Genomic DNA, 57,671 nt, shown 5'->3' on the forward strand with positions numbered 1-57,671 from the left:
AGCGCTCGGCCGGCTACCAGGTCGACCAGCAGGCGCGCTTTAGCTTGGGGGCCGTGGCGCAATACGGTGGCACCGTGGGCGGAGTGCGCCTGTCGGCACTCGCACAAGTCGGGGGCTGGCACGAGAACATGCTGGCCGAAGATACAGACCTCACGTACCGCTTGCTGCTGCGCGGCTGGCGCATGGCGTATTTGGCACATGCCGAGTGCCACGAGGAGGTTCCGCAGAACTGGTCCGTGCGCTTTCGCCAGATCGGACGCTGGGCCAAGGGACACAACCAGGCGATGACGAAACATGCGCTGGGTCTGACCGTGCGCGGGCCGGTCGGGTGGGTGGCGCGCCTCGATGGACTGGCGCTGCTCGGTGTGTACGCCATGGCTCCGATGCTGTTGATCAGCTGGGTGGCAGCGGTGGTGGCCTTGTTGATGGGCGGTGATGCGATACCAGCATCGCTGACAGCGCTGCTGGCGCTGACGATGGTCGCCGCCTGCGGTTGTCTGGGCAATTTTGCCGCCTTTTTTGAGGTGGCCGCCGCGGTGCACCTCGACGGCCACCACGCTCGGCTGCGCCTCATGCCATGGTTGCTGGTTGGCTTCGTGGTCAGCCTGGTGGCTGTGTCCAAGGCAGCCTGGGACGGCTGGGTGGTCGACAAACTGATGCACCGTCCACTCATCTGGGACAAAACCGTTCGCTATCGCCGCTCGGGCAGGGAATTGTGAGCACACCATGGAACTCAATCTGTATCCTGCCTGGGAAGTGACTGCCTGGATGAGCGCCACGCTGTTGACCTTTCTGATCCCCCTCTGGCCGGCTTGGCATGAATGGCGCCATCCGACGGACGCACAGCCCTTGGAGCTGGAGGGCCAGGGCGAGGGAGATCTGCTGCCAAGAGTGGGCGAGTCCGCTTTTTTCGGACAACGCGTGCTGCGCTGCCAGGGAAAGTCGCTGCCGCCTTTGCTGCGTGCCTCTGAACGCATTGAATTGGCGGAAGGCTCCCGGTTTCGCCAGTTGCAGGCGCCCACCATCGCCGCCATCGCGAAGTCGGGCGCCAACGGGTGTGAGAGGGTGCCAGCGCCGCCGGTGCCGACAACGCCGCCAGCGCTGCCTACGCAGCACCATCGCCACTTCGGATCCCTGCACCTCAAGGCCCACTCCACCACAAGGGCTGACTTGGTGGTGACAGGTGACTTCAGCATGGGAGAGGGCGCACTGCTGATCGGGCATGTCAAGGTGCATGGTGATGCGCGGCTGGGCGTGGGGGCGGCATTGCATGGAGCCTTGTTCAGCGAGGGAAGTGTTCTCTGCCAGGGCGGCAACTGCCTCTCGGGCCCCATCGCTGCAGGCCACCGCGTCTTCCTGGGCGAGGGCAGCACTGCTGGCAGCATGCTGCAGCCCAGCAGTGTCACGGGATGGGAAGTGCTGTTGCAGCCGGGCGTGTCAGTGCACGGGGACATCGCAGCGGTTGAGCGCGGCGAGGTGGTGCCGGTTCGGTCGCCGCGGTTCATGTTCAGGTTGCCGCCCTGGGTGCGCAAACTCATCGGCGCGCTGCTGCTGGTGCTGACCGGCACCCCGGTATCTGCAGCCGAGGAGCCGCCAGCATTCCAGGCTTTCCATACCGGCGACGGGGCGTACATGACGACCTTTGACAGCGGCATCGTGGACCCGTACTTCGTCAACAAGTCCTTTGTGATCCTGCTGGAAGCCAATGCCAACGTGCGTGCGCCATTGAACGAATGGCTTGACTGGCTGCTGCCACGCATGCGTGCCGATGGAGGCTTTGACCGCTTCTGCCGCGACCAGGCGCAGCGCTGGTACGCCTGCAAGCCTGCCGATGCCGATGACGCCACTGCCGCTTCGGTCATCGAGATGATCAGCTTGGCAAAAAAGAAGCGCTGGATTCCCCAGCGCATGCGGGCCAGCACGCAAATCGCCGTGCGCGCCAGCCAGGGCATGCTGACGCGGCTACGCAATCCTGCCAGCGGCCTCTATCGCGTCTTCGAGGACAAAGAGATCTATTACCTGATGGACAACGCGGAGATTTACTCGGCGCTGCGTGCCAATGGCGACCAGGTGGAGGCCGACAAGCTCTTGAAGGCCATGCACCAAGGGTTCCGCCAAGAAGGGGTGTGGCAGCCGGCACTTCCCAAATACGACCGGGAGAGCTTTTATCCACACGGTCTGGCGCGCAGCTACCTGTGGAACAACGGCGTGCTGTCGACCGCCGAAGCGGGAGCCGATATGGCCGGCTGGATGTCGCTGTATGGAGACCGCTGGCGCAGACGCGCCGATGACAACTTCGCGTGGGGGCTGGTGGCTTGGGGTCTGCATCGCCTGGCGCCGATCGAGGCGGCCTGCTGGAGGCGGTCGGTGCGGCCCTTTTCTCCCGACATCGGCTGGACGGTGCTGGATGCCGCCGCCGACGCTGCGCTGGAAAAGCGCGGCATCGGCACCCAATGCCCGCGCTGAACGCGTGACCACACCCTGGATAAAACACATGCACCGCCCATCTCGCACCTCATCGCCCTTGTGGGTTGCGCACGCGCCGCCGCTGCAACTGGTGGTCCTGACCGGACTGCTGGGCATCGGGGGGACTTGCGCCGCACAGGTCGCACCGGGCGTCGCCGATCTAGCTGCTGCGCAGCCACTCCCGCTGGAAGCTGCCGCATCGGCGCCACTGCCTGAGACGGCGGGCTCTCGCGGTCAGATCGAAGCAGGCGTTGGAATCGCCCATTTGAAGGGTGCCAGTGGTGACTGGCGTGATGGCTATGTGCGCGCCATGTACCGCGTGGCCCCCGAGACCACCGTCAATGCCGAACTGGCGAGCCAAGGCCACTTCCACCAAAGGGGGACGCTTGGCGCACTGTCGGTGCTGCACGATCTATCGCCGCGTTGGTTCGTGATGGGCGGTATCAGTGGCGGCACCGCTGATTTCCAGTACCGCATGCGCGTCGATCTGGGCGGGTACCGCAAGTGGGGGGATGAGCGGCGCTGGGTCACGGGGGTAAGTTTGATGAAGGGTCTGAGCGGCGACCATGTGCACCGGGACGTGATGCTGCGCCTGACGGCCGCCTACTACGCGCCAGCTGGCTGGATTGCCGAGGGGGGACTGGCGCTCAACCATTCCCAGCCCGGTGCCGTCAATGCCGCGCGTGGCTTTGGTGTCTTCACGTGGGGCACGCGGGGCCAAGATCTGTGGTCTTTGCGGGTGGACCGCGGGCGGGAGGCCTATCTTCCGGCCGGTGCAGGCATACCAGCGGGCGGTAGCGTCAGCTTCAGCTCCACCGAGGTGATCCCCCTGTGGCGCCATTGGCTCGCCAAGGACCATGGCTTCGTCGCCGCGCTGCAGTACTACCGAAATCCGTACTACCGGCGCACAGGGGCATCTGTAGGCCTGTTCTTTGACTTCTGACGTGGGATGGAACTATGCCACGCACCCCTTCTTCCACGCGCTTTCCACTCACCGTGCAGCCACGCGGATTGCGCAGCTATGTCTGGCGCCTGCGCGATACGCTGGCGCTGCTGGCCATGCTCGTGGTGGCGCAGGGCCTGGTGGTGGCTGCACATGACAGCATCATGCGAGGTTGGCACCACATGCTTGCCTGGGCCTGGCCGCGCCTAGGCCTGGGCTCCGCAGAGCTTGTTGCATGGGGCGCCACCGATGTCGCAGGAATCTCGCTGCCCCTGGTGGTGGTGCAATTACCCATGCCCGCGCCTGGCCCGCTGGCGGCCATCTTCACGGGCTATCTGGCGGGCGTGCTGTGGCTGTTTTCATACCTGCTGCCCCAGGACGGATTGCCTCTGCGCTATTTCTTGCGTCTGGCCGGACTGCTGTGTGCCGCCAGTGTGCTGGGCTGGCTGTGGTTGCCACCGGGTAGCGGCATGAGCCCGCAGGCGGTGGTCAATCAACTGTTGATGCTGGGCGCGGGGTTGCTGTGGTGCATACCGCTGCTGCATGCGCTGGTGCTCTACATCTTTCCGCTGCCACTGGGCCGCCAATTCATGGCCACTGTTCATGCGTTGGCGCTGGTGGCGCTCAGCGTGCCGCTGCAGGCCGGTGCCATTGCCTGGTTGCTGGTCCACACCAACAGCCTGATGGTGCTCCCTCTTTATCTGCTGGCCACCTTTCTGCCTCAGGTGGTGATCCAACTGGGTCTGTACGGATATTTCGTCAGTCACACGCCCCATCCGGCGCAATGACGCGGATTGCAATGCCTGCCCGGGCTTCGGGTTTGATGTTCAGCGATAGGCTGACTAAGGAGATGCCATGTGCGCCGATATCCAAATGATCAGATCCAGGAGGCCCAAGGCGGACGCGCTCATGCTGCCCGCTCGGCACGCAGACTGGTGGCGCAGGGCGTGTTGGCTGACCGTGGGTATGGTTCTGGTGCTGGGGGGGAGCGGCATCAGCCAACGGGCAGAGAGCAAGGACATCGTGTCCGCACGCTCCCAGCCGGTCGCCGTGGCGCCAGATTCGGGGGTACTGCTGCTGCTCGTCCCCGACGGTACCTTGGAGGCAGAGCCTGGGGTGAAAGCCTGGAAGGACGCGGCCTCCGAGATTGGCGTGCGTATGACGGTGATAACGGATTCGCAGTTCCTGACCATGGGAACAGAGACCGCGCTGGAATATGCCGGCTTGGTCCTGCCCGACCAGTTGCACACCATTGCCACCGATGCGGTGGTGGCTGCGATACACGACTTCACCTACCAAGGCGGAAAGACCTTTCTCACTTTCGACTTCGGCGCTCTGACCCTGCGCTCCGACGGCATGGCGGTCTACCCCATTCCCAAATCGCGCTTGAGTGATCTTGCCGGTGTGGACTATGTGCTGTACGACAAGTACCTGGACCGTACGGTGGGCTTGGGGCCGGTGACGGCCATGCGCAGCACATTGCGTGAGCTGCAAGTTCCGCCGGGCAAGTCAGAGCCGTTTACCACGTCGCCTTCGCCGACCAGCAGCGCCCGCGGCGGCAGCCCCTCCATCAGCAGCAGCGCAGGACCTCTGGCCACGGCCCAGATCGTCACAAGGCTGGGGCAGGCGGCTGCCCGCGTGGCGCAGCCGCTGGGCAAGATCAGCGGCAAGGTGCCGTTGTTGCAGGCAGCGGGGCTCAAGGACGGGGAGGCCATGTATGCGCCGGTCAGTCCTGCCGACCCCGGCGGCGTGCGAGCCTTCGATACCCAACAGTTCCAGATGCTGCCCATGCCTGATGCTGGAGCGAGCGACCGCAGCCGTTCACGGGCAGTGCGGGTGAACTTCGGGCGTGTGCGACGCGGGGCTGAGCCAACACAGGCGAGCGTGGTGTCGCCCGCCACAGGTATTTCCCGCGCTGCTGAGCGCGCCAAAACCGACAGCCTGCAAGGGGCCGAGGCTGGCGCGGTGGATGTGTTGCAGGCCTACAGCGGTTACCTGCTCGGTTATCTGATTTACCCGAGCTACGTCACAGAGGGCGCCTATACCGGAACAGCGCTGGCGGCTTCGCCCCAATTTGGCCTGGTTGCAGGCCTCAAGGCCTACGGAGCCGGGCACGTGATGTTTGTGAACCTGCCGCTCACCTACCTCAAAGGGCGTACCGATGCCCTGCCCATGCACGGCATGTTGCAGTATTTCGCCAAGTATGTGCTGGGCAGCGCACAACTGGCCAATGTGCCCAATGGTGTGCCAGGCATGGTCTTCAACTGGCATCTGGACTCGATGGAGGCCCAGCAGCCGATGCGCGCGCTGGAACAGGCTGGAATCTTCAATACAGGCTCCTCCAGCATCCACATCACTGCAGGTCCCGACACTATCAATTTCGGGGATAAGCTGGGCTTCGATCTCAATAACAACACCACCGCCAAAGCTTTTCTGCGGCGCATGCGCGCCAAGGGACATGCCGTGGGTTCGCATGGCGGATGGATTCACGACTACTACGGTCTGAACGCCAGTGAAACCAATGGCAGCAGCTTTCTCCAGTACCTGGTGCTCAATCGCCAATCGGTCGCCGGAGCGCTGGGCCATCCTTCGCGGGACTACTCAGCCCCTCAGGGTAACAATCCGCGTTGGGCGATGGACTGGTTGGAGCAGCAGGGCGTGGTGGGCGTCTATTTTGGCGGTCATACCGGTCTGGGCGTGACGCGTCAGTACCGCGATGGCGCGTTGCGCAACGGCAATTTGTGGGTGGTCCCGGTAACGCCCATGGGCAACTACGCCACTTTCGAGGAGTTCCAAGAGTACAACGTGCCTAAAGTGGAGGTCATCGACTGGTACCACTCCCTGGTTGATTTCGGCATCACGCAGAACACGGTTCGCATGGTCTACGCGCACCCGCCTGGCGCTTATGACTGGATTGACGTGATGAAGGACTTGCAGACGTATGCCGCCTCCCAGGGCACTACCAGGTTCCAGTGGTACAACATGGCTCGCTTGGCCGACTTCATGACCAAGCGCGAGCAGGTGCAGTGGAGCGAGCAAATGGATGGCAGCGGGATCGTCCATTTCCAGGCCAGCCACCCGTCGGATCTGACCGAGATGGTGTGGCGTCTGCCCAAACTGCGCTACCAAATGCCCTCTGCCGTCAACGGCGGTAGTGTGGAGGATGGCGGAAGCGTGTGGCTCGTGCGGGCCGCAGCGGGTGTGCGTACGCTGACCTTCAAGTCCTTGCTCAATTAAACCCCGCCTCCAAGCGGCTCGATCGGTGAACAGGGAGATGGCGTCCTTGTTCACCGATTTGCTGCGTCTGCCCAAGCGATTGCACGGGGGAGATTCACATATGGGGAAAGCTATGGACCCCTGGGGATTCCATAGAGTTTGTTGGCTAGCGCACAGACCGAGATCATTGCTACCTGTAGCCTTGGCAACATATTGTATTGGCAGCTGGTGAATCGCTGACGGGTCCTCACAAGTTGCTGCCGTACCTGCTTTTTTGAGGATGCCCATGAGTGAATGGGTGGGTGGTGTCTGCGCTGCAACCCATGCTTCGCTGCTGCGCGGGGTGGGTGAAAGCCTTTCACCGAGGTTAAGAGCCGGTAACACGACCCAGCAAACCGAAGGTTTGCGGTTGAGACTAGGCGTTCTGCCGCAGGCAGTACAGTAGTACGACAAGGCAGGGCAACGACGTATCAAGGGTTGAGTTAGCGGCTCTAAAGATATTTTCAAGGAGCATTGATGAGACGGCCACTATCCATTAAGCCAACGGCGGAGGCCGCGCATGATTTCTCCATGGTCATGCAGAATTCCTCTATAAATTTTCACCAATCCAAAGGCGCCATGGGTGGAGATACCTTGGTGGCGCACCAAAGCACGCTCTCTCCAGAAAATGTGTCAGTCCGGGATCTTGTCATTTCATTGCAGGCGGAGCGGCTTAAATTTTTGGCATCCCCAGCAGAGTAGGAAAGCTGACGCCTTGGGGGTGTAAGCCGTAGTGCCCAGAGCCGACATGGATGGGGTGCCTGTTTTTATGGGAGATCAGATGGGAGGATGTTTTATTTGAAAGGATCGTTTTGAGGGGTGTTCAGGTGTATTGCATGGGTGGTTGGGGTGGTGCATTCCAAAAATACCTGATGAGGTCTGGGTAATCCCGTAGATGAATCAGATGCAAGCGCTTTTCTTTTGGCATCAATACATGTTCGTGTATGGGTCGATATTTTTTAATAATTAATAATGACGATCATGCAAAAAAACTCTAATTCCTTTAAATTTACAATTGCCATTGTTGAGGAAGATGAGGGTATTCGGCTGAATATTGGCAACTTCCTGGAACAAGCAGGCGTCCATGCCTGGGGTGCAGAGTCCGTCGAAAAATTCTATATAACGCTGTTGAGGGAAAAGGCCGATCTGGTCGTTGTAGATCTGAGCTTGCCGCGTGAAGACAAGTTGTGCCTCATCGAGCGTTTGGCGGAGCAGTGCATACCGGTGATTGTCCTGACGGCACGCAGTAGTCAGTGCCACTGCATCACCGGATTGACCACCGGTGCATTGCGCTATTTTGTGGAGCCTGAGGACCTGCATGCCCTGGCCGCCAGCTTGCGCGCGCAGCCGCCCCTGGCCGCAGCGGTGGCTGCGCCCGTGCAACATGCCCTTCACGGGAGCCCTGCTGCCTGGCAGCTCGACAAGGCGGCAGCTCGGCTGGTGGCCCCTAATCGACACTCGATACCGCTGACCAGTCGTGAGCTCCAGCTGATGGTGCATCTGTATGCGGCCGATGAAAACATCGTCGGCAAGAAGGAACTGCTCGATGCGATGGGCTATGCCTATGTGGAAGATGGCTTCCATCGCATTGAGTCGCAGCTCAACCGCCTCAGGCGTAAGACTTTGCAGAGCACTGGCATGCCGCTGCCCATTCGCGCCGTGTTTGGCAAAGGGCTGGTATTCGTCAGCCACCACGCAATGCGCGAATAAGGGCCGCAAACACCCGACTTGCTACATCGCTCTTTATCGTTACCGTATGCCGGTACTGGCTGCGACTGGGTGAGATTGGGTGCCTCGTCGGGGGCGCCCGGCCTTGACCGCCAATTTGCGTCGGGATGGGGCTTGTGGGCGCCTCAGGTTCCGCTGCGTTGGCGCTGCGCGTTCAGTCCGATGCCGGGATGGGCAGCAGGCGGTCGTATTCCCGTTTGACCACGGCGTAGCACTCGCAGGTGCGCTGCTCAATGGCGACACGATCGTGCACGGTGATATGGCCACGACGGTACTGGATCAAGCCCGCTTTTTGTAAACGCCCGGCAGCCTCGGTCACACCCTCCCGGCGCACCCCAAGCATATTGGCGATGAGCTCCTGCGTCATCATCAGGTCATTGCCGTCCAAGCGGTCCAGACTCATCAGCAGCCAGCGGCACAGCTGCTGTTCCAGGGAGTGGTGGCGGTTGCACACCGCCGTTTGCGACATCTGTGTCAGCAGCGCTTGGGTGTAGCGCAGCAGCAGATGCATCACGTCACCGGCGCGATTGAACTCCGTCATCATGAGGTGGGCCTTGAGCCGCAGCGCCTGGCCGGCGCTTTGCACGACGGCACGGCTTGGCGTGGTCTGCCCGCCCATGAACAACGAGACGCCAATGAGGCCCTCCTTGCCGACAACTGCAATCTCTGCGGAGCCTCCATCGGCCAGTACATAGAGCAACGAGACAATGGAGGAGATGGGGAAGTAGACGTGGCTGAGGTGCCCGCCCGATTCGTAGAGCACAGCGCCCAGGGGCATCTCAATGCACTCCAGATCCGGCAACCAATGGGCCAGCTCATGCTCAGGCAGGGCGGCCAACAGCAGATTACCTCGAGCATGGTAGGCAGTGACCACGGATGCCTCTCTACGGAAGAAAGCGATAGTCCAGCGTACTGGCGAACACCCCAGTGGGGAGCGCAGTCGAGACAGTATAGTCCGCTTTGTTCCTGGGGCCGTAGGCTGCGGCGCTCGGCATGCCATGCTGGCCAGACCAAGGCTGAGACTGGTGCGCACATGCATGCATCCAGCCGCCTGCTGAAAGACACGCCTATCCAAATATGTGCCCGGCTGGCAGCGTGAGCACGTATGATGCGTGACCACCTGCATTCGCGGGTGCGTGCATAAATACCAAATCCATGTCCACCCAGGTGCGTTCGTCCCAGGCCATGCCCGATTCGTCTGCAGTGCAGGGCAGTGGCACGGCTGCGTGCGCAGTCGCCGATGCTGCGCAGAAGGCTTGGGAGCGCGCGTTCACCGTCTTGTCTCCGGTGATCGGCCATCAAGGTGTGGCCGGTCTTTTCAGGCGGGCGCTCTCGCTCAGCCGCAGGGAACACCCGAGCCTCGTGCCTCTATATGAAGCCACCAGCCTGGGTGGGATCGACCTGACCCAACTGCAAGCCATGCTCCTCGCGCTCGATGCCGTAGAGGCCGCTGCAGTGCAAGCAAGCCTTGGACGGCATTTTATAGAGCTGCTGTCGCAGCTGATCGGTGCAAGATTGGCGGAACACCTGCTTCACCCCACAGGCGAGTTAATCCACCCGCTCAAATTTAATGGCTCAGCCGCCAAGGACCCATCGTCATGAAAACAGGCAAAGCAACCATAAAGCGTCTGGCGACGGGCGTGCCCGGTTTGGACGAGGTATTGGGTGGCGGGCTGCCCGAGCTCTCCTTCAATCTGATCGCAGGCCCGCCCGGCTGTGGCAAGACCACGCTGGCACACCAGATGATGTTCGCGCTGGCTACGCCCGAGCGGCCGGCCTTGTACTTCACGGTATTGGGCGAGCCGCCCATCAAGATGCTGCGCTACCAGCAGCAATTCGACTTCTTCGATCTCGACCAGCTCAACCGCGCGATTCGCTTCATCAACCTGGCCGAGGAGATGAGCAGTGGGAATCTCGACAAGGTGCTCTCACGCATTGCCGTTGAGGTGGAGAAACACGAGCCCGGTCTGGTGTTCGTCGACTCCTTTCGCTCGGTGGTGCTGGCCGGTGAGGGGGAAGGCCACAGCTTCATCAGCCTGCAGAAATTCATCCAGAGCCTGGGCGTGATGATGACCAGTTGGCAGGCCACCACCTTCCTGATCGGCGAGTACTTCACCGACAGCGATCCCAATCCCGTTTTCACCGTCTCTGATGGCTTGATCTGGTTGCGCCAAAGCGTGCAGGGCAACTCCATGGTGCGCAAGATGGAGATCATGAAGATGCGTGGCCAGCCGACCCTGCCGGGTCTGCACACCTTCCGCATCGGTCCGGCCGGTCTGCAGGTTTTTGCGCCGCCACCGCTACAGGTAGCGGCCGTGGAGCAGCCTGCTGCAAAGCGTCTGGCGATGGGCGTGCCAGGTCTGGATGACATGCTGGGCGGCGGATTGCCGCGTGGCTACTCCTTGCTGGTGACCGGGCCGTCGGGCTCGGGCAAGAGCATCCTTGCCGCAGCTTTCCTGGCCGAGGGTGCGCGCTGCGGCGAAACCGGCGTGATCGCCGCCTTTGAGCAGCGGCCAATCCTGTCACGCGGTGTGCAGCTGGCCAATTTGATCAAGAGCGGACAGGTCGCCGTGGTGGACACGCGTGCGGCGTCGTTGTCGGTGGATGAGATCGCGATGCAACTGATTGCCGAGATACGCCGGCTCAAGGCCAGCCGGGTGGTCATCGATTCCTTGTCGGGCTTTGAGTTGGCGCTGGCACCGACCTTCAAGCAGGAATTCCGCGAGTCGCTGTCACGCTTGGTCTCGGCTCTCGCCAGTACGGGTGCCACGGTACTGATGACCTCCGAGTTGGAAGACCGCTATGGTGATCTGCGCTTCTCGCCCTATGGCTCGGCTTTTTTGACCGACGCCATTATTGTGCAGCGCTACATCGAAGTCGACAGCCGTCTGCAACGTGTCATGGCAGTCGTCAAGTTGCGCAACAGCGCGCACTCCAACGAGTTGCGGCAGTTCCATATCGACGACCAGGGGCTGCATATCGGAGAGCGCCTGCAAGGCATGCAGGGCCTGCTGCGGGGCCAGCCGGTGCGCTGCGCGGACGTGCAGGAGTCCTGACACCGGTAGGCGGTTCAACCGGTACAGCGCTTGCCCATCGTTAACGCGCCCGTGACTCCCGTTTGAGGGTCAAGGTGGCTCGATGGAGTTTGGCCGTGAGCGGCGCGGCTCCATCGCCGGCACCGAGTCGCGGGGGAGGGGGCGATGGCAGCGTGTCAGGCGCGGGTGCGCCTTCGGCCGTGAAGTCTCTTTTTTGTTCCGCAAGTGCTTGGGGGTCGGGATCGTTGCGATTGGGCGTCATGGCAGCAGTCTCCTTGGGCAATGGCCGTGCAGGTGCTTGCAGCGTAGGCCCGCTGCTGCCGGGTGTCTGTGCGATCGCAAACATTGCTAGCGTCTTTTTTCTGGATCACCTTGCGCGCCGCGCCGCGTTTGGGCTGAGTTTGCGGGTGGGGCTTTCGCATGGCGCCAAGCGCTGGGGGAGCCATAAAAACAAAAGCACCGACTCAGCGATGCTTTGATTTGCCCCGTTTTCGCCAGGGCCGGCGCCGGTGGCCCGGACACCCAAAACCGCCGCAATGGCGGTCTCTGGCAACGACAAGCAGGCCTACTTGCGTTTCTTGCCTTGTGCCTGCCCGTCTTTGGGCGGCTGCTTTTGTGGGCTCTTTACTTCAGGACGAAAAGCAGAAATTTGGTTGATCGGCATCAACCAGATGTTGCGCAGATCTCGCCAGAACTCCATGTTTCGTTGGTACAAAAGAATTGAAAACATAGTGACCTCCTGTCTAGGAAGCGTCAGGGGAATGCCGCCCAAGCACGGGTGGCTTCAATGGCTGGGTTGTCTTTTCTTGAGCAGTTGCATAGGCGTCTCCTGCTCGGCCCGATCTACCGAAAGGGTCGAAGGATCAATACCAGGTCGTCATCGGACACCAGGTGACTCTCCCCATCTTTCAATGGGGCCATCATCCTCCAGCGGAGGTTGAAGACGGTTTTTTGCGAGAGTCATGGCTGCGTCAGCGCACTTTAGAAGTCGCCTGAGCCAGGGAACACCGTCGCGTTGCGATCTGGTTTTTCAGGCGCTTGGGGAAGTTTCTTGCCAGGATCAACGACTGCCACTTGCGCTGGCTTTCTGACGGAGAAGAATGACTTCACATGCTCCCAGAGCGTGGGCTTTCTATCTGGACGAGGGTGCATAAGCATATAGACCTCCGGTCTATGGTGGCGAATCACGATAGATCGCCTCCACCCACAGTACTCTCTTTAATCCCCTACAACGCGATTGCACAAAGACTTACCTGGGCAGCCCCGCACCCTGTCATGCGGGTGTGCTGTGGCCCCGCAGATCCGGCCCCATGTCGTTGTGCCCGATTGCATTTCTCCCGCGGGGATCTTGCGCCTCAGCTTCCTCCATCCAGCCGCGGATGCAAGTCAATGTACTTCTGTTTGCGCAGCTCCAGCGCCGCGATCTGCTCTTGCAGCTTGGCGATCTCGGCGTCGATGTCGTCCACGCTTTGCTCGATATGGTCCAGTGTCTGGATCAGCAGCTCCTTGGCCTCTTGCTTGCTGGATGCCGCTGGCGTGGCGCCGCGCAAGGGGCGGTTGGCGGTTTCCTTCATGAAGATGCCGGTGATGATGCCGACGACTGCGACAAACATCAGGTAGTAGGCAGGCAGGTAGAGGCTGCCGGTGGAGTCGACCAGCGCAGCGGTGATGGTGGGCGTGAGGCCGGCGACGATGATGGCGATGTTGAACGAGGCGGCCAGAGCGCTGTAGCGGATGCGGGTCGGGAACATCGCAGGCAAGGTGGAGGCCATCACGCCGGTAAAGCAGTTCAGCACAATGGCCAGCATGAACAGGCCGACAAAGATCAGCGCGATCTGGCCGTTGATGATCAGCCGGAATGCGGGAATCGCCAGCACCAAGAGGCCGATCGAGCCAACGATCACAAAGGGTTTGCGGCCAAAGCGGTCACTGGCCAGGCCAATCACCGGCTGCACAAAGAGCATGCCGATCATCACCGCGATGATGATCAGCACGCCATGGTCTTCGGAGTAGTGCAGGTTGTGCGACAGGTAGCTGGGCATGTAGGTCAGCAGCATGTAGTAGGTGATATTGGTGGTCAGCACCAGGCCCACCGACACCAGCAAGGGGCGCCAGTAGCGCGTCGCGATTTCCTTGAAGGAGATGCGCGGGCGGTTCTCCACATCCTCCTGGTCGTCCTTTTCCATCTGGTCGAGCTGCTGCTGGAAGGCAGGCGTTTCTTCCGCCGCATGGCGCAGGTACAGGCCTACCAGGCCCAGGGGCGCTGCCAGGAAGAAGGGCACGCGCCAGCCCCAGTCGAGAAAGCGCGCCTCGCTCAGCAGGCTTTGCAGCAAGACGACGACACCCGCGCCCGTGACAAAACCTACGATGGAGCCAAAGTCCAGAAAGCTGCCCAGAAAGCCACGCTTGCGGTCGGGCGCAAACTCGGCCACAAAGATGGCGGCGCCGGTGTATTCACCGCCGACCGAGAAGCCCTGCGCCAGCTTGCACAGCAGCAGCAGGATCGGCGCCCAGATGCCAATGCTCGCGTAGGACGGTATCAGGCCAATACAGAAGGTGCTGGCCGCCATGATGATGATGGTGATCGACAGCACCTTCTGGCGCCCGAACTTGTCACCCATCACGCCAAAGAACAGGCCACCCAGCGGCCGAACCAGGAAGGGAATCGAGAAGGTGCCCAGCGCGGCAATCATCTGCACACTGGGCGATGCATCGGGGAAGAACACCTTGCCCAGCGCAAAGGCGACAAAGCCATAGACGCCAAAGTCGAACCACTCCATCGCATTGCCCAGCGCGGCGGCAGAAATCGCCTTTCTGAGCTTGACCTTGTCGACGATGGTGATGTCATGCAGCTCCAAGGTGCCGCTTTGGGTCGGGATCAGCGGCGGCGAAGGAGGCGTCGGATCGGCCGCTGTGTTGTTGTTGATGCTATCCATGCGGTTCCCCGGTAATTATGGGTCGCCATCTTCGCCAATCGCCGCCGGGCCGTCTGTAGGACGAGGGGGCTGCACGCTGCCGCCAAACTTCGCCGGCCACCCGTTATGGGTGGTTGGGTGATCTGGCTGCGCGCCTAAACTCTTCCCGAGCATCTTCTAGACAATGACGAGACAAAGGAGTCCCATGTCCGAAGCTTTTATCGTGGCGGCACAACGCACAGCCGGTGGCCGCCGGGGTGGCCAACTGGCCGGCTGGCATCCGGTGGATCTGGCCGCACAGGTCATCAATGCGGTGGTCGAGGGCGTCGATGCCGACCCGGCCGCTGTGGACGATGTGTTTCTGGGCTGCGTCAGCCAGGTGGGCGAGCAGTCCAGCAATGTGGCGCGCAATGTGGTGCTGGCCTCCAGGCTGCCCGAATCGGTGCCCGGCACCAGCATCGACCGCCAATGCGGCTCCTCGCAGCAGGCCATCCACTTTGCCGCGCAGGCGGAGATGTCGGGCGCGATGGACATGGTGATTGCCGCCAGCGTCGAATCGATGACCCGCGTGCCCATGGGCAGCCCGGGTGGCCTGGCGCACAAGGCCGGGCTGGGCCACTTCCACAGTCCCGGCATCGCCAGCCGCTATGGCGATACCGTCTTTAGCCAGTTTGTCGGTGCCGAGATGGTGGGGCGTTCAATATAGGCGGTGCTGGCCAAGTCCACGCAGCATGTGATGGTGTGCTGGGGGGCTAAATGTGCTCTGGCCTTTGCCATGGGCATCAGGCTGCGCCCCAGCCTGTGACAGGCGCCCAGCGCAGCGTATTCAGAGCACGGGCTGATGGCACACTGCCTCGATGTTATGGCCGTCGGGGTCAAGCACAAAGGCCGCGTAGTAGTTGGCGTGGTAGTGCGGCCGCAAGCCGGGAGCGCCGTGGTCACGCCCACCGGCCGCCAGCGCTGCTGCATAAAAGGCATCCACCTCCGCTCGGGTCTGGGCGGTGATGGCGATGTGCACAGGGATCGGCTTCTGCGAAGACTCCGTCAGCCAAAGCGAAGGCTTGCCGTTGCGGCCCAGACCGATGCTGCCGGGCCCCTCCATCGCAAGCCCAACGCCCAAAGGGAGCAGCGATGGGAGAAAAAAGGATTGGCTCACATTCAGGTTGCTGACACCGATGCCGATATGGTCAAACATCTCTTTTCCTCCGTTGTGATCATCAGAACGTGCGTTGCGGCAGGACCGCCTCGCAAGCCGGCAGCCTAGCGTTGTTGACGCGCTCTTGACTATAGGCGGGACTGCCAGCGGTCGGCACCAGGTCAAGATTGGCGGGGAATCGGGGCGCGAAGGGGTGCTGCGCCAGATGTGGCTGGCGACTGCGTGCAGACCATCGCCCCCGCTATGCTGAACCCGCAGCGATGGCAAGGGGCAGCGGTGTGACCCGCAGCGCATTGAGCACCAAAGAAAAGGCGAGTGAAGGCTGTCGTCGGCTGGGGTAGTACAAGTAGTATCCGGGGAAGGGTGGGCACCAGTCGTCCAGCACCCGTATCAAGCGGCCTTGCTCCAGGTGGGGGGCAAACTCGTCTTCGGGCAAATGCGCTATGCCCATGCCGGCCAGTGCTGCATCGACGATGCTGGGAGAGGTATTGAAGATGACCTGCCCGTCCACCCGAACGCTCAGCGGCTTGCCCCGGCGCTCAAAATCTCAGGTCCACAAGCCTCCTGCTGTCTGCATACGCATGTTGATGCAGTTGTGTGTGATCAGATCGCCTGGCGTCTTGGGCTGCGGATGGCGTTGGAAGTAGGCCGGCGATGCGGCGGCCGCCATGCGCAATGTCGGTCCGATGGGCACAGCGATCATGTCCTTGTCGATGGTGTTGCCAAAGCGCACCCCTGCATCGAAGCGGTCCGCAACGATGTCGCGCAATCCGTAGTTGACGTCGAATTCGACCTTGATGTCAGGGTACTGCAGCAGCAAGGGCGCCAGCTTTGGCACCAGTGTGGCGCGCGCGACATGCTCGCCACAGGTGATGCGCACCAAGCCGCTGGGCTTGTCGCGCATTTCGGTGAGCTGGTGCAGCTCGGCGTCGATTTCGTCAAAGCGATGGCCAATCGCGCTCAGCAGCCGATCGCCGGCGGCCGTGACCGACACGCTGCGCGTGGTGCGTGTGAGCAGGCGAATATGAAGCCTCGCCTCCAGACTGCTGACGGCCTGGCTGAGTGCCGATTGGGTCACTCCCAGCACCGAGGCCGCGCGCGTGAAGCTCCCCTCACGGGCGACCGTGACAAAGTACAGCAGATCGTTGAGGTTGCGTTTGACCATCGCGAAAGTGTCGCACGGGCAATTGATTAGCAAGGCTAATAAGGTCTAGAAGGTTTCATTAGCTAGTCAAAGAGGCCAGAGGATCTCAAGATAGGCCCATGGCCAGGTCTGGAAGCACCGGCGCCCGTGTACGACCACCCGCCGCACAAGCTGCGCTGCTGTCTGACTGGCGCGCCCAGCATCCAGCACTAGGATCTAACGGCTTGCGCTGCAGGTTGTCTGATGCTGGGCAGTGGCGTCGCGCAAGCCCAGGTCGGACTCCAGCTCCATGTGCCGCTTGGGGCACTGGAGACCGGAGGTACCGCTTCTGACATCCGTTGCCCCGCAGCACGCCAAGCCCGCATGCGTCGCCAAGAACGCAGCCGCTTGGGGCCCGCCATGCCGAATCGCAAGCGCCTCCCGGCGCGCAATCAAGGAAACCACGATGACACATTCCGATGATGCTGATTTCCCCGTCGAGCTGAGCGCCGACGAATCAGCCTTGCTCCAAGAAATGCCGCAACTCCAGGGGGTGGGCCAGGCAAGGCGCAGCTTCATGATCCATTCGGCTGCAGGCAGTGTGGGGCTGTTTGCCGCAGATCTGCTGGCGCAGGAGGCCGCCCTGGCGCAGATGCCGCTGGCCGAAGGCGCGGCGGTGGCGCCCATCAAAGCGCAGAACGTCGTCAAGGTGGCTTTCCAGGTCAATGGCGTGCCGCAAACGCTGGAGCTCGATTCGCGGGTAGTGCTGCTGGATGCGTTGCGTGAGCGGCTCGCGTTGACGGGCTCCAAGAAAGGCTGTGACCAAGGGCAATGCGGCGCCTGCACGGTGCTGGTAGACGGCCAGAGGGTGCTGTCCTGCCTGACCTTGGCGGCGACGCTGGAAGGGCGCGAGGTGACCACGATCGAGGGCCTGGCCCAAGGCGACCAACTGCACCCAGTGCAAGCGGCCTTCATCAAGCATGACGGCTTTCAGTGTGGCTACTGCACGCCAGGGCAGATCTGCTCGGCCGTTGGCGTGCTCGCGGAGGCCCAACGCGGCCATGTCAGCCATGTCACAGGTGATGTGCGCAAAACCACGACCCGCCTGACGAACGACGAGATCAAGGAGCGCATGAGTGGCAACATCTGCCGCTGCGGTGCCTACCCGGGCATCGTCGCTGCCGTGCAAGAGGTCCATTCAGGCAGGCAAGCTGCCAAGACCTGGGGCTATGCCACGGAGACGCAAACCGCCTCGGCAGGCAAGGAGGATGGCCATGCGACCGTTTGAATATCTGCGGGTGGCCGATGCTGCCGCTGTTGCCTCCGCGATGGTGGGCGTGCCGGGAGCCAGGTTTCTCGCTGGCGGTTCCAATCTGGTCGATCTGATGAAGGAAGATGTGGAGCGGCCCACGCGCCTGGTCGACATCCGCCAGCTACCGCTTCGGCAGATTCAGCGCAGCCGCGCGGGTCTGTCTCTGGGTGCGTTGGCGACCAATACCGAGACGGCCAACCATCCGCTGGTCCGCGAGAACTACCCGCTGCTGACCCAGGCCATCGTGGCTGGCGCCTCGGGGCAGTTGCGCAATATGGCGACCAATGGCGGCAATCTGCTGCAGCGCACGCGCTGCAACTATTTCTACGACACCGCCACGCCTTGCAACAAGCGCGAGCCTGGCACAGGCTGCGGCGCGCGCGAAGGGCTCAACAAGATCCATGCCGTGCTCGGATGGAGCGATGCCTGCGTTGCCACCTATCCCGGCGATATGGCCAATGCGCTGGTTGCGCTGGATGCCAGTGTTCGGGTGCGGGCGACCGACGGGCGCGAGCGCTTGATCCCGATCACGGAGTTCCACCGTCTGCCAGGCGATACACCCCAGCGGGACAACAACCTGGAGCATGGCGAGCTGATTTTGGCCATTGAGTTGCCGGTCGCGGCTGCGCAATTTGCCCAGCATTCGCACTACCTCAAGGTGCGTGATCGCAGCTCCTACGCCTTCGCAATGGTGTCGGTGGCTGCAGCGCTGCAACTGGAGGGCGGCACCATCGGCCAGGCGCGCGTGGTGCTGGGCAGTGTTGCCCACAAGCCCTGGCGCAGCGCGGAGGCCGAGGCGGCCTTGGTGGGCCAGCGTGCCAACGAGGCGACCTTCGCCAAGGCGGCCCAGGCGGCGCTGAGCGGTGCCAAACCGCTGGCCCACAACGGCTACAAGGTGGAGCTGGCTCAACGTTCCGTGGTGCGCGCGCTGATGCGTGCTGCCAAACTCGGTTAAGGGCGAAGGAGAATCACCATGGCACGTTATCTAGGTAAAGAGACGACCCGCGTGGACGGGGTCGCCAAAGTCACCGGCAAGGCCAAGTACGCAGCTGAGTTCCAGGTGCCGCATGTCGCCTATGGCTTTGTTGTGCTCAGCACGGTGGCCAAGGGGCGCATCACCGCGATTGACACCCGCGCCGCCGAGCAGGCCGCAGGCGTGGTGCGCGTTTTTACCCACCTCAATGCCGGGCGGCTGGGCAAGGCGCCCGCTGCCGATGCCGCTCCGCAATGGGCCTGGCCGCTGCAGTCGGACCGGGTGTTCTTCAACGGCCAGCCGATCGCGCTGGTGGTGGCCGAGAGCTACGAGCAGGCGCGCTATGCGGCGCGGCTGGTCCAGGCCAGCTACCAGAGCGAGCCCCCTACCACCGCGTTGGAGACGGTGCTGGACCAGGCCAAGCCCTCGTCGGACAACACACCCCCACGCGGAGATCCGTCAAAGGCACTGCAGGCAGCGGCGGTTCAGGTCAACGCCGAGTACCACATCCCCATCAACCACCACAATCCGATCGAGCCGCATGCCGCGATCGCATTTTGGGAGGGTGACAAGCTCACCGTCTTTGACAAGACCCAGAACGTGTATGGCGTGCAAAAGCACCTGGCCGAAGGGCTGGGCGTGCCCGCAGAGAACATCCGCGTGGTGTCACCCTTTGTGGGCGGCGCCTTTGGTTCATCGCTCAAGCCCAATTACTACCCCTCACTGACAGCGATGGCGGCCCGCGAACTCAAGCGGCCAGTGAAGCTGGTGCTGACGCGCACGCAGATGTTCACCGGCCACGGCTACCGGCCACAGACGATCCAGAAAGTCAGGCTGGGTGCGGACGCTAACGGCAAGCTGCAAGCCATCATTCAGGAGGCCTTCCATAACACCTCCTCGTTCGAGGTGTTCTCGGACAACACCACCGGCTTTCTCAAGCAGGTGTATGCCTGCGAGAACCTGGACATGCCGCTGAAGGTGGCCGCCACCGATCTGGCCACCCCCACCTGGATGCGTGCGCCCGGCGCTGTCAGCGGAATGTTTGCGCTGGAGAGCGCCATGGACGAGCTGGCGTATGCGCTGAAGATGGACCCGATGGAGCTGCGCCTGGTCAACTATGCCGAGGTGGATCCGGTCAGCGGCAAGCCGTTTTCCAGCAAGGCGCTGCGCGAGTGCTACCGCCTGGGCGCCGAGAAGTTCGGCTGGAAGAACCGCAAGCCCGAGCCCCGCTCGATGCGCGACGGCAAGCTGCTGGTCGGCTGGGGCATGGCATCGAGCGTGTGGGGGGCCATGCAGATGCCCGCGAGCGCCAAGATCACCTTCCGCCAGGATGGGACGGCCACCGTGTCCAGCGCGACCAGCGATATCGGCCCGGGCACCTACACCGTGATGAGCATGATCGCTGCAGAGTTTCTGGGCCTGAAGCTGGACCAGGTGACCTTTGAGCTGGGTGACACGCGCCAGCCCCAGGCACCGGCGCAGGGCGGCTCCTGGACCACCTCCAGCGTCGGATCGGCCGTGCGCGGGGCGGCGCTGACGATCACCGCCAAGCTGCTGGATTTGGCCAACCGCGATGGCAGCTCGCCATTGCGGGGTGCCAGCGCTGAAGATGTGGAGATGCTCGACGGCCGCTTGCGGCTCAAAAGCGATGCTGCGCGCGGGGTGGAGATCGCCGATGTCATGCGCAGCACCGGTACGAACGAAATCACCGAGGTCTACAAGTCAACACCGTCGCCCGAGCGTGACAAGTACGCATCGCTCGCCCATGGCGCACAGTTTGTCGAGGTGAAGGTGGATCCCGATCTAGGGACCGTCAAGGTCACCCGGGTCATCGAGATCACCGCCTGCGGCAAGATCCTCAATCCGCTCGCCTCGCACAGCCAGGAAATCGGAGGCGTGGTCTGGGGCATCGGCATGGCGCTGGAAGAGGCCACCGAGGTGGACCACCGCACGGGGCGCTTGATGACCGCCAATTTGCAGCACTACCATGTGCCGGTCAATGCGGACATCCATGCGATCGAGACCGTTTTTGTGGAGGAAGACGACACCATCGTCAACCCGCTGGGGGTCAAAGGCATGGGCGAGCTTGGCATGGTCGGCATCCCGGCGGCCATCGCCAATGCCGTCTACCACGCCACCGGCAAGCGCATCCGCAGTCTTCCGATCACCCCGGAAAAACTGCTGTAAGCGCAGAGGGTCGGGCCGTGCACCGGCTCGCTGCGGCCAACCTGGGCGCAATCAGGCGCTGTGTCGCAAGATGCCGTTCTTGACTGCCAACACCTCTGCCATGGCGCTCACCGCGATCTCGGCGGGGGTTTTGCTGCCAATATGCAGGCCTACGGGAGAGTGCAGTCGCTGCAGCGCATCCTCTGTCGCGTCAAAATGCTCCCTGAAGCGCTGCTTGCGGCTGTGTGCGTTGCGCCGCGATCCGATGGCACCCACATAAAAGGCAGGGCTGTACAGCGCTTCGAGCAGCGCAAGGTCATCGAGCTTGGGGTCGTGGCTCAGCGCCAGAATGCAGCTGCGCGTGTCCGGCTGCATGCTGCGCACGGCGTCGTCCGGCATCTCGGTGCTGAGCTTGGCGCCTGCCACCGACCAATTGCCGCGGTGCTCGATGCGCGGATCGCACACTGTCACCTCAAAATGGTTGAACAGCGCCATCACGGCAACATACTCTGCCAGCGCGCCCGCGCCGATGAGCAGCATGCGGTACTGGGGCCCGAGCGTGACCGACAGGCTCGCACCATCAAAATGCACAGCCGCCGGCGATGAGGTCTCTGCCAGGCGGACCAGACCAGAGTGGCAGTCCACCGTGCGCTGCACCAGTTGCCCGGCATCGAGGCGCTGCACGAGGTCGTCCATCACCGAGAGCGCAGGCGCAAACTCGAGCAGCAATTCCAGGGTGCCGCCGCAAGGCAGGCCAAAGCGGTGGGCCTCGTCTGCCGTTACGCCGTAACGCACGAGCTCGGGCCTGGACTGCCGCATGCAGGCGTCACCATAGGCACTGGTGTAGCGATGGACCAGGTCGTCCTCAATGCAGCCGCCTGACACCGAGCCGACACACGGTCCGTCTTCGCGCAGGGCCATCATCGAGCCCACCGGACGGGGTGATGACCCCCAGGTTTTGACCACCGTGACCAGCATCACGCGGTGCCCGCTGGCCAGCCAGTCGCGCGCAATGCGCAATACCCGTGCATCAACGTTTTCCAAGGCTGGCCTCCTGCCCAAAGTTTCCGCTGGTCAGCAGCGCTTGTGCCCGCGCCAGGTCATCGCAGGTGTCGATATCGATGGCGATGCCGGGATCATCGAGCTGCAAGGTGTGCGCCGTTCCCGCTTGCCGATGGCTGCGCACAACGGCGCTGGCCCCCGTGTCGCCCTTCAGCTGCAGCAATGCCTCACGGCATGTTCTGTCAAAGCCGACCGGGTGACCTTGCTGCTGTCCGCATTGCGGCACCACCACTGGATGGGTGGCCAGGCTCAGCGCTACCGCCATCAGGCTCTGCGTGCGAACCAGGGGCAGGTCGCCGGGCAGGATAAGCCAGCCATCGGCGTCGGCAGTCGCTGCCACGCCGCGCGCGATGGAGTGGCCCATGCCATCGATGTGGGCAGCCGGCGGGGCCGCAGCGGGGCGCACGACATAGTAGGCAAGCCCCGATGCAACGACGCTGTGCAGCACCTGTTCCAGCACCGTCACGTCGCCGAGCATCGCGTCGAGCTTGTGCGTGGTGCCGCCCGAACGCGCAAAGCGCCGTCCTTGGCCGGCGGCCAAAACAAGGACCGTGGGGCGGAGGGGTTGCAGCATTTGGCTAGACCGCTGCATATCTGCGTGGCCTGGGCGGGGGGCTGACGGCCAGCCTCCCGGCCCAGCGCGGAGCGTTGAAATCATGCGGAGGCACAGGCAGCTCTTTCATCAGGTGGGCGCGATGCATGGCGCACCACAGGGGGTTTCTTCTGCTCAATTCTCAACGAAGCCATCGCTGCAACTCATTAGTGAAGCTAATAAGTGTATTAAGTGCACATGCGCCAGCAATCTCCTGTACACAGGCAATCTCTGTAAGACCCCATCGATAGGGGCGGGGTCGCGCTGTCTCATGGTTTGGCCCACAGGCAGAGGCGTCCGTCACGCCTCTGCCGCGCCGCCGCACAGCGCCTCCACCAACAGCCCCAGCGCGGCACTTTGGGGGGCGCCTTTGCGCAGCACCAGCTCATAGGGCTCGCTGCGCGATTGCAGGGTCAGATCGATGGTGCCGACCAGGCCATTGCGCGAAAAGTAGGTCGCGATGTCGTCGGAGACCAGGGCCACGAGGTCGTTGTTGCGGCCGAGCATGGTGACGGTGGCCAGGGCCGACGTGGTCTCGATCAGGTGCGAGGGGAAGTGCAGCCCCGCTTCGTGGAACTCGCGCTCGAGCAAGCGTCGCATGGGCATGCGGGCGCGGTAGACCAGCCAGCGGCTGTCCTGCAGGTCCTGCAACTGCACGGCCTTGGCGCCCATCGCAGGGTGGCGCACGCTGGCGATCACCGACAGCGACTCCTGCTTGATGAACAGCGACTCATAGACCTCGGGCGTGCGGCTGACCGAGGAGCGGCAGATGGCCGCATGGATCTGGCCGCGCTCGATCATGCCCAGCAAGGTTTCGCTGGTGTCCTCGATGATCTCCACCGACATATGCGGCTGGCGGGCCAGCACGTTCGACAGCGCATCGGACAGCAGCGGCACCGCACCCATGATGGTGCCAATCGCCAGGTGGCCGCCCACGCCGCTGGCAATGGCATCGAGCTCAAAGCGCAGCTGGTTGATGTCCGACTGGATCAGGCGGGCAAAACGCAGTGCGCAGTGCCCGGCCTCCGTCGGGATTAACCCTCGGTTGGTGCGCTCGAACAGGTCCACCTGCAAGGTCGACTCCAGCTCGCGCAGCGCCTTGCTGGCGCCCGGCTGCGTGAGACCTACTTTGTCCGCAGCGCCAAGCAGGGAGCCGCTTTCCTCGATGGCGATGAGCAGGCGCAGCTGCTTGGCATGCAGGCGCGACATGACGGAATTGAGGCTAGGGATGCCGCTGGCCATGAATAAAAGTTATATCGGTATGGGAAGCCGTCAGTGTACCGAATGGGCTGCGCTGCCTAGACTTCGGGCCTTCTGATAGCAATGGATAGAACTGGTAAAACGTTATGGCTCTGATCAACTATGTGACCGAAGTGCGCTTTGGCGCCGGTGTGCTGGCGGAACTAAAAGAGGTGTGCAAGACGCTGGGTATTACCAATCCTTTGATCGTGACCGACAAAGGGGTGGAGGCGGCCGGCATCATCGACCAGGTCAAAGAGGCGCTGGGCGCAGCCCGTTTTGGCGTGTTCAACGGCACGCCGTCCAACCCGTCGGAGACGGCCGTGCGCGCTGGCGTCGAGGCGCTCCATAGCAGCGCCTGCGATGGCATCATTGCCGTGGGTGGCGGCTCGTCGATTGATCTAGCCAAGGCGGTGGCGGTATCGGCCCGCCATGAAGGCCCGCTGCGCCAGTTTGCGCTGATCGAGGGCGGCGCGCTCAAGATCACCGCCGCCACCTTGCCCATCATCGCCGTGCCCACCACGGCGGGCACCGGTAGCGAAGTAGGGCGCGGCGCGATCATCATCGTGGACGATGGCCGCAAGGTCGGCATTCTCTCGCCCCATGTGATCCCGAAGGTCGCCATCTGCGACCCCAACCTGACCCTGGGCCTGCCCGCAGGCCTGACGGCCGCCACCGGCATGGATGCGATTGCGCACTGCATCGAGACCTTTCTGGCGCCCGCCTTCAACCCCCCGGCCGATGGCATTGCGCTCGATGGCCTGTGGCGCGCCTGGCGCCATATCGAGGTGGCCTTCCGCGATCCCGCCGATGTGGAGGCACGCAGCAACATGATGAGTGCCTCGCTGCAAGGCGCGCTGGCCTTCCAGAAGGGCCTGGGCTGCGTGCACAGCCTCAGCCATTCGCTGGGCGGCATCAACCCCAAGCTGCACCATGGCACCCTCAACGCCATCCTGCTGCCGGCGGTGATCCGCTTCAACCGGGGCGCAGAGTCGGTGGTGCGTGAGGACAAGATCGCACGCCTGGCGCAGGCCATGGGCCTGGCCGATGGCGTATCGGTGGAAGAGGCCCTGGTCACCAAGTCCCGCGCACTGCAGCTGCCCACGGGCCTGGCCGAGCTGGGTGTGAGCGAGGACCTGTTCGAGCGCATCGTCAAGGGCGCGCTGGCCGACCACAGCCACCGCACCAATCCGCGTGAGGCCAGCGCAGATGACTATGTCGAGATGCTGCGCCAGTCGATGTAAACCGGCATTTTCTACAAAACAGACGCAAGCCCGGCCCGCCGCCGCAACGGCCGGCAGGCCGCAGGCTTGCGCACAGGCAGACATTCATAAATCAACAACCCGAGGTGGAGACATGGGCAGCAGCTCTCTGAATCACACGGCCACGATGGCCGACAAGGAAACCATGGTTCCGGATGCGGAACGCAAGCGCGCGCTGATTGGCAGCGCCGTGGGCAGCACCATCGAGTGGTACGACTACTTCCTCTACGGAACCATGTCGTCCATCATTTTTGCCAAGCAGTTCTTCCCCAGCGACAACGCGCTGGTCAGCCAGATGCTGTCGCTGGCCACGTTTGCGCTGGCCTTCCTGATCCGCCCGATTGGCGGCGTGATCTTCTCCCACATCGGCGACCGCATTGGCCGCAAGAAGACCTTGGCGATGACCTTGTCGATGATGGGCCTGTCAACCGTGCTGATGGGCCTGCTGCCCAACTATGCGCAGATTGGGATCTTGGCGCCCATCCTGCTGACGGTGTTGCGCCTGCTGCAAGGCCTGGCGCTGGGCGGCGAGTGGGGCGGTGGCGTGTTGCTGGCGGTCGAGTACTCGCCCCGCAAGAAGCGCGGCTTCTACGGCGCGGTGCCACAGACCGGTGCGGTGCTGGGCCTGGCACTGGGCAATATCATCACCTCGCTGCTGAGCGCGAGCATGAGCGAAGAGGCCTTCCTGTCCTGGGGCTGGCGCATTCCGTTTGTGGGCTCCATCGTGCTGGTGATGGTGGGCATGTGGATCCGCAATGCAGTGGGCGAGACGCCATCGTTCAAGAAAATCCAGGCCAGCCGCAGCAGCGCGCCCATTCCGATCAAGCAGACCCTGCAGTTCCACTGGCGCGAAGTGCTGATCGCCATCGGCGCCAAGGTGGTGGAGACCTCGACCTTCTTCCTCTACGCCACCTTCACCATCTCGTACATGATGGACCACGGCTTTGCCCGCGCGACGATCCTCAATATCGTGCTGGTCTGCGCGCTGATCGCCTTCCCCTGCATGCTGTTCTTCGGGCACCTGTCGGACAAGATCGGCCGCAAGAAAGTCTTTATCGGCGGCAGCATCGCCTTCATGCTCTGGATCTTCCCGTACTTCTGGCTGCTCGATCAAAAATCCGTCTGGGCCGCGGCGCTGGCTGTCGGCGTGGGCCTGGGCATCATCTGGTCCAGCTATGGCGCGATGATCGGCACCTTGCTGGCCGAAGCCTTCCCGCCTGACATCCGCTACACCGGCATGTCGCTGGGCTACCAGATTGGTGCGGCCCTGGTGGGCGGCCCGATGCCGCTGATCGCCACCGCGCTGATCGCCTACTACAGCGGCAGCTATGTGCCGGTCGTCATCTTCCTGGTGCTCTGTGCGCTGGTCTCCATCGTCGCGGTGGGCATTGCCCGCGACCGCAGCGGCCTGCCGCTGGACGAGTGATGGCCTGAATGCTGGCCGGACCTGCCGCAGTGCTGCTGGCCTGCGGTGGGTCTTGCCATTCCGGGCGGCCTTAGCGCCCCCATTCATCTATTCCCCCCCAAAGCAACTTCTTGAGGAAACCCTCCATGCAGATCACTGGAGACATGGTCATTGGCTACCGCACCGTGCGCGGCACCGCAGGCAGCCAGCGCGCCTTCAACCCCACACTGAATGCCCCCATTGCCGAGCCCGAGTTTGGTTTGGGTGGCAAAAGCGAAGTCGAGCGGGCGGCCAGCCTGGCCGCTGCCGCTTTCGACCCTTACCGCAACCTGCCGCTAGCTCAGCGCGCCGCCTTTTTGGAGGCGATTGGCGAAGAAATCCTGCAGCTGGGTGATGCGCTGATCGAGCGCGCCCATGCGGAAAGCGGCCTGCCGATTGCCCGGCTGACGGGCGAGCGCGGCCGCACGGTGGGCCAGTTGCGCCTGTTTGCCCAGGTGGTGCGCGATGGCCATTTTCTGCGCGCCACCATCGACACCGCCCAGCCCGAGCGCCAACCGCTGCCCCGTGCCGATCTGCGCCTGGCCAAGATCCCGCTGGGCCCGGTGGCGGTGTTTGGCGCCAGCAATTTCCCGCTGGCGTTTTCGGTGGCCGGTGGCGATACCGCATCAGCACTGGCCGCTGGCGCACCGGTGATCGTGAAAGCGCACAGCGCACACCTGGGCACCTCGGAGATGGTGGCGCGGGCGGTGCAAAAGGCCGCGCAGCGCCAAGGCATGCCCGAAGGCGTTTTCTCGCTGCTGGTGGGCGCAGGCCGTGAGCTGGGCGAGGCGCTGGTGGCTCACCCCGAGATCAAGGCCGTTGGCTTTACCGGCTCGCGCCAAGGCGGGCTGGCGCTCTTGCGCATCGCCAACAGCCGCGCCGAGCCCATCCCTGTGTATGCCGAGATGAGCAGCATCAACCCCGTCTTCTTGCTGCCCCAGGCGCTGGCCGCGCGGCCCGAGGCCCTGGCCCAGGGCTTTGCCGATTCGCTGGCGATGGGGGCAGGGCAGTTCTGCACCAACCCCGGCCTGGTGCTGGCCGTCGACAGCCCTGCGCTCACGACCTTCATCAGTGCGGCAGCTACGGCCATCCGTGCCAAGGGCGCGCAAACCATGCTGACCGCCGGCATCCACCAAGCCTATGAGGCCGGCCGTGCGCAGGTGCAAGCCGCCGCTGGTGTGGAGCAGCTGGCCGCCGGCGTGGCCGCAGACCATGACAACGCAGCCCAGGCCGCGCTGTATGTGACCAGCGCGCAAACCTTGTTGGCGAATGAAGCCTTGCAGTCGGAGATGTTTGGCCCCGCCTCCATCGTCGTCAAAGCCAGCAGTGTGGAGGAGTTGCTGCAGGTCGCCCAGCACCTGGAAGGCCAGCTCACCGCCACCTTGCACTTGGAGCAGGGCGACCACGACAGCGCCCGCGCCCTGCTGCCGGTGCTGGAGCGCAAGTGCGGCCGCATCCTCGTCAATGGCTTCCCCACCGGCGTCGAAGTGAGCCACGCCATGGTCCACGGCGGCCCGTTCCCGGCCACCTCCAACGCCATGTACACCTCCGTTGGCGCCAGCGCGATCGACCGCTTCCTGCGCCCGGTCTGCTACCAGGACCTGCCCGATGCGCTGCGACCGGTGGCTTTGCAAAATGACAATGCGTTGGGGCTGTGGCGCTTGGTGGATGGGCAGCCTAGTCAGGGGGCGGTGGGCTGAGGTTGGGTTTGTAGGGAGCGGTGAGGGCTTTTTTAGGGGTGAGTCGGGCGTTACATGTATATGGGGCGCCTGGCTTTTCGCTGGGGTGGGTTACGTCGCCGGTGTCAATCTTACATTCTCGGTCTTGAATTTCTTACCAGAGTGTACGGGGAAGCGTAAGCAATGGGTGCAAGCCTCAATAGAAGATTTACATCTGTATTCAGTTATCTGTAGCAACCCCGGTAAGTTGTGGATCACGAGACAATGAAATAGTCTTGAAATCGTCGTCAAGGAAGCTAAATTTCTTTGAGAAGAGCGAAGCGATCCGTGTGTCTGCAGTCGCAAAGAATATTTGGCGACCTGAGTTAACAGCGAGATCACGCAGGTAATCCAAGAATGACAATGCGTTCAAGTCGTCGATGTGTGCAATGGGGTCATCAATAAGCAGTACAGGAGGGGCATTTGTTGCAGTGCGGTTCCGAGCAAGGAAGATTGATAATGCAAATGCCGCTCTCTGTCCAGTGCTTACCTGAGCCAAAGTTCGAGTCTTCTGTGTTTCGACTGCCCTGAGAAGCACATCGGAGTTGCCTACATATTCGTATTCCTTAGGAGAATGGATGCGAGAGAAGACCTCGTCGATTTGGCGGCCAATTGCCTGCAGGGCTTCTTGTGTCGCATTTTCGAGTGAAGCATTAGCAGTCAGATCATCTAAGAGATTTCGGGCAGTTCCCAATGCTTCGGCTTCACTGCGTGCATTGCTGAGGTTTAGCCGGATATCTTCAATGGCTAGAGGAAACGCCTGCAGTTCTTCTGAGTTGCTGATTTCGCTGCGCAAGGCCTCAACCGCTTCGCTGCATGCTGAAGCTACAGAAGTAACACGAGCTTGGAGCTCTGCAAGTGGAACAGAACCAGCTACTTCCAAGTAGGAGCGTAAGCTCACGACGTTGTCAGTAGCAAGAATAAATTCTGCTTGCAATGCAACGAGCGACGCGAAGGAGTTGTTTGGCAGCACATGTGTTGACCAACCAGGCGAGTCGATTGTTCGGCAGATTGCACGAATATCCTCAACAACAACATCAATTTCCTGCCGGTGCGACTCAAGCTCCTTACTCTTGTAATCGACGGCTTCATTCTGGGCGCGCAACACCTCTGCCGTTCTAGTGATTGCGCCTCCATTCGCGGCTGGCTCGAAGAAGTGGCTGACTCGATTCCAAATATGATCGTGTTCATCGCTGCTAAAACCAGCTTCCCTCAAAACCCTGCCTTCCTCGCTAAGGCGGTGAAGTTCGGTTCGAGCGCTCTCATATTCATGCTGCAGTCCAACAAGTTCATCAAGAATTTCTTTGGAAGTTAAACCTTGTAGGCCCATACGGTTCGCAATGTTCTGGTAGAACGCCAATGCAGCTGCAATTCTCATGACTTCAGTGACATCCTGTTCAGCTTGACTCATTATGTTGACGAGGGCATTGATTTCGACTGACGAATCCGCACCTGAGTTCAGCTCCTCAATGAGGTGAAATAGGACGCCGTCTGGATGAACGGTCTGACAAAGGGGGCAGGTATTGGGGTCTTTAGAATGCTGGAGAGTCGTAAAGGCAGCGCTTTTGAGGTTCTCGAATGCGGCGGCGCGTGCTGAAGCAGCTTTTCCATGTACATCCATTGCCCTTTTTGCATTGGCAAGGCGTCCCTCTGCATCGTACAAGACTGATTGAGCGGACTGAAGTGCCACCTCTATCGGCAGCTCTGCGTAGTGAACTGGAATCTCTGGGGTTTCGCCTGCGACTTGGCTCTTAAGTCGCGCCGCAAGCATATCAACTCTATCACGGACCTTGAAATACTCAGTCCGCGTATCTAAAAATCCAGAAGATTCATAGACAAGCCTGCGGCTTAGCATCTCGACATTTCTTCTATTTAACTCGATATCGTTTACAAGATCCTTTTCCAGCTCATTAAGCTTTGAAAGACGCTCATGATGGGGCTGAGCGGCTATCAGCGCTGTATTCAATTTGGCTGAACGATGCTCGATATCATCTATTGTCCTTGCAGCGTCACCCAAAGAGGACAGTGCTTGGATATATCCCAGCGCTGCCAAGAGTCGTGGTCCTTCGCCCAATTGCCTTGCATCGGTGTTGGACGAGTTCTTCCAGTCGAGAGCAACGAGCGCTGCTCGATATGAATCAGCAAGTGTCTTTGCGTTTGAAGGTCTAAGCTGCAGTTCACGCAAACGCATCTCGAGATTGTCCAAGTCGTGTTCTAGCTTTTCTGCGCGCAAATCTGCCTTTCCTGCCGCCTTTTCCACGTCTTCACGGATTTTCTCGAGATAGTCAAAGGTAGTCGCAGCTGTCGCTCCTACAAGCAGCCGGCTAAGTTCGGTCGCGACATCAGTTGGCTGGAGTTTGGCCGACAGGCGGAAAGCCGCGTCAGTATCCAGAAAATTATATTGAGAAAAACTATCGACTATGGCGTCAACGGCAAAATCCTTTCGGTTGTACCAAGCTAAGCAACGAGCCTTCAGACGTGGACCGTCAGAAATGGATTGCAGGTCGATCAAATTTCCACCATCGGTAGGAGCAATCTTGCCCTTGATGCGAACCACTTCGGCACTTTTACTTCTTAAATTGTTCCCACAGTAAAATCGTTCTATTGCTTCGAGCAGTGATGTTTTTCCAGTGCCGTTAGCGCCTGTGACGAGTGTAACTTTGCCAAAGTCGTAGGTCTTACCATCATGCACGGGGCGAAAATTGTCGATGGTCAAGCTGAGCAGCGTAGAGGTCGCAAGCGGTATATCCGCCTGATGGAGCTCATTATTACGTTGACCAACCGCTGCAGACCTTCCTGCCTGACGCTTCGCGATTTTTTCAACTGTGGCATTGCGAGGGGTTGGGCAATCGAGAAGAAGTTCTAGCTGGCCTGCGGCGAGCCTGCGTCTCCACTCGGCGAGCACATCGGGAGGTGCACCACCTTCCGTTGTCTCGAAAAGTTCAGTGGTGCCTAAAAGCGATTCGAGGTCGTCCACTGATACGACTCGCTTTCGTGCATAGTCCCTGTCTGCCTCAATCGCTGCTTTAGCCGCAGCGAACTGTGGGTCGGATATTGACTTTGGACCAGCAACGAGATACAGATATTTATTCCATCGGAGGTGGCCCGGCGCATCAAAAAAGTCGTCGCCAAGAATTCGCTCCTGAAATTCGCGCAGTCGCTGAGAGCGTTGAACTACTTCATCGGCGAAATCGATGTAAGCGATGGCGTAGGCATGTTCCCTAAATCTCTTTTCTCCACGTACTACGTCTTCATCCACATCTTTCAGTGCTACAAGAAGATGCGAGAGCGAGTCTCGGGCTGTTTGCATTTCTGGCATCTCACTCTCCTCCTGTGATGGACGTCATGCTGGATCCATCAAAAGCAATATCGGTTTGCGCCTTAATATCGGCGAACATTATTTTTCCGGCGGCTGTCCGGTAGCAAACTGCTACCCGGTTTTTGTGAGCCTTGTCTTCCTTGCGGAGCAGCTCGAATGCTGCATCGCTGATATTCTTCACAACATCGGGCGTTGGACTCTCTCCTAGATAGGCTACTAGCGCTGGACGAACGCCTTCCTTCGTCACGTTGGTATTGGGCGAATGTGGGCTCCAAGATATTGATGCTCCACCTCCACTCAAGTCTTTAATAGGCTGAGGGAGCTGTTCGTTCAGAAGGATGTTTCCAAGGGCGGCGACCTTGCCAAGCCGTCTCTGTCGATTCTCTGCAGCGCCTGCGTTTCGGTCCAGTTGTAATGTTGCTCGCTCTACGATTTCGGATTCCAGGATTTGACAAACGTCCAACTTATCCGCGCGATGCCAGTGTTCTCCAATCTTATGAGGACCACAGGAAAGAGAGATTGCCCGTTCAATGTGTAAGCGGTTCTGGACGTCTTTGAGTTTCTCAAAGCCGGCAGCAAATTCTGGGTCTGCGTTGATGATGACTGACCAACCGGTTTCAGGGCACTCTGCAGCTTCGATCCACTTTCTAGTGTCGGTATCCCAGATGAAGCGAGCGTCCACCAGCGGTCCTACCTTGACGTCATGCACAGCCAGGCCGTCTTGCACCACCTTTGGTACGGTGAGTGCGAAAACGGCCTCGTCATAGTGGAAGTGCAATACGTGGCGCTTCTTCTCGTGCCGTGTGTAGTAAAGGCCTTTTGCCTCATTGCCAAGAACCTCATTGTCCTTTACGGAGCATCTATCATCAGGCAGATACCAAGCAGACCCGCTTTCATTGGACCACTCTGAGGGCTTTTTATCCTCTGCTTCATATTGCTCCATGTCTTGAGCCCAGTTCAGGCAGATAATATCGCAGTTGGTCATTAACGCACTGCGACTGAAGACATCGGTCCGGTATCTGCGATAGTCGTCATGCTTAGGTTTTGGATTTAACTGAATGTGAATAAGAATGGCGCGATCCGATAGTTTTCTAATGACAGCAGCGTCTAAATTAAGTGCATCTGAACAGATTATGGTTGAAAGCTTGATGAGCTTGTCATGTCCCTCGAAGCGGTAAATCGTTTGTCCGCAGCGCAGTTGTTTGTTTTCAAATCCATGATCGTCCCGAGATGGTGCAGTCTTGAACTGGATGATGATGACCCGCTTGAGGTTCTGTTCAGCGTCTCTAGTAACGAAGCAGTAGGCAACCGGGTCGAAGTAATTTCCCTGGACACCGGGTGCGCCATCGAGTTCAAAAATGACTTGACAATGCTCTGCACAATCTTGCTTGAATTGGGCAAGTTTTGCCGGAGTCATGCTCTCGCACCCCAGCACCCATAGCGCCCCCAGCGCAGGAAAATTCTCTCCCTTGGCAGCCTTTAGCAGGGATGCGATTGGTAGGAAGTACTCGGGAGTAACTGCCAACTGGTCACCACGCGCTCGTGCTGCCTCAAGAAACTTGTTCGCGCGGTCAGCCGCTTCGCCTAGGTCCTTGGGGCCGATGCGTTGCGTGTCTGCGTAAATCGGCCCTGACGGCTGTAGCAGGAGTGCGCGATAGCTCTGATGAGTGGCCTGAAGAAGGGAGAGATCAGGGGGTTGTAGCCTAAACTCTGTAAGCAATTCATTCACATCTCTGATGAGAACTGGCACCGTGTCTCCTAAGAAGCATTCCAATCATGGAAATGATACCATTTGTTTCAGTTGGCTGACGCTTCGACTTGAATTGGCACAAAGGTAATACGATGCATTGCCCTCATTGGCCGATATATGTTCCTTCTATAATCTCTCAGTTCCTTCAGTCTTAGGATGGGCGCTCACCTGACAAGCAGATGTTTGATGACCGGGCCTTTGGTATTTGTCATGAGCGATATCCATGAGGTCACAGTCATCATTCTTTCAAATATGAACTCCATCATTTGGGACAATCTGGATATAACTTCCGATGCACAGACTCCCCCGAAAGCGCTCTCAGGACTTGTAACCCCGTTAGGTGGCGTCCGCCATAGGCAGTGATGATTGTGCTGGTCTAATCTCCCCGGACATCAGGTGCAGCACCGTCGCGGCGATTTATTCAGGCGTGCCAAACCGGCCCAGCAGAATCTTCGTTTGGATGTTGGCGGGCCTGGCCTGCACTTGGCCAGGCCCAGCTTGCTGTAAAGGCGAGGTGCTGAGAGCGCTGCGGCTCACGACGCGCACGCGCAGGCCTTGGGGGCGCAGCTCGGTCGACGTGAGTCACCGACGGTGGCATATGAATAAGCGCTGCCGACCCAAGCATCCGCGCAAGTCGGCGTGGCCTGCAGCTCAGTCCTCGCCGGGGCGCGGATAGCCTGCATCTGCCCAACGTTGCGCAGACGCTCGGCTGAGGCTATGGTCCGGCCTGACGCGAACCTTGGCCAACTCACTGCCATCCTCTGCGGTGGCGGTAAGGGTCGCGGAGGGATTGTCCTCGTCGGGCTCAATATCGAGAGAGATGGTCACGCGCGATCCATTCACCAAGATCTGCATGTCCTTGTGCAGCTGGGCCGCCAGGTGCTGCTCATGCCGCCGCATGACTTCGTGGGCAGTCTTGACGAGGGTGTTGAAAGCAGAAACGTCAAGCGGCTTGGGATTTTTCTTGTCGCGGCCCATCGTCCATGGCCCCACCAGGCTTGGCTCGGCCTGGCCGTCCTGGGTCATGGCAACCGCCCAGCCATCGTCGTCTTCATTCTTGATGACGCGGGCCTCCCAGCCGTTGTGATGCCAAAGGCGATCTTCGAAGACTGATGCAGCTTCTTGTTGGAGCTCTTCGGACATTTCTGGACCTTTGTGAAAACTACCAAGGTCAGAATTTTACTGTTTATTCATACAGTTTCGCGTGCATGGGTCTTTTCCGAAGTGAATCCACTTCTTTCAGCGGAGCGTCCAGCAAGGCTGGAGTTCAGAGTGGCGGACACCAACGATCCACGTAGCGCGGGTTGCGTCGATCGGTTGAATTCGCAGCCAGAAGCTGTCATTGGCCGCAAAAACTTTCACTGCAACCTCTGGCTCAAGGTGGTTCTTGCGACGCAGCAGCTCCAAACCATCGCTCTGGAACCCACAGCCCCTCGCTTCACATCTGGCTCATGCCCCCATCCGCAATGATCTCGGTGCCCACAATAAACCCGGACTCCTTGGACACCAGGTGCAGCACGGTGGCGGCGATTTCTTCCGGCGTGCCAAAGCGGCCCAGCGGGATCTGCGTCTGGATGTCGGCGGCCATGGCCTTGGCCTGGTCGGGTGCCAGGCCCAGCTTGCCGTAGAGCGGCGTGCTGACGGGGCCGGGGCTCACCACATTCACGCGCACGCCCTGGGGCAGCAGCTCGGCCGACAAGGTCTTGGCCAGGGAGATCAGCGCGGCCTTGCTGGCGGCGTAGACGCTGGAGTTGGGCATGCCGATGTGGGCGTTGATCGAGCCGTTCAGCACGATGGATCCACCACGCGTCATCAGCGGAGCGAGGCGCTGGATCAGAAAGTAGGGGCCTTTGACATTGGTGTCAAAGCTGCTGTCCCACAGCGTTTCATCGATCTGCGGCAGCGGGCCGAACTTGGCCACGCCGGCGTTGATGAACACGCCATCGATCACGCCCATCTGCGTTTGTAATTCGGCGACCAGCTCGGCTTGGGCTGATACATCACCGGCTTCGCTGACCAAGGCCAGCGCGTTGGGGCCCAGCTCGGCCTTGACGCGGGCGAGGCTCTCGGCATCGCGGCCGGTGATCGCTACGCGGGCGCCTTCACGGGCAAAGGCGATGGCGGATGCGGCGCCAATGCCACTGCTGCCACCGGTGACCAAAATATTCTTTCCTTCAAAGCGGTTCATGGTATTTCCTTCGGTTGTTTCGTTGATATCTTGCTGGGTTATCAGCCCAGTTGTAGAGCTGATGAATGAAGTATCTGACGATGGGTGGCGCTACAGACACCAGCATTTCGATAAACTCGTGCAAAAATATCGAATATGTTGAGTCTGGAAGATTTACAGCTTCTCGAAGCGGTGCGTGCCACGGGCAGCCTGTCGCGCGCGGCTGAGCGCCTGGGCAAGGCTGCGTCCACCGTGTCCTATGCCGCGCGCCAGCTGGAAGAGCGGCTGGATGCCCTGCTGTTTGACCGTGCGGGCTACCGCATCGCGCTCACGCCAGCTGGCTTGCTGCTGGTGGAGCAGGGCGCGCAGCTGCATGCCCAGGCGCGGCGGCTGACGGAGCGGGTCAAGCAGGTGGCGCGGGGCTGGGAGTCGGAGCTGCGCATCGTGACCGACGAGCTGGCCAATACCGAGGCACTGCTGCCGCTGATCGCCGACTTTGATGCGCTCAACAGCGGCGTGCGCCTGCGCATTGCCCAAGAGGTGCTGGGCGGCACCTGGGAGGCCCTGCTGGACCAGCGCGCAGATCTGGTGGTGGCTGCCACGAACGAGCCGCCCGCGATGGCGCATCTGCAATGGTTTGAGCTGGCGCAGCTCGAATGGGTGTTTGCCGTCTCGCCGCGCCACCCGCTGGCACGCAAGGCACAAGACGGGCGGCCCCTGTCGGTGGAGGCCATTGCCGCGTACTGCTCGGTCGTGGTGGCCGATACCTCGCGCCTGGCGGTCGCGCGCAGCTATGGCGTGCAGACGCACCAGGAGCGCCTGGCCATGCCCAGCATGCGCGCCAAGATCGCCGCGCAGGTCGCGGGCCTGGGCGTTGGCTGGCTACCGCTGGAGAAAGTGCGCGATCACCTGGCCCAAGGCAGCCTGGTGGCCCTGGCCACGCAAGACCCGCGCGAACCCAACCTGCTGTTTGTCGGCTGGCATTCGCACCGCGCGGGGCCCGCGCTGCAGTGGTGGGTGGACAAGCTGCGTGACCCGCGCCTGGTGGGGCCATTGCTGCATAGGAACTTTTGAGTGCATTTGTCCGTGGCTGACTAAGCCAAGCTCAGCTCTTTTTACGCGCGGCGCGTTTGCGCAACCAGATCAACACCCCCGTCACACTGAGCATCGCCACCCCCACGCCTGTCAAGCTAATCAGCAGCTTGTAGGCCAAGCCGCCGACGCTGGCCATATGCAGGTTGCTGATCCAGGTGATCAAGGTGTCCGCGCCCGCCGTGCCGGTCGGGAACCAGGTGGCGACCAGGACTCCGCTGTCGCCGTCCATAAACAAGCGGGTGCTGCCGCCTTCGTCCTTGATGTCCAGGCTGCTGCGCACGTCGTAGCGGTACAGGCCCAGTCGGGGGTCATAGGCGAAGGAGCTTTCTGCCAGCACTTGGAATTGTTGTTGCTGGGCCAGTTGCTGCATGAGGCTGTGGGCCTGCGCGTGGGCGGCCTGCCAATCCAGCGCGGGTTGCCACAGCGGCGTTTTGCGTCGGGGCAGTTCGGCGGTGCTTGGTTGCTGCGCGCTGAAGGCCCGCAGGACCGGGTCGTGCCACTGCGGCAGGTTGAGGGCAAAGCTGCTCCAGGCCAGCACGAGCAGCAGCGGCCACAGCCACAGGCCGCCCGCGCGGTGCAGGTCGAAGGTGGCACGCCAGCGGCTTTGCATGTCCAGCTTCCAGGCCCGCGCCCAGCGTCCCAGCCAGGGGCGCTGCGTGCTCTTCGCGTTAACCGGCAAGGTCAGCCAAAAGCCAATGACGCTATCGACCATCCAGAGCAAGGACACCAGGCCCAGCACCCAGGTCCCCACCGCTCCGAGCGCCAGCGAATAGTGCAGGCGGTACAGAAACGGCATCAGGTTGCGCCAGGTCTGGGTGATGTCGCCCCAGCGCCGTTCGCCCAGGATCTTGCCGCTGGTGGGATCGACAAAGACCTGGTCGTTCTCCAGCGGCCCCTTGCCTGGCAGTGGGCGCAGCATAAAAACCATGGCCTGGCCGGGCTCCTGCGCCAGGGGCACACGCACGGCCAGGGCATGGGGGTGCTGCGCCTGCACCTTGTCTCGCAGCGCCAGCGCATCGATGGGCTGGGGGCTGGCGTCCTGGGCCGTGGTCCGGAACCAGTGCGGGTTCAGCGCCGCATCCAGCTCGCCGTTCCACACCAGAAGGCTGCCGGTCAGCCCGGCCATGACCAAGAAGGCCGCCAGGCTCAGGCCGGCAAGCCGGTGGGCCACGACCAGCCAGCCCCGCAGCGTGGCTTTATGCCGTGGCATCACCAGCGGTAGGTCAGATTGGCGCTGGCCTGGCGGTCGTCACCATAGTGGCAGATGGCGAACTCGCATTGGGTGAACTTCTTGTCCATCAGGTTGCTCACATTGACGCTGAGATCCCAATGCGCGTCAAAGCGGTAGCCCAGCAGCGCATCAACCACGGTGTACGCGGGCATGCCGGTGGCAATGCCTGATGCGCGGGTGCTGCCCTTGTAGCGTGCGCCGGCGGCCAGGCGCAGCTGTGGCAGGCCCCAGGAGGCAAAGTTGTAGTCGGCCCAAAGAGCGGCTTGGTGGTAGGGCGTGTCTTCGCTGCGCTGGCCGATCTCGCTGGCAATGGTGCTGCGCGTGATCTTGGCATCGGTATAGGCATAGGAGGCGATCACGCTGAGCGCCCGCGAGACTTCGGTTTTGGCTTCCAGCTCCAGGCCGCGTGAGCGGACCTGTCCCGTCTGGCGGTAGCTGTTCTCGCCAGCATCGAACTTCAGTACATTGTCTTGCACCAGCTCGTAGATGGCTGCGCTGAGCAGGGTGCGGCTGCCCTCGGGCTGGTAGCGCAGGCCGGCTTCGTACTGCTTGCCCGTGGTGGGCCGGAAGCTCATGCCCGAGACTTCAGACACCGACACCGGGAAGAAGGATTCGCTGTAGCTCAGGTACGGTGCCAGCCCGTTGGGCGCCTTGTAGACGACACCCAGCCGCCAGGTGTTGGCGCCATCTTTTTGCTTGGCCTGGCTGCCGTCGCGGTGTGCGGTCTGGTCCTGCTGTGCCCAGTCGCGGCGCAGGCCTGCCAGCACGGTCCAGCGGTCGTTCAGGCTGACCTGGTCTTGCAGGTAGAGGCCGGCTTGCGTGGTTTTGCGGCGCGAGCCACGGTCCAACGCCGAATCGCGGTTCACGGTGACGGGCTGGCCATAGTTGTAGCTGCCGAGGTTGATGGACGAGGTATTGGCGCGGAAGTTCTCCGAGTCATAGTCCATGCGGTAGAGGTCCAGGCCGACCAGCAGCTTGTGGTCGGCACCCAGCAGTGGGCGGTTGAACTCCATGCGGGAGTCCGAGACCAGGCCCTTGGCATGCTCGCGCCGGTCACTGTACTGGCGGCGCAGCACACCGGTGGAGGCGGCCTCGGCAATGGCTGCCGCACTCGTTTGGGCCTGCAGGTAGTTCCAGGTGACCTTGGATTCGAAGAAGCGCAGGCTGTGGTGCAGGCGGGTGTCCGCGTTCAGTGCATGGCTCAGCTCATAGCCCAACGTGAACATCTCGCCCTTCATCTTGTCGTAGTCGGGCTCGCCAATGAAGTCGCCCCGGCCAATGAAATAGGGGCCCTTGCCCACGCCCTCCACCAGTTGGTAGGGCAAGGGTGCAGAGAAGCGCGTATTGGTCTTTTGGTAGAAGGACAGCAAGGTGAGCGAGGTGTCCGCGCTGGGCCGCCAGGTGAGGGCGGGCGCGATGTAGAGCTTGTCGTCCGGGATGTAGCGGTTGGCGGTACCGCTGTCGCGGCCGAGCATGGTCAGCCGGTAGTCCAGCGTGTCACTGCTGCCCACGGGGCCGCTGAAGTCTGCCGTCAGCTGGCGGCGGTTGTGGTTGCCCAGCTGCAAGCCCAGCTCCCGGATGGGCTCGGACGTGGGGCGCTTGCTGACCGCGTTCACCACCCCACCGGGCGACAGCTGCCCATAAAGCACCGAGGCCGCGCCGCGCAGCACCTCTACCCGTTCCAGGCCATAGGGTTCCTGGATGCCGTCGTAGGAGTTGCTTTGCAAGCGCAAGCCATCGCGCATCGAGCCGCTGTTGGCGGACTCCACATCCATGCCACGGATGCGGAAACGGTCGGCCGTGCGGCTGAAGCTGGTGGGCTGGGTGGTTACGCCCGGGGTGTAGTTCAGTGCCTGCGACAAGGTCTCGGCCTGGCGGCTGCGCAGTTCGTCATTCGTGATGACCGATACCGACTGCGGCGTATCGATGATGGCCGTGTCCGTCTTGCTGCCCGCCGTGGCGCGCCGCGCCACATAACCCGACACGGGGCCGTTCGCACGTTCTGTATCCATTGCAGCGGTGACCGTCACCGCTGGCAAGGTGACGGTGTCCTGCGCCACCGGCGGTTGGGGGCGGATGGAGATCGTGCCCGGCCCGCTGCGCACGGACACCAGGCCGCTGCCCGCCAGGGCGCGGTCGATGGCCTGCTGCAGGCTGAGGCCGCTGGGCACTGCGGGTGCGGTTTTGCCCTGCAGCAGCGCGGCATCGGCCCCAATGGCGATGCCCGTTTGCCGAGAGATGGCGTTGAGCGTCAGCGCCAGGGACTGGGCCGGTACAGCGGTCTGCAGGCTTTGCTCGCTAGCAGGCGCCTGGGCCCAGGCGGTGGGAGCCATGCCAAACACGGTCAAGGTCGCGGCAGCCGTCAGCGCTGCGAAGGCCAACGGGGATAGAGCAAAGAATCGCGCGCTGCGCGCTGGCAGAGAGGGTCGGGTCATGAGAAGCTGCTTCCAGTGGAGGGTTTCCAGCAGAAGACCAACGAAGGGCTTCAACCCTGACAAAAATCCCAAAAAATATTTGTAACTGCGCCAAATGGCGCTGCGCGAGGGCGCAGTCAGCGCAACTCCACGCTGACATCACCCGCGCCATTGCGCAGCACGCGCACCGGCAGCATGTCGGGCAGGCCCGTCAAAAAGGCCTGGGGCTGGCGCAAAGGGAAGCTCCCTGACAGCCGCAATTGCCGCAGCTGCGGATGGCTGCCCAGCCGCAGCGGGCGTGCCAGGTAGTCGTTCCATTGGTCCAGCACCTCGTCCAGCGGCGTGTTGTGGAACACCAGCCAGCCGCTGCGCCAGGCGCCCACGCTGTCCGCAGGTACCTGCAAGCGCGGTCCCAGGCCGCGCTGGTCGGCCGCAATCGCGTCGCCGGCTGTCAGCGTGACCGGCGGCGCGGCCTTCATGTCCACGGCTGCACCAGGGCGCTCGGCAGGCCATACCGCCACCCGGCCTTCTGCCACCGCCACCCGCATTTGCTGCTCTCGCACGCTGACGCTGAACACCGTGCCCAGCACGCGCACGCCACCCCAGTCGGTCGTCACGCTGAAGGGGCGGTCGGTGTCCGGGGCCACGCGGAAGCGCATTTCACCGCGCAGCAGTTGCACCTCGCGGCGATCGCGGTAGATGGCGATCCGCGTGTGGGTGTTCGGCGCGAGGCTCAGTTCGGAGCCATCGGGCAGGCTGAGGTCGCGCTGCTGCGCATGTGCGGTCTGCAACTCTTGTTCAAAAACTGGCCGCTGCCAGGCCCAGCGGCCACCGCCCCAGAGCACCGCCGTCAAGCCGCCCAGGCTCAGCAGCCCCAAGGTATTACGCCGGGCGCGACGGGAATCCTGGCGCGAAGGGGGCGGCACATTGGCTTGCAGATGGCTGCCATCGGTGCTGGCCCACAGGCGCTCGGCGGTCTCCAGTGCGGCCTGGCATTCGGGGGAGCCGGTACGCCAGTGCGCTGCCAATTCCTGCTCGGCCGCCAGCGCTGCATCGCTGTTGCCCTTATGGACGCGGCCCACCAGCAGCAAGGCTGCTTCCACCAGTTTGCGAGGGGGTTCAGAAGATGCCATGGTCTTGCAATGCTTGCGTTCTCAGGCGCGAGAGGGCGCATATGCTGCGCAATCCAGGATGCCGCGCATGACATGCCTTTCAATATTGGTTTCGGTCATGCCCAGGTGCTCGCCGGCTTCCCGGTAGCTGAAGCCGTAGATGCGTACCAGGATGAACACATCGCGGCGTTTGCGCGGCATGGCTTCGAGCCGCTGCAAAAACAGGTTCAGCTGCTCACGGGCCATGGCCGTGCTTTCTGCGGAGGGTGCACTGGTCGGTGCGACCAGGCTCAGTGCATCCAGCACGCGCTGCTCGGCCAGCCTGCGGTTGGCCCCGCTGGCTGCCAGGTTGCGCGCCGTCTTGTAGAGCAGGGCGCGCGCATCCAGCACCGTTCCACCAGAACGCTGCATTGCATAAATGCGGGTATAGGCACTTTGCACCAAGTCGGCGGCGACATCACCGTCACCTGCGCTGCGTGTGAAATACCGCAGCAGTTCTCTGTAGTAGCGCTCGGGCACGGACACACCTCAGCCGGAAGACAAGAAGAGAACTCCTGGCTTGGCTGAGACCGCCGGGGCGGATCTGTTGCTGGGGAGGAGAGAGCCGCGATTGTAACGGCTTTGTAAATGGTTGCTATTTAGCCCTGCGACCTTGGGTGGAAATTCCCGGCTTGCCCTAAGGTTGGCGGGCAAAACGCCGGGTTCTGCGTTTGTGAGGGAAGGGCGGTTTTTTGGCCAATCAGCGCTGGCAGCAGATGGGCTGGGCTCTGAGTACCCAAGCCATCAAGGCTCGCGGAGCATCTGAGAATATTTTCTGTATCCCCACGCCGCTGCAACGACCACGCCAATGCCGACGCCCCAACCCACAGGCACCCCCAAGCCGAAGATCAGCAGAAACATCAAACCAACGCAGACCAGGGCAATCCACAGCAAGCTGACGACATCAAAATGCGCGACCGCCATGGCGTCATCGGCGATGTCGCGGCTGGCATGGCCTCGCTTTTCGCGCTGGCGCCTGAGCACCAACACATCGGCGAAGAACTCCGCAACGCCGGCGAGAAGATCGGTGACAAGGCTCATGGTGGAAGAGATTCCCTTGCGATGCTATGGAGGGATGGTGCTATCGGCAGATGGTTGGCCAACTGCTGCTGGTCACGATCGCGAATGTAGCCGATAAACAAGAAGTCCGATGGGCTCGATGCGGGCCGTTGCACGAAGATGCGCCACGGATTTGTTCCAGGCTCGCATGGTTCTTGCCCATTTTCTCGCTGCGCGGCTCGCCAACTACCACCATCGCTCAAACGCTGCAACCGGTAGATGTTCTAGGCAGCCATGGCCACAATCGCTCTAACATGGTCTGGCGGCGGACAAACGCCACGCAGATTTCGTTGCAGATATTGACATCAGCTGCCAAGGTTGCCAGCGCAGATGTCCGGCAATAAAGCCCGAATCGATTCATTCCAGAGTCGATTCGGGCTTTTTTTTGTTCGTTTTTTGGTATTCCCGTTTTTCGGACCAGGCCTTTGGTTCGCTGGCGGAGCTTTGCCTACGCTGCTTTGAAACCCCTGCGCTGCGGCTGCCAGCCGGACAGGTCGCACTTTTTTCTCATTAACTTGGAGCACAGCCATGAGACACGGAGATATTTCGAGCAGCAATGATTGCGTAGGCGTAGCGGTGGTGAACTACAAGATGCCACGCCTGCATACCAAGGCCGAGGTACTGGACAACTGTCGCAAGATCGCTGACATGGTGGTGGGCATGAAGCGAGGGCTGCCGGGCATGGACTTGGTGGTGTTCCCCGAGTACTCCACGCACGGCATCATGTACGACTCCAAGGAGATGTACGAGACCGCCTCTGCCATCCCCGGTGAAGAGACGGCCATCTTTGCCGATGCCTGCCGCAAGGCCAATGTCTGGGGGATTTTCTCGCTCACCGGCGAGCGCCATGAGGAGCACCCCAACAAGGCGCCCTACAACACCCTGGTCCTCATGAACAACCAGGGCGAGATCGTGCAGAAATACCGCAAGATCATGCCCTGGGTGCCTATCGAAGGCTGGTATCCCGGCGACTGCACCTATGTCAGCGAAGGTCCCAAGGGGATGAAGATCAGCCTGATCATCTGCGACGACGGCAACTACCCGGAGATCTGGCGCGACTGTGCGATGCGCGGCGCCGAGCTGATCGTCCGCTGCCAAGGCTATATGTACCCGGCCAAGGAGCAGCAAATCCTGGTGTCCAAGGCCATGGCGTTCATGAACAACACCTATGTGGCTGTGGCCAATGCGGCGGGCTTTGACGGTGTCTACTCCTATTTTGGCCACTCCGCCATCATCGGTTTTGACGGCCGTACCTTGGGCGAGACCGGCGAAGAGGAAATGGGCATCCAGTACGCGGAGCTGTCCAAATCGCTGATCCGCGATGCACGCAAGAACGGCCAGTCACAAAACCACCTCTTCAAATTGGTGCACCGCGGCTACACCGGCACCATCAATTCTGGCGATGGCGACAAGGGCGTTGCTGCCTGCCCCTACAGCTTCTACAGCCAGTGGGTCAACGACCCCGAAGGGACGCGGGAGATGGTCGAGTCGTTCACCCGCACGACAGTGGGCACCCCTGAATGCCCGATAGAAGGAATTCCGCACGAAGCGCCCCAGCACCGCTAAAGCCGCAACCCCAGTCAGTGGGCATGGCCGCCCGGTAGCGAGCAGCCATGCCATCCGATAAAAAACAAGGAGACAACATGCTGGGTATTGCACTTTTTTTCATTGGCGCGGTGCTGATCGTCAACGGTGTGGGCCTGAGCGGCCGCATCGACGCGCGGGACTCTGCGCCTGTCAATCTGCTCGTGGGTTTGCTGGCCTTGTTCCTCAATGCCATGGGCATGCTTCGTGCAGATACGGACGCTGGTTATTTCGCTGCCGCAGGAGGCCTGCTTTTTGCATTCACCTACCTGTACCTGGCGGTGGTGCAGTGGTGGGCGCTCAAAGGCGTGGGCCTGGGTTGGTACTGCCTGTTTGTGGCGGTCAGTGCGCTGGCCTTTGCCGCCGCTGCCGGTGATATCCGCGTCATCGCCATGTGGCTGGTCTGGGCGAGTCTGTGGTTTTTCTTCTTTCTTGCGCTGGGGCTCGGCAAGCAGCTGCGCTTTCTGGCGGCCTACACGGTGCTGGTGGGCATTGTGACCTGCTGGATTCCAGGTTTGATGTTGTTGATGGGGAAATGGTGAACATGATGAATGCAAAAGACCGTCTGCATGCCGCCCGCGGCGATGACCCGCTGGCCGAGTACCGCATGGCCAAAGAGCCGTTTTACCGGCCCGCCCGCAATGAGATCGCGCTGTACGAGCAGGCCTACCGCCACCGCATGCCGCTGATTCTGAAAGGCCCTACGGGCTGCGGCAAGACGCGCTTTGTCGAGCGCATGGCCTGGGCGCTCCAGCGCCCGCTCATCACCCTGGCCTGCAACGAAGACATGACCGCCTCTGACCTGGTCGGTCGCTACCTGCTCGACGCCGATGGCACGGCCTGGCATGACGGGCCTCTCACCATGGCCGTGCGCTACGGTGCCATCTGCTACCTCGATGAGGTGGTGGAGGCCAGGCAGGACACGACGGTCGTCATCCATCCGCTGACCGACGCGCGGCGCGTGCTTCCCCTCGACAAGAAAGGCGAAGTCGTGCATGCACATCCGGATTTTCAACTGGTGGTCTCGTACAACCCCGGCTACCAGAGCAGCGCCAAGGACATGAAGCCCTCGACGCGCCAGCGCTTTGCCGCGCTGGAGTTTGACTACCCCGATGCCGCCACCGAGTCCGACATCGTCGCGCACGAAGCGGGCATAGAGCCTGCGCTGGCCGAGCGTCTGGTTGCGCTGGCCCACAGCACGCGCGCGCTCAAGCACCATGGCATCGATGAAGGCGCCTCCACCCGCATGCTCATCTACGCCGGCTTGCTGATACGCGATGGCGTATCGCCCGCCGACAGTTGCGACATGACGATCACGCAGGCCTTGACGGATGACCCCGACACCACCGAGGCGCTGAAGAAACTCGTGCAAGCCAAATTTGGTAACTAGGACGCACACCGCCATGGCACCATCATCCGCGCCTCTGTACAGCGAGCGCTCCGCCCCCACCTGGATCGACGACGACACACCGGCTTTTGAGCGCCTGACCAGGCTGGCATCCTGTCTGGCGTTGACGCAGGTGCAAGTCCATCCGTTGCAGGTTGCCAGACCGCATCAGGAGGCGGGGGGGCTTCTGGGGGGCGCAGCGGCCCCGCCTGCCTCCGCGCAGCGTGCCATCTTGCTTGCTGCAGATGGTGGAGCTGCATCGAGCGCTGCACGCTTGATGCTACCGCCGCTGCATGATTTGCCCGAGGCCGAGCGTGCCCACCGGCACACCGCCATGGTGGCGCACGCTGCGGCGCATCTGCTGCATTCACCCGCACGCCAGCCCAGCCAGGCCTTGAAGCCCATGGGCATGGTGCTGGTCTCGGCGATAGAAGATGCCCGCGCAGAGCGCCTGTTGCTGCGCGACTACCCCGGCGTAGGCCCTTGGTTCCAGGCACACATCGCGCCCGAGCCCGAGGCGGAAAACCTGGGCTTTGTCGCCTTTATGGCCCGGCTTGACCGGATCTTGCTGCTGGCGGACAGCCACAGCGGCAACCACTGGGTCAACAAGGCGCAGGAGCTCTTTGAAGGCACGGTGCAAAAGCATGGGCTTGAAGACTATGCGGCATTCCGCGCCATCGCCTCCATCCTCGCCAATGACCTCGGCCAGATGCGGGTGCGCATGGACCCACAGCACTATGCCGGGCCCACGCTCTACCGGGATGACAACAGCTACCTCTGGGAACATCCCCAGTCGCAAGACAACCAGGACGAGGCCTTGCAGCTGCCCCAGACGGCCGCGCAACGGCCACCGGCGCCTATCGGAAATGCGCAACAGCCGCCCAAGCCGGCGCAAACGCCCCAGGCGGCCGAAGAATTGGAGATCGCCCGCTTTCACTATCCCGAATGGGACTACAGGAGCGAGCACATGAAGGCCGATTGGTGCCAGGTGGTCGAAAAACTCCCCGCGTGGCAGGGCCTGAGCGAGATCAGCAGTGCGCGCCTGTCCAGTGCCACCAGGGTCGACAGTCTGGCGTTGCCCCATCCCCGCGTGCTTGACCGGCGCCATCGGCTTCGCCGCCAGTGGGAGGGCGATGTGCTGGACCTCAATGCGGCCATCGACGTGCAGGTGGACATGCGTATGCAGCTACGCCCCGACCCGCGCATTTTCATGCGCAGCGGCCAGGGCCCACGCCCCGCCAGCATGTTGGTGCTGCTGGACATCTCTGAATCGGTCAACGACATCGGCCCGCAGGGCCGGAGCCTGCTGGCATTGGAGAAGCAAGCCGCGCTGATGCTGGCCGAGGCGTGCTTGCGCAGCGCCGAGCGTCTGGCCATCCATGCGTTCTCGTCCAACACCCGTGCCGAAGTCAACTACTACCGCTTGCTTGATTTTGGCCAGGCACGCAGCCGCGCCACGGAAGCCATGGTCCACGCCCTGCGCGGGCGCTATTCGACGCGCATGGGCGCGGCCCTGCGCCATGCCAGCAGCCTGCTGCGCAACGAGCCCGATGGGCAGCGCAGCTTGCTGGTGGTCACCGATGGCGCTCCGCACGACATCGATGTGCACGACAAGCGATACCTGATCGAAGATGCGCGGCATGCCGTTCAGGAGGCCAAACGCGCAGGGGTGCGCGTTTGCTGTCTGGCCGTCGATGCACAGGCCGATGCCTATGTGCGCCAGATCTTCGGCTGGCGAGGCTACGACATCGCGGATGAGGCCGTGCAGCTGCTGCCGCGCTTGACCAGGATGGGCGCGCGCCTGGCCGCCGGGCGCTAGATGTGCAGGGCACTGCCCAGCCCTGCACCGATGAGACCGGCCAGCGCCTGCTGCTGCGCTAAGCTGGCTGGCACGCTTTATGCTTTTATGCATTTACCCCGCATCCGCTCCAGTGCCCCAAGCATTGGAGCGGATAGACCAGGAGACAGGTTTTGGCAAACAATGATCCCTTGCGTGTCGGCATTCTCTTTTCGGAAACGGGCACCACGTCCATCATTGGCCAGTCGCAACTGCAGGGCAGCTTGCTGGCCATCGACGAAATCAACAACGCCGGCGGCGTGCTCGGGCGTGAGCTGGTGGCCGTGCGCTATGACCCCGCGTCCAACCCTGCCGAGTACGCGCGCCTGGCCGAGCAGCTGATCATGCACGACCACGTCAACACCATCTTTGGCTGCTATATGTCCAGCAGCCGCAAGGCAGTGCTGCCCGTGGTCGAGAAATGGAACAAGCTTTTGTTCTACCCCACGCTCTACGAAGGCTTCGAGTTCTCAGCGAACATCATCTACACCGGCGCGGCCCCTAACCAGAACAGCGTGCAGCTGGCCGATTTCATGACCAGCAGCTTTGGTGCGCGCGTGTACCTCATCGGCTCCGACTACATCTACCCCTATGAATCCAACCGCATACTGCGCGAGTTGGTGCTGCAGCACCCCGAGGGCGAAATCCTCGGCGAGCGCTACCTGCCACTGGCGGCCACCGAGCACGACTACCAAACCGTCATGGAAGATATCCGCCAGAAGCGCCCTGATTTTATTTTTTCCACGGTGGTCGGAGACTCCACCGCCCAGCTCTACCGCGCCTATGCCGATGCCGGCTTCAACACCAAAGAAATGCCCATCTGCAGCCTCACCACCTCGGAGGCCGAGATCGGGCAAATGGGCTTTGACATCGCAGCCGGCCACATCACCTCGGCACCATATTTTCAGTCGATCCAATCTGCCGCCAACCAGCGCTGCCTGGCCCACCTCAAGAGGCTGTTCGGCGATGACTGCCGCCCCAATCTGTGCTGGGAAGCCTCCTATTTTCAGCTGCATATGTTTGCCAATGCCTTCCGCCGCTCGGGCAGCGACACCATCAGCGAGCTGCTGCCTTACCTGCTGGGCAGCGAGTTTGATGCGCCTCAGGGGCGTGTGCGCATCGATCCCGGCAACCACCACACCTGGGTCTACCCCCGCATTGGGCGGGCCAATGCGCAAGGGGAGTTCACCATATTGCGCGAGGCCAAACGCGCCGTATCGCCGGATCCCTATCTGGTCACCCATTCCTTGGGCGACTGGACGGCCAAGATCGAGGTCTGAGCGTGAACCCGCAGCAGCCCCGCGCCACCTCGCAGCACCTCAAGGAGCTGCGCCAACTCAAAATCATCCTGATGCACCCCGAGGATGCCGATGGGTTGCTGCTGGCCCAGCAGCTCCAGCGCATTGGCTGCCAGGTGCGCAGCGTCTGGCCACCGGTGCAGCAATTGCCGGACGACCCGGATATCGTCCTGTTGGCGGTACGCCCTGATTTTCTGCACCTGCTCATGGCGTGGGCGAGCGGTGAGCAGGCGCCTGCGCTGGTGGCGGTGGTGAACTATGAAAACCCCACCATTGTGTCTGCCGTGCTGGAGCTCAAGGCGCAGGCCATCCTGCCTTCGCCCATACGCTCCTTTGGCCTGCTCTCCACCTTGGTTGTCGCGCGCCAGATGCACAAGGAGCACCGGCAGATGCAGCAACATGTGCACAAACTGCAAAACAAGCTGCTGGGCCAACGCCGTGTGACCGACGCCAAAGCCATCCTCATTGCCACCCACCAGGTCAGTGAAGACCGCGCCTACGAAATGCTGCGCGAGCAGGCCATGAAAAAGCGCGTATCCGTCGAAGATATCGCCCAGGCCATCATCAGTGCGAGCGAATTGTTGGGGATGAAGGGCAAGCCCGAGTAATTGCACACCAGGGTTGTGGTGGAGTGGAAGACCCTCGGTCTGCTGCAGACATGGCCGTGGGCGCATGGCACCTAGGCGAGGTTGACAGCCCGCAGCAGCCAATCTGCCCATCCCGCCGCCGGCCCATTACGGCACTCGCCGGCTACCGTGTAGAGGCATAGACACAGCCATTCTTCAACTGCCCTGATGGCGTAATGCGCTCGTTTTTCATCACCCCCTCCAATAGCATCCCCGCACTGGCGCAGGTCGCACGGCTGCCAGCATTATCTTCATCGGTGCGCGCAAATACCCGCCGCGCTTTCAATTGCGTGAATGCCAAGTGCAGCACTGCCGTGACCGCCTCTTTCGCAAATCCGTTTCGGTGCACGCCACTGCGCATCCAAAAGCCAATTTCCATGCTGGGAATGTCCCAGCGGATCGTGTGCAGGCCCACGCTGCCAATCAACCGTTGTTCCTGGTCCCACACCAGAAAGGCCAGGCCAGTGCCGTTTTCGCGATCACGCATGCTGGCGAGGCAGAAGTCTTCGGACGCCGATACCGACGGCTCATACAGTGCCCAGGGCAGCGAGGTGGGCCAGGCGCGCAGGCTGGCCAGGCTTTCTACGACCGCTGCATACACAGCCTTGCCATCGCCGGGGCCGGCAAGGCGCAAGCTCAGGCGGGGTGTTTGGATGGGGGTGTCGATGCTGTCAGGGAACATGGGCGCTGTCATTGGCTTGGACAAAGCTCGTTAAAAGGCAGAGGCTGGCAGTGTACGACGAGCACAGAATGCTCGAATGCCTTGTTCAGTAGAGGATGTAGTATCCAGGCGTCTGACGTTAAAACGCCGGTTTCTATCGCGCACATGCGCTAGAAAATTGGAACACTTCTATGGATCAAACCTTTCCTGATCGCTCGATAAAGCCTTTTCGTATGGGTCGCATCCCAGCCTATCCCGTCTCGGGTGATCAGCTGGTGGCCGATGCAGAAAATCGGCTCCAAAACCATGCCGATATTTTTGGCTGTGCGCTATTCCAATCGCGCAACGATATTCTCTCCACGCTGGCTGCTCTGGTCGAGGACGAGGATTACCGCACCAAATTTGGAAAAGTAAACAGCGAGCCCTTTGCCGCGCTGGCCGAACTGCCACCCGAATCCCAAGCCGCCGCCATGAAAATTGCGGAGCTGGCGATGAATCGGCTCATTGAGGCCATGGTGGGCCAACTAGCCGCAGGCGCAAGAGCATTGCCTGGCGATTACTGCGTCAGCTACAAGCTAGAGGCGCAGCTGGAAAAAATCACGGGTGCCACCACCAACGGCGTCAAGCTGAAAAAAATCGATAAATGCACGATCCTGGATGCGAACCAGAGTGTGTTGTCCGTATCCTTCAATCGCTGGCTGCAGCGCTTTGGAAAGAGCACCGTTTGAGTGCTCGGTAGAAGGCATTCGTTCAAGCCTCGTTCCACGTAAAAAGGTCGTCCAGCGCGATATTCGCTGCATGCCTGCAGTTCTATTGCTAGTCAGCCGACCTGCTTCCCATCCGCTCCCCCAGTCTGCTGCCCCTGCACCAGCGCCCACAGCGCCTCCGCCGCAGGCGCCATCTCCGACCGTTGGCGGTACAGGCGGATCTCCACCGGTACGTTCCAGCGGTCGTCGCCAGCGGGCACCAGGCTGCCGCTGCGCAGCTCTTCGGTGATAAGGCTGTGGGGCAGCCAGGCGACGCCTCGGCCTTCCAGGGCCATGGTTTTGAGTAAGGCCGCGTGGTGGGCGGTAAAGACGACGGCGACGCCTTGCGCCATACCGGGCTGGCCAGCGTGCACGGCGTCTGCGCCATCGGCAAACATGCCGCGCATGCGCGATCGCATGATGCGGCCCAGGCCCGAGGCTTCGCTGTAGGCGAGAACGGGCACAGCGCTGTCCTGGCCGATGCGGTGCAGCGGCTGGCCGGGGGCATCGGGGGCGGCGGCGCTGACCGGGCGCAGCAGGTCGTCGGACAGGCGCAGCACGGGGTACTGGCCTTCGTCCAGGCGGCCGGGCACGGCGGCATGGCCGTGGCACAGCACAAACTGCACGCGCCGCTGCAGCATCAGGTCTTCGCAGGCGAGTGAGCTGTCGCTCATCGTTTGGATCGGGCCCATGCGCAGCTGCGCTTCCATGCCCACCAGCCAGCGCGGAAAGAAAGTGAGCGACAGCACATGGGTGGCGGCAAAGCGCAGGCTGGCGGCCGCTGTGTCGTGCGCGGCGCGGGCCTTGATGCGGGCGGCCTCCAGGTTGGCCAGCACGTTTTGCAGCAGCGGCAGAAAGCGCTGGCCGGCGGGGGTGAGCGCGGCGGGGTGGGCGCTGCGGTCAAACAGCTCCACGCCGACCCAGTCTTCCAGCGAGCGGATATGGCGGCTAAAGGCGGGCTGGGCGATGGCGCGGGCCTCGGCTGCGCGCGAGAAGTTGCCGGTATCGGCCAGTGCCATGAAGTCTTCGAGCCACTCCAGATCGAGCGGGCGGTTGCCGGGTCCCATGGGTTTCCTTGGAGCCTGCCTGGCTCGTAGATAGTTGTATGCGTTTCGGGTATTGGACAGCAGAGGCAGCCTGCGAAATGATGAACACCGTTGACCACCCGCACCCCTAACGGAGACAAAAACATGCCTGCCATCGCGAATTATCGTGGAATTATTCCCGCCATCTCTTGCCCTTTCACCCCGGACCACCGTATCGACGAGCCCGCACTGCGCAAGCTTGCCTCCTGGCTGGCCGGCCACGATGGCGTGGTGGCAATCATGACCAACGGCCATACCGGCGAGGTGTTCTCGCTGACCCCGGCCGAGCGCGCTGAGGTGACGCGCATTGTGGCCGACGAGCTCAAGGGCCGCATGCCGGTGATCTCGTCCATCGTCTGCGAAGGCCTGGCCGATGCGGCCGAACATGCCCGCGCTGCGGTGGAAGCCGGTGCCGTGGCGCTGGATGTCATGCCCCCGCACCACTGGCTGCGCTTTGGCTTCACCTCCGGCCATGCGCTGCAGTATTTCGATGCCATCCACAAAGCCGCCCCCCATGCCGACCTGGTCTGCCATGTCTACCCGGCCTGGACGCGTGCCTCCTACTCGTCGCAACTGCTGGCCGACCTGGCCAGGCTGCCGTACCTGCAGGCCTTCAAGGTGGGCCAGCGCGACATGAACAAATATGCCCGCGACATCCAGGCGATCCGCGAGGCCGATGCCTCCAAGGCCATCCTGACCTGCCACGACGAGTACCTGCTCGCCTCGATGGTGCAGGGCGTGGACGGCGCGCTGGTGGGCTTTGCGACGTTTATTCCGCAGCTGATCATCGACCTGTGGAATGCGGTGAAGGCAGGCGACCTGAAGAAGGCGATGGAAGTGCAGGCCATCATCACCCCGCTCAAGGATGCCGTGTATGGCGGTGGCGAACCCACCGGCGAGGCCCATGCCCGCATGAAGGGCGGCATGTATCTGGCCGGCGTGATCGACGACGCCACCGTGCGCCCACCGACCGAAGCGCCCAATGCCAAGGAAGTGGAGGCACTGCGCGCGGCCGTCAAGCAAGCCGGGCTGCTCAAGCGCTAAACAGCCGTTGAAGCGGGGCAGGGGATTATGAGCCCCTGCGCCCTGGGGTCCCGAAGAACGTGTTGACGATCTCCTCGCGCCTCGACAGTGTCCTTGCGGAATGAAGTGATGCGTGCACCTCAAGACGGGATGTCCCCAAAGTCACTGTCCCTACGGGTTGACGTGAAATCAGGCGATTTCTTAGCGTTGGCTCTTGCTTGCACCTCGGTGCAAGCTGCGAACCACCGCTTCGAACTCATCTCGATTGCACGCCAACGCGGCTGCGTAGAGATCGTCAACACGCTCTAGAAAAAAACCGACAGGAGACAAGACACCATGCAACGCCAAGCATTCATCCGTACCGCCTTGCGCAGCGCCATTGGCGCTGCCGCCTTGGCCATGGCCGCCAGCGGCTTTGCGCAGACCTACCCGGCCAAGCCGGTGCGCGTCGTGATTCCCTTTCCGCCGGGCGGCACGCTCGATGCGGTGGGCCGTATGCTGGGCCAGAAGCTCGCCGACCAGCTGGGCCAGCCCTTTGTCATCGAGAACAAGCCCGGTGCCAGCGGCGTGATCGGCGGTGAGACGGTGGCCCGCGCGCCGGCCGATGGCTACACCTTGCTGTTCAGTGCTTCCACGCATGTCACGGCGCCGCTGACGCTCAAGTCCGTGCCCTACAACGTCACGCAGGACTTTGTGCCGATTGCGCTGGTGGCCAAGGCCCCGCTGTCGGTGGCCATCAACAAGAACCTGCCGGTGACCGATATCAAGTCGCTCATCGCCTACGGCAAGGCCCACCCCGGCAAGATGACCTTTGCCGTGGGGTCGCTGGGCTCGGCCGGGCATCTGTCTACCGAACTGCTCAAGCGCGCGGGCGGCCTGGACTACCTGATCGTTCCGTACAAGGGCACGGCGCCGGCGTTCCAGGACCTGATCGGCGGCCAGATCGATGGCTTTATCGACCCGATCCTGGGATCCCTCCAGTACCACAAGGGCGGCATGCTGCGGGTGGTGGCCGTTACCTCGGCCGAGCGCGTGCCTAGCCTTCCGGATGTGCCTACCGTGGCCGAGACCATTCCCGGCTATGCGTTCTACAGCTGGTATGGCCTCTGGGCGCCTGCCAAGACTGCGCCCGCGCTGGTGCAGCGCCTCAACGCCGAGGTGAACAAGGCCCTGGTCGATATGGCGCCCAAGCTCAAGGAACAAGGCCTGCTGCCCACGCCCGGTAGCGCCGAGGACTTTGTGAAATTCCAGCGCAGCGAGATGGACCGTGCGCAAAAGATCGTGAGCGAAGGAGGCATCCGTGCAGACTGAGCTGGGCCATGTCGTCGTAACCGGAGCGAGCATCGGCATCGGCTGCGCTATTGCCGATGCGCTGCTGGCGGCGGGCTGGCGCGTCACGGGGCTCGATGTGGCGCAGGCCACCATCGTGCATGGCGGCTATGCGCATGTGCCGGTTGATCTGACGGACGGCGCCGCCATTGCGCGCACCGCTGCGGCCTTGCCCGCTGTGGATGCGCTGGTGCATGCCGCCGGCGTGCTGCGCGTGGGCGCGCTGGGCCAGCTCGACCATGACGGCGGCGCGCTGATGTGGCGCCTGCATGTGGATGCCGCCACGCGCCTGGCCGATGCCATCGTGCCCGGCATGGCGCAGCGCGGCCAGGGCCGGGTGGTGTTTATCGGCAGCCGGGTGGCGCAGGGCATGGCAGGGCGCGGCCAGTACGCCGCCACCAAGGCGGCCTTGATCGCGCTGGCGCGCAGCTGGGCGGCCGAGGTGGCTGCGCAGGGCGTGACGCTGAATGTGGTCTCGCCCGCAGCCACAGCGACTGGCATGTTGAACGACCCGGCCCGCGCCGGCAGTGCGCCGCGCCTGCCACCCATGGGCCGCTTGATCGAGCCGGCCGAGATCGCCGCCCTGGTGGGCTTTCTTCTGTCTCCGGCGGCTGCCGCCATTACCGGGCAGGACATCGCCATCTGTGGTGGCTCGTCACTGGCCCGCTGATATTTCATCCCCTCATTTTCACAACCGATGACCACCATGAAGATCGTCAACATCCTCGAATCCACCCGTCCCATCAAGTCGGACATCCGCAACGCCTACATCGACTTCTCCAAGATGACCTTGAGCCTGGTGGCCGTGGTTACCGATGTCATCCGCGATGGCAAGCCCGTCATTGGCTATGGCTTCAACTCCAACGGCCGCTACGGCCAGGGCGCGCTGATGCGCGACCGCTTTATCCCGCGCGTGCTGGAGGCCGAGCCCGGCAGCCTGCTGGACGAGACCGGCGAGAACCTGGACCCGCACAAGGTCTGGGCCCGCATGATGATCAATGAAAAACCCGGCGGCCATGGCGAGCGCTCGGTGGCGGTGGGCACCATCGACATGGCTGTCTGGGATGCCACGGCCAAGATCGCCGGCAAACCCTTGTTCCAGCTGCTGGCCGAACGCTATGGCAACGGCACAGCCAACCCGCGCGTGTTTGTCTATGCCGCCGGCGGCTACTACTACCCCGGCAAGGGCCTGGAGGCACTTCAGCGCGAAATGGAAAGCTACCTGGCGCGCGGCTACTCGGTGGTCAAGATGAAGATTGGCGGCGCTACCCTGGCCGAGGACTGCGAGCGCATTGAATCGGTGCTGAAAATCCTGGGCCCGGGCCAGCAATTGGCGGTGGATGCCAATGGCCGCTTTGACCTGCAGACCGCCATCGACTACGGCAAGGCGCTGTCGCAGTACCCGCTGTTCTGGTACGAAGAGGCCGGTGATCCGCTGGACTTCGAACTGCAGGCCAAGCTGGGCGAAGTCTACAAAGGCCCCATGGCCACGGGCGAGAACCTGTTCTCGATGCAGGATGCCCGCAACCTGATCCGCCACGGCGGCATGCACCAGGACCGCGACTGGCTGCAGTTTGACTGCGCGCTGAGCTATGGCTTGGTGGAATACCTGCGCACCTTGGACATGCTCAAGGAATACGCCTGGTCGCCCAGCCGCTGCATTCCCCACGGCGGCCACCAGATGTCGCTGGCCATCGCCGCAGGCCTGGGCCTGGGCGGCAACGAGAGCTACCCGGACCTGTTCCAGCCCTATGGCGGCTTCCCTGATGGCGTGAAGGTGGACAACGGCTATGTCACCCTGCCAGCGCTGCCGGGCATCGGCTTTGAAGGCAAGTCCGACCTGATTGCGGAGATGCGGGCCCTGGCTTCCTGACCCGGTCTGGCCACAAGCGCTTGGGAATAGGGCGCTTGCAGCTGTTGTTGTGAGAATCGGCAAGTGGTCGCGCCAGGCGACGCTTGTCACGGCCTCCCCCAGCGGCGCCTTATAGGCGCCTTTGCGCCTCTGCTTGTCCAAAGCCGAGGCGTTTTCTTTTGGGCCATGCTTGCTTTGGCGTGCGCAACTACCGCTGAGAGCAGGGCAACTCCGGCATTGTCTCAGGCCTTTCACGTCAGCCAGCACAGCCGGTGCATCGGTCTCCGAAGCCACATCCACCCAGGCAAAACACACGTCTCCCAGCGACCAAGGGTTAGCACTGAAAGCCTTTCAAGCTTTTGTTTGTACTATTTACCTGTCGGCAGGTATGTAGTCCAACGCCAAGATCTGGACGGCCGGCCAAAGACACGGTTCATCGCAAAAAAGAGCTGATCAAGGAGACAACGTGAAATCTGTACGCCCGCATGCATTGCTTTTGTCGTTATTGGCGGCCATGGCCGCACCGTCCGCTTCCTGGGCCCAGGTCAGTGATGACGTGGTCCGCATCGGTGTGATGGGGGACCAGACGGGCCCTTACTCGGGCAACGGCGGTCCCGGCCATGCGCTGGCCGTCAAGATGGCGGTCGAGGACTTTGGTGGCAAGGTGCTGGGCAAGCCCATCGAGGTGGTGGTGGCCGACGACCAGAACAAGCCCGACATCGGCCTGAGCATCACCCGCCGCTGGCTGGATGTGGAGAAGTTCGACACGATCGTCGGCAACTCTGCCTCGTCGATTGCGCTGACGGTGGCCCAGCTGATGAAGGAGCGCAGCAAGCCCTACCTGATCGCAGGCACCACGACGGCCGACCTGACCAACAAGGCCTGCTCGCCGATGAATTTCAACTTTGTCGCCGACTCCTACGCGATGCCCAAGGCAGGGGTGAAGGCGCTGCTGAAGCAGGGCGTCAAGAGCTTCTACTTCATCGCGGTGGACTATGCCTTTGGCCAGGCCTACCTGGATGAGGCCACGCGCTTTATCAAAGAGGGCGGCGCCAAGGTGACCGGGGTCACGCGCCATCCGCTGGGCACGGCCGATTTCTCGTCCTACCTGCTGCAGGCGCAGGCCAGCGGTGCCGAGGCGATTGTCATCATCAACGCCGGGCTGGACCTGTCCAACGCGCTCAAGCAAGCGGCCGAGTACCGCATTGCGCGGGGCGGCCAGAAGGTGGCGGTGTTTGGCATGACGATCAACAGCGTCACCGCCATGGGCCTGGATGTGGCCCAAGGCCTGCAGCTGGCGCTGCCCTTCTACTGGGACCAGAACGACGAGACCCGGGCCTGGTCAAAGCGCTTCATGGCGCGCTACAACAACGGCGCGCCCACCTATCTGATGGCCGGCGCCTACAGCGCCACCATGCACTACCTGCAGGCGGTGCAGGCCGCTGGCACCGACGAGGGCAAGGCCGTGGCGGCCAAGATCCGCGAGCTGCCGGTCAACGACTTCTTCTCCAAGCAGGTCAAGGTGCGGGCCGATGGCCAGGTGCTGCGCCCGCTCTATGCGGTGCAGGTCAAGACGCCGGCGGAGTCCAAGGCCAAGTTCGACTACTACAAGATCATCGGCACCATCGCGCCTGAAGAGGCCTGGCGTCCCGCCTCCGAAAGCGCCTG

At 62.0% G+C, this 57,671-nt stretch carries 45 protein-coding genes and 2 pseudogenes (2 of these 47 running past the window's edge); 28 read left to right on the top strand and 19 right to left on the bottom strand.

Annotation, left to right across the window (positions count from 1 at the left end; all coding sequences use genetic code 11):
- The 6 genes from DCO45_RS06695 to DCO45_RS06715 all read left to right on the top strand — a co-directional run.
- Positions 1-719 carry the 3' portion of a glycosyltransferase family 2 protein gene (locus tag DCO45_RS06695; protein ID WP_243419266.1) on the top strand. The gene continues 565 nt to the left of window position 1, outside the view, so only the last 719 of its 1,284 coding nucleotides appear in the window; its start codon lies off the left edge, out of view; it ends in the stop codon at positions 717-719.
- 7 nt (positions 720-726) lie between these two features.
- Entirely contained in the window at positions 727-2,466 is a 1,740-nt protein-coding gene (locus DCO45_RS22910; protein WP_165841132.1) for a hypothetical protein, read from the top strand.
- A 28-nt stretch (positions 2,467-2,494) separates the two neighbouring features.
- A complete protein-coding gene (locus DCO45_RS06700) occupies positions 2,495-3,409 on the top strand; it encodes a YaiO family outer membrane beta-barrel protein (RefSeq protein WP_165841133.1) in 915 nt (304 codons plus the stop codon).
- A gap of 14 nt (positions 3,410-3,423) precedes the next feature.
- Positions 3,424-4,197, top strand: a complete 774-nt coding sequence (locus tag DCO45_RS06705) for a hypothetical protein (RefSeq protein ID WP_133248078.1) — start codon at positions 3,424-3,426, stop codon at positions 4,195-4,197.
- A 67-nt stretch (positions 4,198-4,264) separates the two neighbouring features.
- Entirely contained in the window at positions 4,265-6,646 is a 2,382-nt protein-coding gene (locus DCO45_RS06710) for a hypothetical protein (RefSeq protein WP_133248079.1), read from the top strand.
- Between the two features lie 990 nt (positions 6,647-7,636).
- Positions 7,637-8,374 carry a response regulator transcription factor gene (locus DCO45_RS06715; RefSeq protein ID WP_243419267.1) on the top strand — a complete coding sequence of 246 codons (738 nt, stop codon included), beginning with the start codon at positions 7,637-7,639 and terminating at the stop codon, positions 8,372-8,374.
- Between the two features lie 172 nt (positions 8,375-8,546).
- Here DCO45_RS06715 and DCO45_RS06720 read toward each other — a convergent pair whose 3' ends face one another.
- On the bottom strand, positions 8,547-9,221 hold the full coding sequence (locus tag DCO45_RS06720; protein WP_243419283.1) for a Crp/Fnr family transcriptional regulator: 675 nt from the start codon (positions 9,219-9,221) through the stop codon (positions 8,547-8,549).
- 326 nt (positions 9,222-9,547) lie between these two features.
- Here DCO45_RS06720 and DCO45_RS06725 point away from each other — a divergent pair, with 326 nt between their 5' ends.
- Complete coding sequence (locus tag DCO45_RS06725; protein WP_116925089.1) at positions 9,548-9,994, top strand: hypothetical protein; 447 nt, start codon at positions 9,548-9,550, stop codon at positions 9,992-9,994.
- Positions 9,991-11,448, top strand: coding sequence for an ATPase domain-containing protein (locus DCO45_RS06730; protein ID WP_116925090.1), 1,458 nt, complete (start codon positions 9,991-9,993; stop codon positions 11,446-11,448). The genes DCO45_RS06725 and DCO45_RS06730 overlap by 4 nt, the downstream gene beginning before the upstream one ends.
- A gap of 544 nt (positions 11,449-11,992) precedes the next feature.
- Here the strand turns inward: DCO45_RS06730 and DCO45_RS22915 are convergent.
- Complete coding sequence (locus DCO45_RS22915) at positions 11,993-12,157, bottom strand: hypothetical protein (RefSeq protein WP_165841134.1); 165 nt, start codon at positions 12,155-12,157, stop codon at positions 11,993-11,995.
- A 625-nt stretch (positions 12,158-12,782) separates the two neighbouring features.
- Complete coding sequence (gene proP, locus DCO45_RS06735; protein ID WP_116925091.1) at positions 12,783-14,363, bottom strand: glycine betaine/L-proline transporter ProP; 1,581 nt, start codon at positions 14,361-14,363, stop codon at positions 12,783-12,785.
- A gap of 184 nt (positions 14,364-14,547) precedes the next feature.
- Here proP and DCO45_RS06740 point away from each other — a divergent pair.
- Positions 14,548-15,039: pseudogene (locus DCO45_RS06740) on the top strand (acetyl-CoA C-acetyltransferase); the annotation flags it as partial.
- A gap of 129 nt (positions 15,040-15,168) precedes the next feature.
- On the opposite strand, the gene DCO45_RS06745 reads toward DCO45_RS06740, so the two are convergent.
- Both DCO45_RS06745 and DCO45_RS06750 read right to left on the bottom strand, forming a co-directional pair.
- Positions 15,169-15,537, bottom strand: coding sequence for a VOC family protein (locus DCO45_RS06745; protein WP_116925093.1), 369 nt, complete (start codon positions 15,535-15,537; stop codon positions 15,169-15,171).
- 202 nt (positions 15,538-15,739) lie between these two features.
- Positions 15,740-16,663: pseudogene (locus tag DCO45_RS06750) on the bottom strand (LysR family transcriptional regulator).
- Between the two features lie 424 nt (positions 16,664-17,087).
- Between DCO45_RS06750 and DCO45_RS06755 the strand changes: the two are divergent.
- The 3 genes from DCO45_RS06755 to DCO45_RS06765 are packed head-to-tail and all read left to right on the top strand — an operon-like array spanning position 17,088 to position 21,093.
- Entirely contained in the window at positions 17,088-17,909 is an 822-nt protein-coding gene (locus DCO45_RS06755; RefSeq protein WP_116925094.1) for a 2Fe-2S iron-sulfur cluster-binding protein, read from the top strand.
- Between the two features lie 40 nt (positions 17,910-17,949).
- A complete protein-coding gene (locus tag DCO45_RS06760) occupies positions 17,950-18,888 on the top strand; it encodes a xanthine dehydrogenase family protein subunit M (protein WP_279324804.1) in 939 nt (312 codons plus the stop codon).
- Positions 18,889-18,906: 18 nt separating this feature from the next.
- Positions 18,907-21,093, top strand: a complete 2,187-nt coding sequence (locus DCO45_RS06765) for a xanthine dehydrogenase family protein molybdopterin-binding subunit (RefSeq protein ID WP_116925095.1) — start codon at positions 18,907-18,909, stop codon at positions 21,091-21,093.
- Positions 21,094-21,144: 51 nt separating this feature from the next.
- On the opposite strand, the gene DCO45_RS06770 is transcribed toward DCO45_RS06765, so the two are convergent.
- The 3 genes from DCO45_RS06770 to DCO45_RS06780 all read right to left on the bottom strand — a co-directional run bounded on the left by DCO45_RS06770 (position 21,145) and on the right by DCO45_RS06780 (position 23,935).
- Entirely contained in the window at positions 21,145-22,116 is a 972-nt protein-coding gene (locus DCO45_RS06770; RefSeq protein WP_116925096.1) for an XdhC family protein, read from the bottom strand.
- The gene (locus DCO45_RS06775) at positions 22,103-22,708 is read right to left on the bottom strand and encodes a nucleotidyltransferase family protein (protein ID WP_207788051.1); all 606 of its coding nucleotides are present in this window, start codon (positions 22,706-22,708) and stop codon (positions 22,103-22,105) included. The genes DCO45_RS06770 and DCO45_RS06775 overlap by 14 nt, the downstream gene beginning before the upstream one ends.
- A 318-nt stretch (positions 22,709-23,026) precedes the next feature.
- The gene (locus DCO45_RS06780; RefSeq protein ID WP_116925270.1) at positions 23,027-23,935 is read right to left on the bottom strand and encodes a LysR family transcriptional regulator; all 909 of its coding nucleotides are present in this window, start codon (positions 23,933-23,935) and stop codon (positions 23,027-23,029) included.
- A gap of 137 nt (positions 23,936-24,072) precedes the next feature.
- On the opposite strand from DCO45_RS06780, the gene DCO45_RS06785 reads away from it, so the two are divergent.
- From DCO45_RS06785 to DCO45_RS06795, 3 genes are all read left to right on the top strand, one after another.
- On the top strand, positions 24,073-25,209 hold the full coding sequence (locus DCO45_RS06785) for an iron-containing alcohol dehydrogenase (RefSeq protein ID WP_116925097.1): 1,137 nt from the start codon (positions 24,073-24,075) through the stop codon (positions 25,207-25,209).
- A gap of 112 nt (positions 25,210-25,321) precedes the next feature.
- Entirely contained in the window at positions 25,322-26,653 is a 1,332-nt protein-coding gene (locus DCO45_RS06790) for an MFS transporter (protein WP_116925098.1), read from the top strand.
- A gap of 125 nt (positions 26,654-26,778) precedes the next feature.
- Entirely contained in the window at positions 26,779-28,371 is a 1,593-nt protein-coding gene (locus DCO45_RS06795) for an aldehyde dehydrogenase (NADP(+)) (RefSeq protein ID WP_116925099.1), read from the top strand.
- Between the two features lie 199 nt (positions 28,372-28,570).
- Here the strand turns inward: DCO45_RS06795 and DCO45_RS06800 are convergent, their stop codons facing one another.
- The 4 genes from DCO45_RS06800 to DCO45_RS06815 form a co-directional block, all read right to left on the bottom strand.
- Positions 28,571-31,708 carry an AAA family ATPase gene (locus DCO45_RS06800; RefSeq protein ID WP_116925100.1) on the bottom strand — a complete coding sequence of 1,046 codons (3,138 nt, stop codon included), beginning with the start codon at positions 31,706-31,708 and terminating at the stop codon, positions 28,571-28,573.
- Position 31,709: 1 nt separating this feature from the next.
- On the bottom strand, positions 31,710-33,458 hold the full coding sequence (locus DCO45_RS06805; RefSeq protein WP_133248080.1) for a hypothetical protein: 1,749 nt from the start codon (positions 33,456-33,458) through the stop codon (positions 31,710-31,712).
- Between the two features lie 651 nt (positions 33,459-34,109).
- A complete protein-coding gene (locus tag DCO45_RS06810; RefSeq protein ID WP_116925102.1) occupies positions 34,110-34,601 on the bottom strand; it encodes a hypothetical protein in 492 nt (163 codons plus the stop codon).
- Positions 34,602-34,896: 295 nt separating this feature from the next.
- Positions 34,897-35,646, bottom strand: a complete 750-nt coding sequence (locus DCO45_RS06815) for an SDR family oxidoreductase (RefSeq protein ID WP_116925103.1) — start codon at positions 35,644-35,646, stop codon at positions 34,897-34,899.
- 135 nt (positions 35,647-35,781) lie between these two features.
- Here DCO45_RS06815 and DCO45_RS06820 point away from each other — a divergent pair, with 135 nt between their 5' ends.
- The gene (locus DCO45_RS06820) at positions 35,782-36,699 is read left to right on the top strand and encodes a LysR family transcriptional regulator (RefSeq protein WP_116925104.1); all 918 of its coding nucleotides are present in this window, start codon (positions 35,782-35,784) and stop codon (positions 36,697-36,699) included.
- 31 nt (positions 36,700-36,730) lie between these two features.
- Here the strand turns inward: DCO45_RS06820 and DCO45_RS06825 are convergent, their stop codons facing one another.
- The 5 genes from DCO45_RS06825 to DCO45_RS06845 all read right to left on the bottom strand — a co-directional run bounded on the left by DCO45_RS06825 (position 36,731) and on the right by DCO45_RS06845 (position 42,557).
- Positions 36,731-37,930, bottom strand: a complete 1,200-nt coding sequence (locus DCO45_RS06825; RefSeq protein WP_116925105.1) for a PepSY-associated TM helix domain-containing protein — start codon at positions 37,928-37,930, stop codon at positions 36,731-36,733.
- Positions 37,930-40,386, bottom strand: a complete 2,457-nt coding sequence (locus tag DCO45_RS06830) for a TonB-dependent siderophore receptor (protein WP_207788052.1) — start codon at positions 40,384-40,386, stop codon at positions 37,930-37,932. The genes DCO45_RS06825 and DCO45_RS06830 overlap by 1 nt, the downstream gene beginning before the upstream one ends.
- A 116-nt stretch (positions 40,387-40,502) precedes the next feature.
- Entirely contained in the window at positions 40,503-41,498 is a 996-nt protein-coding gene (locus tag DCO45_RS06835) for a FecR domain-containing protein (protein WP_116925106.1), read from the bottom strand.
- Positions 41,499-41,519: 21 nt separating this feature from the next.
- Positions 41,520-42,002: a sigma-70 family RNA polymerase sigma factor gene (locus DCO45_RS06840; RefSeq protein WP_347707640.1), complete on the bottom strand. Its 483-nt coding sequence runs from the start codon at positions 42,000-42,002 to the stop codon at positions 41,520-41,522.
- Positions 42,003-42,260: 258 nt separating this feature from the next.
- Positions 42,261-42,557 carry a hypothetical protein gene (locus DCO45_RS06845; protein WP_116925107.1) on the bottom strand — a complete coding sequence of 99 codons (297 nt, stop codon included), beginning with the start codon at positions 42,555-42,557 and terminating at the stop codon, positions 42,261-42,263.
- Between the two features lie 546 nt (positions 42,558-43,103).
- Between DCO45_RS06845 and DCO45_RS06850 the strand changes: the two genes are divergently transcribed.
- From DCO45_RS06850 to DCO45_RS06875, 6 genes are all read left to right on the top strand, one after another.
- Positions 43,104-44,141: an aliphatic amidase gene (locus tag DCO45_RS06850; RefSeq protein ID WP_116925108.1), complete on the top strand. Its 1,038-nt coding sequence runs from the start codon at positions 43,104-43,106 to the stop codon at positions 44,139-44,141.
- A 77-nt stretch (positions 44,142-44,218) separates the two neighbouring features.
- Entirely contained in the window at positions 44,219-44,701 is a 483-nt protein-coding gene (locus DCO45_RS06855) for an AmiS/UreI family transporter (RefSeq protein ID WP_116925109.1), read from the top strand.
- A 5-nt stretch (positions 44,702-44,706) separates the two neighbouring features.
- Positions 44,707-45,549: a CbbQ/NirQ/NorQ/GpvN family protein gene (locus DCO45_RS06860; RefSeq protein WP_279324802.1), complete on the top strand. Its 843-nt coding sequence runs from the start codon at positions 44,707-44,709 to the stop codon at positions 45,547-45,549.
- Between the two features lie 13 nt (positions 45,550-45,562).
- On the top strand, positions 45,563-47,365 hold the full coding sequence (locus DCO45_RS06865) for a VWA domain-containing protein (protein WP_116925111.1): 1,803 nt from the start codon (positions 45,563-45,565) through the stop codon (positions 47,363-47,365).
- A gap of 152 nt (positions 47,366-47,517) precedes the next feature.
- Positions 47,518-48,663: a transporter substrate-binding domain-containing protein gene (locus tag DCO45_RS06870; protein ID WP_116925112.1), complete on the top strand. Its 1,146-nt coding sequence runs from the start codon at positions 47,518-47,520 to the stop codon at positions 48,661-48,663.
- A gap of 2 nt (positions 48,664-48,665) precedes the next feature.
- Positions 48,666-49,289: an ANTAR domain-containing protein gene (locus tag DCO45_RS06875; protein ID WP_243419268.1), complete on the top strand. Its 624-nt coding sequence runs from the start codon at positions 48,666-48,668 to the stop codon at positions 49,287-49,289.
- 142 nt (positions 49,290-49,431) lie between these two features.
- On the opposite strand, the gene DCO45_RS06880 is transcribed toward DCO45_RS06875, so the two are convergent.
- Positions 49,432-49,989 (bottom strand): GNAT family N-acetyltransferase, encoded by a 558-nt coding sequence (locus tag DCO45_RS06880; protein WP_165841135.1) that lies wholly within the window; start codon positions 49,987-49,989, stop codon positions 49,432-49,434.
- 170 nt (positions 49,990-50,159) lie between these two features.
- Here DCO45_RS06880 and DCO45_RS06885 point away from each other — a divergent pair, with 170 nt between their 5' ends.
- Positions 50,160-50,696 (top strand): hypothetical protein, encoded by a 537-nt coding sequence (locus DCO45_RS06885; protein ID WP_133248081.1) that lies wholly within the window; start codon positions 50,160-50,162, stop codon positions 50,694-50,696.
- 92 nt (positions 50,697-50,788) lie between these two features.
- On the opposite strand, the gene DCO45_RS06890 is transcribed toward DCO45_RS06885, so the two are convergent.
- The gene (locus tag DCO45_RS06890; protein ID WP_116925115.1) at positions 50,789-51,781 is read right to left on the bottom strand and encodes a LysR family transcriptional regulator; all 993 of its coding nucleotides are present in this window, start codon (positions 51,779-51,781) and stop codon (positions 50,789-50,791) included.
- A gap of 123 nt (positions 51,782-51,904) precedes the next feature.
- Between DCO45_RS06890 and DCO45_RS06895 the strand changes: the two genes are divergently transcribed.
- The 5 genes from DCO45_RS06895 to DCO45_RS06915 all read left to right on the top strand — a co-directional run.
- Positions 51,905-52,843 carry a dihydrodipicolinate synthase family protein gene (locus DCO45_RS06895; protein WP_116925274.1) on the top strand — a complete coding sequence of 313 codons (939 nt, stop codon included), beginning with the start codon at positions 51,905-51,907 and terminating at the stop codon, positions 52,841-52,843.
- Between the two features lie 315 nt (positions 52,844-53,158).
- On the top strand, positions 53,159-54,133 hold the full coding sequence (locus DCO45_RS06900; protein WP_116925116.1) for a tripartite tricarboxylate transporter substrate binding protein: 975 nt from the start codon (positions 53,159-53,161) through the stop codon (positions 54,131-54,133).
- Entirely contained in the window at positions 54,123-54,821 is a 699-nt protein-coding gene (locus tag DCO45_RS06905) for an SDR family oxidoreductase (RefSeq protein WP_116925117.1), read from the top strand. Before DCO45_RS06900 ends, DCO45_RS06905 begins: the two co-directional genes overlap by 11 nt.
- Positions 54,822-54,857: 36 nt before the next feature.
- Positions 54,858-56,024 (top strand): mandelate racemase/muconate lactonizing enzyme family protein, encoded by a 1,167-nt coding sequence (locus DCO45_RS06910; protein WP_116925275.1) that lies wholly within the window; start codon positions 54,858-54,860, stop codon positions 56,022-56,024.
- Between the two features lie 445 nt (positions 56,025-56,469).
- Positions 56,470-57,671: the 5' portion of an ABC transporter substrate-binding protein gene (locus DCO45_RS06915; protein WP_243419269.1), read on the top strand. Its footprint extends 22 nt past the window's final position; only the first 1,202 of its 1,224 coding nucleotides appear in the window; it begins with the start codon at positions 56,470-56,472; the stop codon falls past the right edge of the window.

This window comes from Comamonas sp. JNW (genome assembly GCF_003105075.1).
In the GTDB taxonomy this organism is placed as follows: Bacteria; Pseudomonadota; Gammaproteobacteria; order Burkholderiales; family Burkholderiaceae_C; genus Comamonas; species Comamonas squillarum.

Excerpts from the sequence above, each read along its gene's own strand:
- DCO45_RS22910 (WP_165841132.1), top strand. The coding sequence starts at position 727 with ATGGAACTCAATCTGTATCCTGCCTGGGAAGTGACTGCCTGGATGAGC.
- DCO45_RS06700 (WP_165841133.1), top strand. The coding sequence starts at position 2,495 with ATGCACCGCCCATCTCGCACCTCATCGCCCTTGTGGGTTGCGCACGCG.
- DCO45_RS06705 (WP_133248078.1), top strand. The coding sequence starts at position 3,424 with ATGCCACGCACCCCTTCTTCCACGCGCTTTCCACTCACCGTGCAGCCA.
- DCO45_RS06710 (WP_133248079.1), top strand. The coding sequence starts at position 4,265 with ATGTGCGCCGATATCCAAATGATCAGATCCAGGAGGCCCAAGGCGGAC.
- DCO45_RS06715 (WP_243419267.1), top strand. The coding sequence starts at position 7,637 with ATGACGATCATGCAAAAAAACTCTAATTCCTTTAAATTTACAATTGCC.
- DCO45_RS06725 (WP_116925089.1), top strand. The coding sequence starts at position 9,548 with ATGTCCACCCAGGTGCGTTCGTCCCAGGCCATGCCCGATTCGTCTGCA.
- DCO45_RS06730 (WP_116925090.1), top strand. The coding sequence starts at position 9,991 with ATGAAAACAGGCAAAGCAACCATAAAGCGTCTGGCGACGGGCGTGCCC.
- DCO45_RS22915 (WP_165841134.1), bottom strand. The coding sequence starts at position 12,157 with ATGTTTTCAATTCTTTTGTACCAACGAAACATGGAGTTCTGGCGAGAT.
- proP (WP_116925091.1), bottom strand. The coding sequence starts at position 14,363 with ATGGATAGCATCAACAACAACACAGCGGCCGATCCGACGCCTCCTTCG.
- DCO45_RS06745 (WP_116925093.1), bottom strand. The coding sequence starts at position 15,537 with ATGTTTGACCATATCGGCATCGGTGTCAGCAACCTGAATGTGAGCCAA.
- DCO45_RS06755 (WP_116925094.1), top strand. The coding sequence starts at position 17,088 with ATGACACATTCCGATGATGCTGATTTCCCCGTCGAGCTGAGCGCCGAC.
- DCO45_RS06760 (WP_279324804.1), top strand. The coding sequence starts at position 17,950 with ATGGTGGGCGTGCCGGGAGCCAGGTTTCTCGCTGGCGGTTCCAATCTG.
- DCO45_RS06765 (WP_116925095.1), top strand. The coding sequence starts at position 18,907 with ATGGCACGTTATCTAGGTAAAGAGACGACCCGCGTGGACGGGGTCGCC.
- DCO45_RS06775 (WP_207788051.1), bottom strand. The coding sequence starts at position 22,708 with ATGCTGCAACCCCTCCGCCCCACGGTCCTTGTTTTGGCCGCCGGCCAA.
- DCO45_RS06780 (WP_116925270.1), bottom strand. The coding sequence starts at position 23,935 with ATGTCGCGCCTGCATGCCAAGCAGCTGCGCCTGCTCATCGCCATCGAG.
- DCO45_RS06785 (WP_116925097.1), top strand. The coding sequence starts at position 24,073 with ATGGCTCTGATCAACTATGTGACCGAAGTGCGCTTTGGCGCCGGTGTG.
- DCO45_RS06790 (WP_116925098.1), top strand. The coding sequence starts at position 25,322 with ATGGGCAGCAGCTCTCTGAATCACACGGCCACGATGGCCGACAAGGAA.
- DCO45_RS06795 (WP_116925099.1), top strand. The coding sequence starts at position 26,779 with ATGCAGATCACTGGAGACATGGTCATTGGCTACCGCACCGTGCGCGGC.
- DCO45_RS06800 (WP_116925100.1), bottom strand. The coding sequence starts at position 31,708 with ATGCCAGAAATGCAAACAGCCCGAGACTCGCTCTCGCATCTTCTTGTA.
- DCO45_RS06810 (WP_116925102.1), bottom strand. The coding sequence starts at position 34,601 with ATGTCCGAAGAGCTCCAACAAGAAGCTGCATCAGTCTTCGAAGATCGC.
- DCO45_RS06815 (WP_116925103.1), bottom strand. The coding sequence starts at position 35,646 with ATGAACCGCTTTGAAGGAAAGAATATTTTGGTCACCGGTGGCAGCAGT.
- DCO45_RS06820 (WP_116925104.1), top strand. The coding sequence starts at position 35,782 with ATGTTGAGTCTGGAAGATTTACAGCTTCTCGAAGCGGTGCGTGCCACG.
- DCO45_RS06825 (WP_116925105.1), bottom strand. The coding sequence starts at position 37,930 with ATGCCACGGCATAAAGCCACGCTGCGGGGCTGGCTGGTCGTGGCCCAC.
- DCO45_RS06830 (WP_207788052.1), bottom strand. The coding sequence starts at position 40,386 with ATGACCCGACCCTCTCTGCCAGCGCGCAGCGCGCGATTCTTTGCTCTA.
- DCO45_RS06835 (WP_116925106.1), bottom strand. The coding sequence starts at position 41,498 with ATGGCATCTTCTGAACCCCCTCGCAAACTGGTGGAAGCAGCCTTGCTG.
- DCO45_RS06845 (WP_116925107.1), bottom strand. The coding sequence starts at position 42,557 with ATGAGCCTTGTCACCGATCTTCTCGCCGGCGTTGCGGAGTTCTTCGCC.
- DCO45_RS06850 (WP_116925108.1), top strand. The coding sequence starts at position 43,104 with ATGAGACACGGAGATATTTCGAGCAGCAATGATTGCGTAGGCGTAGCG.
- DCO45_RS06855 (WP_116925109.1), top strand. The coding sequence starts at position 44,219 with ATGCTGGGTATTGCACTTTTTTTCATTGGCGCGGTGCTGATCGTCAAC.
- DCO45_RS06860 (WP_279324802.1), top strand. The coding sequence starts at position 44,707 with ATGAATGCAAAAGACCGTCTGCATGCCGCCCGCGGCGATGACCCGCTG.
- DCO45_RS06865 (WP_116925111.1), top strand. The coding sequence starts at position 45,563 with ATGGCACCATCATCCGCGCCTCTGTACAGCGAGCGCTCCGCCCCCACC.
- DCO45_RS06880 (WP_165841135.1), bottom strand. The coding sequence starts at position 49,989 with ATGTTCCCTGACAGCATCGACACCCCCATCCAAACACCCCGCCTGAGC.
- DCO45_RS06885 (WP_133248081.1), top strand. The coding sequence starts at position 50,160 with ATGGATCAAACCTTTCCTGATCGCTCGATAAAGCCTTTTCGTATGGGT.
- DCO45_RS06890 (WP_116925115.1), bottom strand. The coding sequence starts at position 51,781 with ATGGGACCCGGCAACCGCCCGCTCGATCTGGAGTGGCTCGAAGACTTC.
- DCO45_RS06895 (WP_116925274.1), top strand. The coding sequence starts at position 51,905 with ATGCCTGCCATCGCGAATTATCGTGGAATTATTCCCGCCATCTCTTGC.
- DCO45_RS06900 (WP_116925116.1), top strand. The coding sequence starts at position 53,159 with ATGCAACGCCAAGCATTCATCCGTACCGCCTTGCGCAGCGCCATTGGC.
- DCO45_RS06910 (WP_116925275.1), top strand. The coding sequence starts at position 54,858 with ATGAAGATCGTCAACATCCTCGAATCCACCCGTCCCATCAAGTCGGAC.